The organism is Kangiella shandongensis (genome assembly GCF_020005365.1).
Lineage (GTDB): Bacteria > Pseudomonadota > Gammaproteobacteria > Enterobacterales > Kangiellaceae > Kangiella > Kangiella shandongensis.
This window is the reverse complement of record NZ_JACNML010000006.1, coordinates 1-57,369: the sequence shown is the minus strand read 5'-3', so window position 1 is coordinate 57,369 and position 57,369 is coordinate 1. Positions and strand designations below refer to the sequence as shown.

Genomic DNA, 57,369 nt, shown 5'->3' with positions numbered 1-57,369 from the left:
GCGATTGTGATGCGCCAGTCCATTACCTTTGGGCGGCGTTACGCCATTATTACCAGCCTGGGAATTGGTTTGGCGATTTTTGTGCATGTTGCTTATGCCGTGCTGGGTATTGGCTTGATCATCCAGAGCACCGAGTGGCTCTTTACTTTGATCCAGTTAGCTGGAGCCGCTTATTTAACCTACATTGGCTGGGGGGCATTACGCTCTCAGGCGCATTCTACGCTGGGAAAGGTCGAGAAAAAGGCACCACAGGTGCAGATGACCGATGCTAAGGCCTTTCGGCAAGGCTTTATTACCAATGTCCTTAATCCGAAGGCAACATTGTTCTTTCTGTCGCTGTTTACCACGCTGATTGGACCCGATACCCCTTTCGCGGTGCAGGGTTTTTACGGCGTATGGATGGCCATTGCGACAGCAGCCTGGTTTACGTTCCTCTCTTACATTTTGGCCAGCAATACAGTCAGAGGCTTCTTTAACCATTTTGGGCATTGGATTGATCGTATTCTGGGCGGCTTTCTGATTGCCCTGGCGCTGTTTCTTTTATGGAATATCGTCAGTCGTTTTATATGATGCTTTTAGGAAGTGTCATGGTCACTCTTAAGCCGCCATCTGGCGCATTTTCGGCACTGATACTGCCGCCATTCACTTCAACGCCACGCTTAGCGATGGTGAGCCCTAACCCTGTGCCACCAGAGCTTCGCTCTCGAGCTTCTGTTGGGCGGTAAAACGGCTCAAAGATTTTATTGAGGTGTTCCTGCTCTATGCCCTGGCCCTGATCGGTAATGATAATGAGGAAGTGGTGGCCAGCGTCTTTGATCTGTACCGTGATTTTGGTGCCGTCAGGAGTATGGCGAATAGCATTGCGAATGACATTTTCGATTGAGCGTGCCAATAAATTATAAAATCCTTTGAAGCTGATGGTGGGGCTAGCCAGTAATTCCACTTTTTTATTATTAGCTTTAGCCTCAAACTGTGCGTCGCTAATGATGACGTCGAGTAAATCATTGACGACAAAGGTATCGGGGTTGCCGTGCTGATGGCCACGTTCCAGCGCGGCTACTTGCAATAACTCTCCAATCAGCTCATCCAATCTTTCAACTTCTAGCTCAATCCGATCGATGTGGTTGGCACACTCTGAGTGACTGTGCTTTTGCGCTAAGCTGGCCGCAATCTGCATTCGTGTCAGGGGAGAGCGCAGCTCGTGAGAGACATCGCTCAATAAGCGCTTCTGCGACATAATAATGCGGTTAATGCGATCAGCCATCAGATCAAAATCTTCGGCAAGATCGTAGAACTCATCGCCACGCTTGCCAATATAGTCTTTCGCTCGTGCTTGTAGATCGCCCTGGGCAATCGCTTTTGTGGCTCTTTGCAACTGCCGGATCGGTCGCGTTAAATACCAGGTGAGGGCAAAGCAGACGAGGAAACTGATACCGAGAGCGGCCAGTAACTGCCAGATACTGATGCTGTGATAAAACTCGGTAATGAGGGTGCTGAAATGCTGTTGACTCTTTTTCTTGATGAATAATAAATAGTACTGGCCACGACTAAAAACAATTTCGGGGCCTGAATAAGAGTAGTTGTTGATGGTAACGGTGGCAGGACGATTACGCTGTTTATAGTAAGCTCTTAGTTGATAAATGACGTCCGGAACTTCTTTATCGGATATTTCATAGCCTTGATTATTGAGAATAAACGTATTATCGAGTTCTTTCGATGTCCCGCTCGGCTGAATGGGCAGGCCATTCTGGTACTCTTCGATGACATGGCGTAACTGCACCGTAATCGCCGTTTGCCTTAATAGCTCAGACTCTTCCGGCGAGGTCGGTACGAGGCGGGTATCCTGAGAGGTTACGCTGTAGAGAAAAATAATACTGGTTAAGGTTAGCAGGGTGGCTAACCAAAACCATAGAAAAATTTTCCAGAATAAACTTGGTTGCGTTAGCTTACGTATCGTGCGAAACATACTGATAGCCAACGCCCCTGACCGTTTTGATACGTTCTTCGCCTTTGATATCGGTACCGAGCTTACGTCTTAAATTACTGATATGCATATCAATACTTCGATCATAAGCCTCGAGTGAGCGACCTAAACATTTTTCAGATAAGTCGTCGCGTTTAACCAGTTCACCGGCTTGACTGGTAAGCAGATATAAAATATCAAACTCGGTTGCGGTTAACTTGATGGCCTGGTTATTAACCAATGCTTCGCGCGAGCCCGGATTGATATATAAATCGTCCAGATGAATCGAGCGCAATTTTTTCTTGTTACTGCTATAGTCCGTCTCAGTACGTCTTAAGATTGAACGAATACGGGCGGTGAGTTCTCTTGGGTTACACGGTTTACCAATATAGTCATCAGCCCCCAGCTCGAGGCCAACAATGCGATCCACTTCATCGCCTCTGGCCGTCAGCATCAGGATCGGAACTTGAGATGCTTTGCGTACTTCTTTCAGTACATCGAACCCATTCAAGTTTGGCAGCATGACGTCGAGTATCATGAGATCAAACGTATCGTTAAGGATCAGTTGTGCCGCAGTCGCGCCATCGTGGGCCACTGTTATGTCAAAACCTTCCTGTGACAGGTATTCCTGTAGCAGTTGGCAAAGTTCGATGTCATCGTCAGCTAATAATAATTTGGCCATAAGTTTTCCCTAGTGACAGCAGAGGTTATTATACTCTTTATTTACTCGGTATATGAGCGAATACTACCACGCACCGCTGACTCCCAGTGTAAAGAATAGTCAGTATCCTTTACATAACTTTTCTTAGTTTTTACTAAATACAGAAACATTTTAACAACTTTGTGCGGTATAGTGTTAGTCAAGGTAAGCGGTTATAGCTAACGATTAACCTCAAACCTTCGTATGAATTTTCTCTCCTTGTTAAGACTACCCCTGTAAGATTCATACCTCTAGTGAATTGGGACCGCTGCTTGATTAAGCGGTCCCTTTTTTTGCCTGACTGTAGTTATTATTTCCGATCAATATCTGCCCCTGCTCCTGAGAGAGCTTTTTTTGGTATGATAGCAAAAACCAAATGGAAGAGTTACAGCGGAAGGTGGATGTCTCGTTACCAAAATGATTTAGCCTGGCTTCTTCAGTCATCAGATTTATTGGCATTATCTCGTCGTCATAGTACTGCCGAGCTCGTTAGCCGTATGTCCTTGCGTGGCGCTTTTGACTATAAGGAAACGCACCGCTTAGGGGTCTATTTTGAACAGTTATGGCAACATTTGACGGCACACTGCGACAGCCTCGAAGTAACCGCGCATAATCTACAGGTTATTATTGATAACCATACCTTTGGCGAGTTTGACTCCATCCTATACGACAAAGTTTTTGACTGCAGTATTCATTGTGAACTGGCAGTGAAGTTTTATCTGCAGGTGGGGCAGGGGGATAACTTGAGTGACTGGGTCGGGCCAAATCTGCGCGATCGGTTTGATAGTAAATACCACCGTCTGTTTTCTCATCAGATGAAGCTGTCCGATGATCTGGCGATTAAAGACTGGTTACGCCAGCAAGATATTTACATTGATGAAAAAAAAGTACTGACTCGAGGCCGTTTATTTTATCCTCTTGAGTCATTTATAGAGGAAGATTTTGCCTACCCCAAAGAGGTTAACTCGAAGCATTTAAAGGGATTCTGGACGACCTGGCAGGACTTTGCTCACCTGCAGCTGAGCTCTGATATTGAGTGGTTTCTGTTACCCAAAACCTACTGGTTATCAGATGTCACAGATGAAGAAAAAGCAGAACTGAAAGTTATAGATAAAAAAACCTTTCTTATTCATGGGCATAACGAGCGTTACCCATTTCAGAAAATTCAACAGGTGGTAGGGATGAGAGGGGCTGTAGAAGTGATGCGAGGTTTTATTGTTACCGAGGATTGGTTAGAAAAGGCTGAAGCACGAGTGCTTCAGCCTTCCTGAGATTCGAGTATTATAGCTTTTCTTCAATCAATTTCTCGACGACCGCCGGTTCGGCCAGCGTTGATGTGTCACCGATATTTTCGACATCATCTTCGGCAATTTTTCTCAAGATACGACGCATGATTTTACCGGAGCGTGTCTTAGGTAAATCAGCAGCAAACTGCAGTTTATCAGGTTTGGCGATGGGGCCTATTTCTTTTGCAACGTGTGCGACCAGTTTGCTTCTCAATGCATCCGAGCTCTGCTCACCTTTCATCAAGGTGACGTAGACATAAATGCCCTGCCCCTTGATATCGTGTGGATAGCCGACAACCGCCGCTTCTGCAACTTTCGGATGAAGGACCAGGGCACTTTCTATCTCGGCCGTTCCCATGCGATGGCCGGAAACGTTCAGCACGTCATCCATTCGGCCAGTGATCCAGTAATAGCCGTCACCATCGCGGTGTGCGCCATCGCCGGAGAAATAGTAACCGGGGAACTGTGAAAAGTAGGTGTCGTAGAAGCGTTGATGATCGCCCCAGACCGAGCGCATCTGACCGGGCCAGGAGTGTTTCATGACTAAACTGCCGCTGGCAACGCCATCAAGCTCGTTGGCATCATTATCCAGCAGTGCGGGCTCGATCCCGAAGAAAGGGCGGGTTGCGGAGCCGGGTTTTAGTGGTGTCGCGCCGGGCAGGGGGGAAATTAAAATACCTCCGGTCTCGGTTTGCCACCAGGTATCGACGATGGGGCAGCGCTCGTCTCCTACAACATGGAAATACCATTCCCAGGCTTCCGGGTTAATCGGTTCGCCGACCGTTCCTAAAACGCGCAGTGAATGACGCGAGGTCTTGGTTACTGCCTCATTGCCGCCGGCCATCAAGGCGCGAATAGCCGTTGGCGCGGTATAGAATATGGTGACCTTATGTTTGTCGACCACTTCCCACAGGCGAGATGGTGTCGGATAATTGGGTACGCCTTCAAAGACGAGCGTGGTTGCCCCATTCGCCAGCGGGCCGTAGAAAATATAAGAATGACCAGTAATCCAACCGGCGTCGGCGGTACACCAGTAAATATCGCCTTCATGGTAGTCAAAGACGTATTTATGAGTCATGGCGGTATAGAGCAGATAGCCACCAGAAGTGTGCATGACGCCCTTCGGTTTACCGGTAGAGCCAGAAGTGTAGAGAATGAATAATGGATCTTCGGCATCCATGACTTCAGGCTTGCACTCCGTCGACATGTCTTTCTTAAATTCGTTATAATCAACGTCACGCTCACTGTCCCACTCGATATCATTGTCCTGGCTTTTAACCACCATAACCGTATGAACATCGGGGCAGCCTGCTAACGCCGTGTCGGCGTTGGCTTTTAGCGGAACCTGTTTACCGCCGCGTACACCGGCATCGGCCGTGATCAGAACGTGGCAGTCACTGTCCAGAATACGGCTCTTTAAGGCTTCCGGGGAGAAGCCGCCGAAGACTACCGAATGAATAGCTCCTATGCGGGCACAGGCCAGCATGGCAAACCCTACTTCCGGGATCATGGGCATATAGATACAGACCCGATCGCCTTTTTTCACACCGCGAGCCTTTAAGGCATTGGCGAACTGACAGACTTCGTCGTGCAGTTCCTGAAAGCTGATATAACGCTGCTGATCCGGCTCGTCACCTTCCCAGATAATGGCGGTATGGTCGGCCTTGTCTTTGAGGTGGCGATCGATACAGTTGTAACTGACGTTCAGCTTGCCGCCCTTAAACCAGCTAATTTCAGCCTTGTGGTAGTCAACGTTACTGACTTCATCCCAGGGTTCAAACCAGTCAATAAACTGATGTGCCATTCGTGACCAGAATTTATCGGGATCCTGGAGCGATTGTTGGTACATGCGGTGATACTTTTCTTCATCAATATGCGGCTTATGCTGCGGATTATTGATGATGGGATAGGTTTTAACTTCGGACATACGCTGACTCCTAACGCTAATAACTTTTATTATTACTTCAGCATAAACCAAATTTTAGACAGGGGAAAGTTGTTGGCCGAGACATTCAGCGCAGAATGTCTCAGCTTGAGGAAGCTAGGACAGTGATAGGGTCATGTTATCTATCAGTCGGACTTTACCGAGGAATACCGCGGCTAGAATGACAATGTCTGTATCATTTTTTTCAGCTACCTGCAGCGTCTCGGCATTGGCGATATTAAAGTAGTCGACACGCAGTCCCTGCTCTTCCAGGCGCTGAATTGCGCTTTGTTCAACCTGATCGAAATTGAGCAGATGATTTTCCAGCTGAGATTTGGCCCATTGCAAGGTTTGCTGCAAACCTGCCGCCTGCTCCAGTTCAGCTTCCGTTAGATAACCATTACGCGAGCTCATGGCAACGCCGTTGGGTTCACGCACAATCGGAGCGCCAACAATATCGATTGGAATATTGAGATCCTTAACCATGCGCTTAATGATGGCCAGTTGCTGAAAATCTTTTTGTCCAAAGACGGCGATATCGGGACGCACCATATTGAACAGCTTACAGACAACAGTGGTAACGCCATCGAAGTGAGTGGGGCGAGAGCCGCCACAGTGATCTTGACTTAATTCGGCGACGTGAACCGTAGTTAGGTTCGGGCGGGCGGGGGTATTTTGATAATCCGGGTAGACGTCGTCGACGGTTGGTGCAAAGACAATATCTGCTCCCTGAGCGTTTAACTTGTCGCAGTCTTGCTCAAAGGTTCGGGGGTAAGCATCGAAGTCTTCGTTAGGACCAAACTGCGTTGGGTTAACGAAAATACTAACAACGACGCATGCCGCGTGCTCTTTCGCTTTATCGATCAGGCTAAGGTGTCCCTGATGCAGGTTGCCCATGGTAGGCACAAAGCCAATAGTTTTGTTGTCACGTCGAGTGGCAGCTAGCTCTGCCTGTAACTCAGCGATGGTGCGAACGATCTTCACAGTATTGTCCTATCCGTTATTCGAATGAATGCTCTGCCGCGGGGAAGTTCTGTGCTTTGACTTCGTCATGGTATAGCTGAAGAGCCGCCTTGATATCACCTTGCGCGTCAGCCATAAAGTTACGCACGAACTTAGCCCGGAATGGAGAAATGCCCAGCATGTCATATAAAACCAGAACCTGCCCATCGACGTCAACACCGGCCCCAATACCCATTACCGGAATGGTTAAAGCCTCCGCGATTTCTTTTGCCAGCTTGCTTGGGACGCATTCCAGCACCAACATACGGGCTCCTGCTGCTTCAAGACGTTTGGCGTCTTTTAGCATGGTATTGGCGGTGTCATCATCCCGTCCCTGAACCTTGAAACCACCTAATGAATCCACGGACTGTGGCGTTAAACCAAGATGGGTACAGACCGCAATGCCGCGATCGGTCAGGCCGCGGATGGTGTCTTCCAACCAGGCGCCACCTTCCAGCTTCACCATCTGCGCGCCGGCCTGCATAATGCGGCGCGCCGTCTGGTAGGCTTCTTCCGAGGTGCTATAGCTCATATAAGGCATATCGCCGATGATTAGGCAATGACGATTAGCTCGGGCAACACACTCAATATGGTATTCCATATGTTCAAGGGTGACCGGAACCGTGGTTTTTTGACCCTGAATAACGTTCCCTAAAGAATCGCCGACCAAAATAACGTCGATGCCAATATCCGACATCAGGCTGGCAAAGGTGGCGTCATAAGCCGTCAAACAGGAAAATTTCTCACCTTTTGCTTTTAACTGTTCGATGTGACTAATGCTTGTGTACTTCATCTGAATTCTCTCGGCAGTACGGTTTAAACTGCGGGATGAGGGTTAAAGTAATTGCGTCCAGACGTGGTTGCGTGGATTTGCTCCAGCAGCATCTCAAAGTCTTTTTCATTTTCGACCAGATCGATTCCTGAGGCATTAACGATAAGCAAAGGCGATTCGTGGTAATAGTAAAAAAAGTCGGTGTAGGCATCGCATATGGTCTGTAGGTATTCCTGCCCGATAGGCGCTTCTTCACGTCGTCCGCGCTTTTTGATTCGATCAGCCAAAACAGAAACGTCGGCTTGCAGATAGATCACCAGATCCGGTTTCGGCGCATCAATGGTCAGGTTATCGTAAACCTGTTCATATAATCTTAACTCTTCTTCGTCCAGAGTGGAGCGTGCAAATAAGCGATCCTTGTCCATCAAGTAATCGGCTACCCTGAGGGGGGTGAACATGTCGGATTGACGAACGTCCTGTAGCTGCCGTGTTCGCTGAAATAAGAAGTAAAGCTGAGTCGGCAGGGCTCCACTTTTGGGGTCCTGATAGAAGCGCTCCAAAAAAGGGTTCTCTTCGGCTTCTTCTAATATTAATTCGCTACCCAGGACCTCGGAGAGTTTACGGGCCAGTGTTGTTTTACCGACGCCAATCGGACCTTCTACTGCGATAAAATTATGTGGAATTTTATAATTCATGCCGACTCACTGTCTCCTGGTCATTATCAGTTGTAATTTTTTCCAACTCGTAACTGTGGCACTGCTGTAACGCCTGTTGCACGGATTCCCCATCGGGAAATATCAGGAGAGGGGAAATCTCAGCCAGCGGTCGCAGCACAAAATCGCGCTCTTTTGCGCCATAGTGAGGCAACGTTAAGCGCTCCGTCTGCATGATTGTATGATCGTAGAGAACAATATCCAAATCAATTGTGCGAGCGCCCCAGCGTTTTTCACGGATGCGCCCCTGTTCATTTTCGATAGACTGTAGCGCATCCAGCAGTTCCAGCGGCGCCAGCTCTGTGGCCAGCTTGGCGACTGCGTTGACATAGGGCGGCTGATCCTGTGGTCCCATCGGAGCGCTTTGATAAAGACTGGAATAAGCTAACAGGTAGCTGTGAGGTAAACTGTCCAGTGCGAGCAAGGCATGTTTAACCTGTTGCTTGGGATTGTTTAAGTTGCTGCCCAGGGCTATATAGCTAACAGATGGCATGGTACTGGCACCGGCTTTAGTTCTTTGGTTTCTTGCGTCGCTTAGGTTGGCGCCGTTTGCGTTTTGGCAGCATGGAGCGCTGTGTGTCTTTATCCGCATCCTGGAACTTTGTCCACCAGTCCGCGACTTCTCGCAACGATGGATCCGCTTCCGCACGCAGCACTAAAAAGTCATAGGCGGCACGGAAGCGAGGGTGTTCCAGGATGGACCAGACTTTCTTCCCTCGACGCTGTGGCAGGCGTAACTGCAAAGCCCATATATCGCGGATGATGAGGCCATAGCGGCGTGGTATGGCAATGTGCTGGCTCTGTTTGCCTAACACTTTGCCCATGCTTTTAAAGAACGCATCGTTAAAGTTCACGCCTTTGGTTTCCATCCGGTGGGCCTGTTCGAGTAGCGGCTGCCATAACATGACCGCGATTAAAAATGCCGGGTTGACCGTTTTGTCTTCGGCCAGCCTTTTATCGGTATTGATAAGCGCCGACTCAATGAAAGCTTCAAAGTCCGGATGTTCGTGCAGCAAATGTTCGGTCACTGGGAAAAGCTTTTGCAGCAGTTCATGCTGTTGTAAAGCCTTAAAAGTTGCCAGCCCTTTGCCAGACAGGAACATCTTTCGATATTCTTCCCACAGGCGTGCAGCAGGCACCTGCTCCAGTAGTGGTGCCAGCTTGGCGATGGGGTCGAGTGTATTCGGTTCGATAGTGAGATCGAGTTTGGTCGCCAGTCGAATAGCGCGTAACATTCGAACCGGATCTTCGCGGTAGCGGGTTTCGGCATCACCAATCATTCGCAGTTGACGCTTACGCAGATCGGTTAAACCGCCGCAGTAGTCGTGAACGCTGAAGTCTTTAATATTGTAATAGAGCGCATTGACCGTGAAGTCGCGACGTTCGGCATCTTCTTCGATATCGCCATAGACGTTATCGCGGATGATCATACCTTCCGATGCCTGCTCAATGTTTTGATCACAGTGCGCGCGGAAAGTGGCGACTTCAATCATGTCACGGCCGAACAGGATGTGTACCAGCTTAAAACGGCGACCGATGATTCGGCTGTTTCGAAATAACTTTCTGATTTGCTCTGGCGTCGCGTTGGTTGCGATATCGAAGTCTTTCGGATGTAAGCCAAGCAGAATATCTCGCACACCACCACCGACCAGGAAGGCTTCGTAGCCAGCTTTGCTTAAGCGATACAACACCTTAAGGGCATTGTCGCTGATTTCTTTGCGAGATACCGTATGATTGTCGCGGGTAATGATATGGTTGGGTTGTGTCATAGCTGAATGCGTGTTGCTACTGTTGTGGATATCATGACTCGGTCTCGAAAACCATTTTTTTACAGTTGAAAAAAAAGCGCTCATAAATCATACGTTTGTTCGTGTTGTGCAATAATAGCACAAGCGTTAGTCAAAATAAGGGATTTGTTGTTTTTGGGGAATCTTTTGTATGGAAAAGTACTCCAGTGCCCAATCAATAATGGACTCAACGTTTTCATGTTGCAGCTCGGCTGGAGCTTTTTGCCCTAGAAACTGTAATGCCTGAACCAGCAACTGACTGGCTTGATGTTCGGTAATGGCCTCGGCATGATTTTGTTTGGACAACTTATTTCCATCCTGATTAATGGCAACCGGCAGGTGATACCACAGAGGTGGTTCTTTTCCCAAAACCTCATATAGCCGTAGCTGCCGAGGTGTTGAATCGAGTAAGTCACTGCCACGAACGACATGATCGATACCAGCGTCAATGTCATCGACCACAACCGCCAGTTGATACGCCATCAGCCCATCTTTTCGTTTGACGGTGAAGTCTTCCCGATACAAATCATTGGCAAAGTGGCAGGCTCCTTGAATTTGATCGACAAACGAATAGTCTGCCTGACCATGACGCAGTTTCCACGCCACTTCGCCATCGAAGCTTAAGTCTTTCGTGCTGCAGATATTCGGGTAACGCCCGTTATCGCTGATAGCGTTAACTTTTTTGCGAGTGCAATTGCAGGCATAAAGCAGGTCATTGGACTGTAGCTCCGCCAGAATATGCTGGAAGCGGGGAATACTTTCGCTTTGATAGATGACCGGGCCATCCCAATGCAGGCCAAAGGCTTCCAGTTGGCGCAAAATGGTGTCGGTGGCGCCCTCGATTTCTCGTGGTGGATCGATATCTTCGATTCGAACCTGCCATTCGGCATTACATGTTTTAGCGATGAGAAAGCTGCCGACGGCGGCAATTAGTGAGCCAAAATGAAGCGGCCCCGAAGGAGATGGCGCAAAACGGCCACGGATCAGGTTTATTTGTGAGGTTGATAGAGCGCCACCGAACTCATGGGGTTGATGAGTTCGGGAATCCTGCTGTTTATCTTCAGGCTGCTTGGGCAACGCGCTCTAACTACCGTATTGACGCTCTTTAATTTCGTCTAACGTTTTACAGTCAATGCAAAGCTCTGCGGTTGGACGAGCCTCCAGGCGACGGATACCGATCTCAATACCGCATGACTCACAATAGCCGTACTCATCGTCGTCGATCTTGCCTAAAGATTGAATGATTTTTTTCAGTAGCTTTCGCTCACGATCACGCGTGCGCAGCTCCAGCGAGAACTCTTCTTCCTGTGACGCTCGGTCCACAGGATCGGGGAAATTCGCTGCTTCATCCTGCATATGGTGCACGGTACGATCAACTTCTTCCATCAACTGTTTTTTCCATTCGTTGAGGATATGACGGAAGTGCTCGTATTGAGCATCGTTCATATACTCTTCGCCTTTTTTCTCTTTATAAGGCTGAATTCCAAGTTTTTCTAACGTTGTGTTTGTAGCTGTTTTTTTACGTGGCATCGAATTTAATGCTCCATGACTAATGGTAAATCAGTTCACTTTTTCAAATCTGCATTGACAAACTTTTAGAAAAGTGAAAGAGGGATATTAGCCCTATGAGTACCAATTGAAAAGCCGAATTTGCGAAAAAAGCGCAAATTTTGCGTTTATTTTGGCCAACCTGTTGAATTTTCTACAGAATTACTGGTAAGGCCTGTTGCAGATTAACCTCTGCGGCAGTGATATGGGTATTATATGCATAAATTTCAACCCCTTTTTGTGCTGCATTGGTCAATAATTCGGCATATTTGGGGTCGATATGGGCGGCGGGACTGACGGTTTTGATCCCTGAGTGTTGAACTAAAAAGAACAATACTGCTCGATGGCCCTGTTCAACCATGTGAATTAACTCGCGTAAATGCTTCTGTCCGCGCGTGCTAACCGCATCAGGAAAGAACCCCGCGCCTGCGGCAAATTCCTCGCCGGACTCTTTATTGATTCCAGACTCAAGCAAAGTCACGGTTTTAATTTCCACATAACAGTCTGGCTTGTTGTTGTCCGTTAATAATAGATCGATCCGACTGTTTTCCTCGCCATACTTTACTTCCTGCTGTAACGAATCATATCCCCGCAACTCCTCGACAACGCCATCCTCGATACCTTCGCGCACGATTTGATTTGCCAAATGGGTATTGATACAAATCCAGTCGCCATCTTGATTCTGATTTAATACCCAGGTGTAACGGTACTTTCGTTTTGGATTTTGCGAATCCAGCAACCACGCCGTATCACCCTCCTGCCAACAATTCTTCATCGAACCCGTATTCGGACAATGAGCCGTAAACTCGCCATATTCATTGCTTACCACATCCGCCAGAAAGCGTTTGTAGCGTTTGAGTAAAGTGGTTTTGATTAAAGGTGGAGAGAGTTTCAAAAGGTAACTATCGCTGTTGGTGAATAAGTGAACGCATTGTACAGAAGGATTATTGAACAATAAACGTTATCGCAGTGAACTTAATCGCGTCATTGCGAGTTCGTGAAACGAACGCGGCAATCTTTTTACAGACGAATCTGCTGTTGGTACTCAGAAAAAGAAGCTGCAATAGAAATCTAACCTTGAAGGAGTAAATAACTCTCCTTAAAATCATCCATTAAAATTTCTTATGGTAGTAGAGAGTAAGTTTTGTACAAGGACAAGGATATTATACCGGCATACTAGGAATTTAGATTTTCTGATTGCATAGATACTGATTAATGTATATTTGATTTATTTCTGCAGGTTATTAATTGATGCAAACTGACACATAAAATTTGTTGAAATAGAAAAATAATACTCGTAGGGTAAGCTTTGCTGCTGGGTGTATAGTACTCGCTAGCGCTTATATTTTTCAAGAATTAATAACTTTAAGGACGATTAGAATGAAACATATCATTTATATAGGGTTCGTATTAGCATTATCTCTCTTCTCAGGCATCGCATACTCTGGTCAATATGGTAATAATACCCAAGAGACGGCTATTCCTTTAGAGTGTAATCAGTGTTATTCCAATGCTGATTTTAAAAATGCAGTGAAAGAGTTTATGCCTGCAAATGAGAGAACTTACTGGTTAGTTTTTAATAAGAGGAATAATACGTTAAAAACTGTTGAAGCACTTTATATGAAGAGCCCGAACCCTGATAATAATTATGAGTATAAAGAGATTAAAATAATTTCGACGTTGATTGAACACGAATATTCATACAATAAGTACTTGAACTTTTTGGCCTCCGGAGCAGAAAAAGGAACTTTAGAATTAGAGTATAGTGATTTGTTGGATCATGGCGTGCAGCCTGTAACAGGTTTTAATGACTTTGAAGATAAATATGCTGGTTATGACCTCTTACAACAAGCAGTACTTTCATATATTCATATAAATGATGCTTTTGCCGGGGCTAGCTATGATGCATTGACGATAACATTTGCAAATGGAGATACGGCTATTTTAGGCTTGAATACAGTGAAAGCCATATTTAAAGATGTTTTGAGAGGGATTCAAGACTTACCAATTATTATAGTCGTTGATAAGAATGGAGATGAAGTTGCTATTTTAACCACTAATGGAACTAAACAAGTTGCTAGTGGAGGAGGAGGTTGGCAGCACGACGGTGGGTGGACAGCTTACCAAATTCCAGATGGCGATATAGTTTGCTATGGTGAGTGTCCAACGGATAGAGGCTATGTAACGGTTGAACCTCAAGAGGATAAAAAAGATGAAGGACAATACTAAACTATTCGTAATGGTGGGTATTATATTACCCACCAGAGCTTCATGATTATGAAAAGAAATATATCAATTATTTTGGTATTTACAGCCTTAACTTTACTGTTAGGTAGCTTTTTATATTTCTATAAAGGAGCTGATAGCAAGCGAAGTGAGGGTAATAAAAAATTATTAGCAAATACTATACAAAAAAAGTCCAGCTCTCTGGAAGCAGAACACCGTAACACGGATATAGAGTCAACAGTCGAGTCAGCTAATAAGTCGGACTGGTCTAAAACAGCTATATATCAGTTTTATGAAAGCCATGATCTTTATTCATTAGCTAATGAAATGCTGCCAAAAGCTAAAAGAGGGGAGCCTGAGGCACAATATCTTCTATATAAAGTAAGCCAAGTTTGTTACCCAGAATTAATTGAAGGCTTTAAGAAAGAGATTGACTCAGATATCTCAATAATAACAGGGGTCTATCAAGAATTAACAATACGATGTAATAACTTTAATGAGCAGACAAGAAAAGCTTTTGAGCACCCTAAGGGGAAACTAGGCTGGTTAAAGGAATCATTTGATAAAGGTTATCCTGTTGCTGTGGTAGATACTTTACTTTTGGCGAAAAACGCCAGTAACAGTGATGGAGATAATGAGCGGATGGTTGATGAGCTAATACAGTCTGTAGATAAACTTAACAGTGAGCAAAAAAGTCAATTGATTATTGAGGTAATTCAGTCGAATAATCCATATGCGCTTACAGGTGTAGCTGCTTTAGTTAAGCAACCCCGTACAGCTTGGCGTTTAGCGGCCTGTGACTTAGGTGCACAATGTTACCCTATCACTTTAAGTGAAAGAATTGGGTGGGCAGCAAGCTGCTCAATTAGAGTTAGAACGGGAAAGGAGTGTTTGCCGTCTAATAGTAGTTTAAAGGATTTATATAAAAGAAATTATAGAAAAGCCAAATGGAATAAGATTGATGAGAGTAGGAAGCAAATACTAAGTTTGTTGAATAAAAATAAACTTGATGAGTCTGAACTCAAGGTCTTACTAACTTATTGAATTGTAAGTGGTTAGTTATTCAGGCTCTGATCTAACATCATGAGCTCTTACGGGGTGGATATTAGAAAGAATTATCCCGAGTAATACACTTTACCGTTTTCAACTTCGAGCTTAACTTCACTTAAACCAGCACCAGCGCAGGGGCCGGCAACGCATTTGCCAGTGTCGGGCTCGAACAGCGCGCCGTGAGTAAAGCACATCAGATAATTTTCATCATCGGTCATGAATTCGTCTTCCTGCCAATTGAGGTTGGTGCCGGCGTGCGGGCAGCGGTTGACGTAGCCATAAACATTCAGTCCACGGCGGACAATGATGAGGTCGCGATCTTCTGTAGCAGAAGGGTGCGGGAATGCTTTTGCCTGTCCGTCTTTGATGTCAGTGACCAAACATAAATGTGACATATCAAAACCCAATTTCAGTAATACTTTTATTTTAACATACCGATCGGCAGCTTTGTGGCGAAAGACCGGTAACAAGATGTTAGAATGGTAGAATTCTAACAGTATAAAAAATAGACGCAATATTTAAGAATTATGCATATCGTGATTTGGGGGCTAATTGGACTTTCGGCAAGTTACTTGCTGTATGTTCTATTTTTTTACATTTTACAGCGTCGTATGTTGTTTCCAACTCATGAGTTACCTGAACCTAATGCCGAGCTGATTACTCAAGCTGGTGGTGAGTTGATTCGATTGCCTTTTTCGCAGGGTGAGTTTGAACTGGCTTATATGCCCCCCTTGCGTCAACGATTTGGCGCGTTAGCTCCGGTTATTATGTTGGCTCATGGCAATGGCAATATTATTGATGACTGGGCGCAGCGGGTAGATTATGTTCGTGAGCGGGGGTTTGCCGTAGTGCTGGTTGAGTATCCGGGTTATGGTCGTTCGGACGGGCGGCCAAGTTATGACACCATTAAGGAGTGCATGCTGAAATCTTATGAATGGGTTGAGCAGCATCCGCAATTGGATTCAAAGCATATATCACTGTTGGGCCGCTCGATGGGTGGCGGTGCAGTGTTAAGCGTGCTGTCAGAAAAAAATCCTTATGCCGTAGTGTTGATGTCGACTTATGCCAGTGTGACGGATTTAGCGCGCCAGCGTTGGGTGCCGCATTTTCTGGTTCGTGATCCTTTTGATAATGTTTCTGCTTTGAAAGATTACAATGGCCTGGCATATATGATTCATGGCAAAACCGATAAAACGGTTCCTATCAATGCCTTAACCAAGCTATTGGCGGCAAAACAGGATGCCGAACACCGGATTTATTCGACGGGGCATGCCGATACACCGGATGACTGGCATGAATTCTGGGTCACTGTCGCCAGGCTGCTCGAGAATAACCGTTCGGTCTAGTACCTCTTTCAATTAATTGGAGGAGGTACTGGGATACAGGCTGTTGCTAATTTGACAGTTAGTGTAAAATGATGGGGTTTCCGACAGATAGTGGTAAAACTGATCTAATGAACCAACAAGATAGCCTACAGGCCAAGCTTCCCACCCCTTGGGGAGATTTTGTCATTCACGCCCTCGAAACTGATGATGGTAAAGAGCATATTGCCATGACGTATGGTGATTGGGAAGGTGAGGAGCCTGTGCTGGCTCGTATTCATTCTGAGTGCCTCACAGGCGATGCCCTGTTTAGTTTACGCTGCGATTGTGGTTTCCAGCTTCGGGCAGCGCTTGAAAAAATTGCCGAGCAAGGCTCTGGTGTGCTGTTGTATTTACGCCAGGAGGGACGCGGTATTGGCCTGACCAATAAAATTCGTGCTTACTCTCTGCAGGATCAAGGTATGGATACGGTGCAGGCAAACGAACATCTTGGTTTTGGTGCCGATGAGCGTGACTTTAAGGTGGCTTCTGATGCCCTGGATATTTTGGGTATTAAAAAAATACGCCTGATGACTAATAATCCGCGCAAAGTGAGTTCAATGAAAGATGCTGGCATTGATGTGGTGGAGCGTGTGCCATTGAAGTTTGGGCAGAACCCACATAATGCGATGTATCTGTCGACCAAACAATCAAAGCTGGGGCATTTATTCTAATCGCACCCCGGCGATACAAAATCAATAAGGATTCTTATGACTTTAGATATTTATCTATCCAATGATAGTGCGCCAGAACAATGGGGCGAAGGCGCCCTGTTAAGTTTTAAAGATGATAGCGTAACCATTCATACTCAAGATCCTGAATTAGTGCAGGTCGCTGCGCGTCGTCTGATTACTCAGGGCCTATCGTTTTTTGCTTTGAAAGGTGACTGGTCTTTGGAACAGCAGTGGAGTTTCTTTCAAGGTGCTTATGAGCCGAAAGTCGATGTTCAGATCGATTTTGCCGAACTGGCTGAAGCGGAGAGTAGCGAATTAGACGCGCGTATTCAGGTCAGCCGCTGGATGCGTTCGATGGTGAATGAAACGCCTGAAGTGCTGGCACCAGAAGTGCTAGCTCAAGAAGCAGCACAATTTGTACAAAGTCTGGCACCTGATCATGTCAGCTATGAGATTGTGGCGGGTGAGGAGCTGGAGCAACAAGGTCATATCGGTACCTGGGAAGTGGGGCGCGGTTCCAAGCGTCCACCAGCACTATTAAAATTAAAATATGATCCGAAAGGCAATGGCGACAAACCTGCTGCGGCACTAGTGGGTAAAGGCATTACTTTTGACAGTGGTGGTTACAGTATTAAACCGAGCGCTGGTATGTTGCATATGAAAGCCGATATGGGCGGTGCGGCAACAGTGACCGGTGGTTTAGGTTTGGCCATTCTACGTGGCTTGGAGAACCCCGTTAACCTGTATTTATGTTGTGCCGAGAACCTGATTAGCGGTCATGCGTATAAGTTGGGCGATATTTTAACCTATCCGAATGGCTTAACCGTTGAAATTCATAATACCGACGCTGAAGGTCGTGTGGTGCTGGCCGATGGTCTGTTATTGGCAGGTGAGTCGGGTGCCGACGTAATTATTGACGCCGCGACTTTGACCGGCGCTGCGGTAACGGCCTTGGGTAGTGACTATAATGCAGTCTTTGCTCTGGATCAGGAAGCCAGCAGTGAGTATTTAGATATTGCTCAGGAAGAGCAGGAAAAGCACTGGCCTTTACCACTCGAGCCTTTCCACGCCCACCGCTGTCCTTCGCATTTTGCCGATACCGCGAACAGCAAAGCGGTGAAAGGTGGTGGTCCTGGCGGCGCCAGTAATGCTGCAGGCTTCCTGTCTCGCTTTGTGCCGAACGAGGGTAAGGGCTGGCTGCATATCGACTTGGCATCGGCCTATAACGACAGCCCTACGCCTAAGTGGTCGGCGGGCGGTACCGGGTTAGGCTTTAGGACCATTGCTGCTAAGCTGTTGAGAAGTTAACTTTTCCTGTCATTCCCGCTGGTGCGGGAATGACATAGGCTCGACCTTATTATTCTTTAATCCCAAAAAGCTGTTCTTTTATGCTGGGTTCGTAGGTAGGCCACTCTTCCAGAACTTCATAATAGATCCCTTTGTGATTTTGATGCGACTGCATCAGGCAAAAATGATCAATTTCAAAGTTAAGATCCACCAACCGCTCGATGTCGGCGACTGGCTGACAGTCTCTGAATAAGGTGACATGTGGCTTAAAGGAGTGTCTGTCTTTGGCAAAATGTTGCCCAGCATTCGCCAGACAACGATTGATATGTTCTTTTAAGTCGCTCAGCTGTTGTTTGCCTTCAACGATTTCCACACAACCGATTTCATTTTTCGGGTAATAGGCGTAATGGTCGATACTGGCCGAGAAGGGTTTTATGCTGGGGATTTGAATCGCTTCGATTAAATCATCGATATCATCTGGAGCGATGGCACCCAGAAATTGTAAGGTAATGTGGAAGTTATGCACTTTGACCGCACGACCTAAAAACACTGGATTCGTTTGCTGTAGTAGTTCCAGCTGGTTTTTCAGAGGCTGTGGTAACTCAATAGCGAAGAAGAGTCTTGCCATTTTTTTACCAGAATTTGCAATAGAAGACATATAATTATTTAGTTTGAATTTGTTAAGATGGCATCATTGAAACGAATAGTACTGATAATATGTCAAAAAAGCCTCGAAAGAAAACCAGTAAGAATAATAAAGCGAAACTGGCTCGTCGAAAAAAATGGCGCTCCCTGCTGTGGAAGCTCGCCCTGATCTTTGTCGTATTGTTTGCAGGTTTTACTCTTTACTTAGACTCGGTCATCCAAAGTAAGTTTAAAGAAAATCGCTGGCAACTACCGGCACGGGTCTATGCGCAATCGCTCGAGCTGGCGAACGGTAAGTCGATGACGCCGACGCGATTACGTCAGGAACTGGAATTGCTGGGTTATCGTAAAGTGGTTAAAGCAACGCGACAGGGTGATTACGAGAATTATCAGAATTCGTTTTTTATTTACATCCGTGAATTCCAGTTTTGGGATAGCTTACAGGAACCATTACCGGTTTCATTCAGTATTAAGTCAGGGCGAATTGCTAATCTAAAGAACCGAGATACCGGCGAATCTTTGCAAATGGCACGCCTGGATCCCTTATTGATCGGTCAGTTCCACCCGAATCGTCTGGAAGATCGTATTCTGGTGCATCTGGATAATATCCCTGAGCATTTAAAACAGGCATTGTTAGCAGTAGAAGATCGAGATTTCTATCAGCACAGCGGTGTTTCAGTTAAAGCCGTTGCTCGTGCGGTGTGGCATAACATCACCAGTGATGGACGCGCCCAGGGTGGCAGTACCATTACTCAGCAGTTGGTTAAAAACTACTTCTTAACCAATGAGCGGACTTTATGGCGTAAATTTAAAGAAGCCATTATGTCGGTGATCCTCGAGGTTCGTTATGAGAAAGACGATATTCTTCAGGCCTATTTTAATGAAGTTTACTTTGGTCAGGATGGTGGTCGTGCGATTCATGGGGTCGGTCTTGCCAGCCAGTATTTCTTTGATAAACGGGCGCGTGATCTGACTCCGGCTCAGTCGGCGTTATTGGTAGGTATGTTGAAAAGTCCAACCGGCTATAACCCGCGTCGCAATAAGGAAGCCGCGTTACAGCGTCGTAATCAGGTGCTGAAGATTATGTATGATCAGAAGCATTTGACGGAGCGGGAGTACAAGCAGCAGCGTGAAACCACTTTATCGGTGGTGAGTAAGCCGTCATTGAAATTATCACGCGTACCGGCTTTTATGGATCTGGTGCGTCGACAGTTACAGAAGTCCTATTCGGAAGCAGAGTTAAAATCAGAAGGCTTACGAATTTTCACCACGCTTGATCCGGTGATGCAACGCTACACCGAAGAAAAAGTGCAGAGTACGCTGGATGGTATAGAACGTTCAAAAGGTATCGAGGAAGATTCACTACAGACGGCGGTCATTATTACGTCCAGCGAGACGGGTAATATTTTAGCGTTAGTAGGCGATCGACACGCTGGCCGAGCGGGCTTTAACCGGGCCATTGACGCAAAGCGCCAAATTGGTTCAGTGATTAAACCGTATGTGGTGTTGGCCGCACTTGAAAATAATGAAGATTATAATCTGGCGACGATACTGAGTGATGAAGAGCTGTCTATTAAGCAACGTGATGGCACCCTGTGGCAGCCGCGTAACTATGATCGCCGCTATCATGGGCAGGTGCCGCTGTTTGTGGCTCTGATGAAGTCCTATAACATCGCCATGGCGCGGCTGGGACAAGAAGTCGGTATCGATACTGTGGCTGAGTTTATTGAACAGGCCGGAGTGGAAGAGGAAGTGCGAGCTTTGGATGCTTTACCGCTTGGAGTATTGGAGTTAACGCCTATTGAGTTGGCTGGCTTGTATCAGTCGCTGGCCAGTGGCGGGCTCAAGATTAAACCATCGGCGATTACTGCAGTCACGGATAACCAGGGCTCCTTACTGGAGCGCTTCCCAATTGATTCGGAGCGCATTGCCTCTGAACTCAATACCTATCTAGTCAAGGCGGGAATGCAGCTAGTCGTTGAAAAAGGTACTGCGCGCTATCTGCATAAGCAAAATCCGTTTACTAATTTTGCGGGCAAAACCGGTACCACCAATGATTTGAAAGATTCGTGGTTTGCCGGCTTCTCTGGCGAACATTTGGCCGTGGTCTGGGTGGGGCGTGATGACAATAAGGAAGCCAACATTACCGGTTCATCGGCAGCGTTACCGGTTTTTACCGATATTTTTAATGGCGTGCCCACGGAATCTTTAAAGCTGGGATATGATGATAATATTGAGTGGCAGTTGGTCGATCCTGAAACTGGCTTTATCGCCGGGGATGGTTGTAGTGATGCCATCGAGGTTCCATTTATTCGAGGTACGGCTCCGGAAGAAACGGCCAATTGTCAGGCTGAGGCTGAGGAGGGTATCCTTGGCTTTTAAACTGGATCCGGTATTGTCGCAGGACTGCGTTGTTATCGGTAATTTTGAGCTGTCACAAGTGTTACTGATGAATGACAAGCATTATCCTTGGCTAATTTTGGTACCAAGGGTGGCCGATATTAGCGAGATATTTGAGTTATCGGAGCCACAACAGCGGTTACTGGCTGAAGAGTCGAGTTTTGTGTTGAAGGCAATGAGTGAAGAGTTCGCGGCCGATAAAATGAATCAGGCCGCATTGGGGAATATGGTTCCTCAACTACACGTACATCATGTCGCCCGCTTTAAGAATGATGCGGCATGGCCGGGACCTGTGTGGGGGAAAGTGGCAGCAAAACCGTATTCGGAACATACCTTAAAGACGATGATGACTCGACTCAATAAAGTACTGAGCCATCATCCTTCTTACCAAGCGTTATAATAATTACTACGGGCGTGAAAAATTGAACTGGGAGTTGTCGTGCCATTCGATCTGGGTATCGGTGGGCAGGCTACTCAGAGCCGCTGCCAGTGCTTCTGCCAGTGAAACCAAGTTGGGAATATCGATCAGCTCAGCTTCATCGTGAACCTGGTGGTAATGGTTCTGTCCGCGCCAGACTGAAATGGCATGCATGGGGATGCCTGTTACTTTTGCTTTTTCTTTGCCTTCAAACGCTTTCTTGATGACCTCGCTATCGGCATCCATTAAGGCAAAAGGGGCGTTATCGGAGCGGAAGAATAAGCCCATTTTAGGATCCAAAACCGGATCCAGCTGCCACCCCTGCTGCGCTAACTGTTTTTGCAGTAATGGATACAAACTGGAGTACTTGTCGCCCGTCATCCAGGCGCTGTTGAGCTTATCTTTTAGTGGCACGCCAACTAACTCAAACATAAAGCCGCTTTCAATCTGCGTTAAATCTATCAGCGGATTCTGAGCAAAATATTTAGAGCCTTGCAGTCCCATTTCTTCCGCATCCCAGGCCGCGATGATGATATTGAATGGGAGCGTTTCATATTGTTGGAGCGCCTGAGCTAACACCAGCGAGGCAACTACGCCGCTGGCATCGTCGTCCGCGCCGTTAAAGATGGTGTCACCATCAAGTTTGGAGTTAGTCCCAATATGATCATAATGCGCGCCGATCATAAAAAAGCGCTCACTGTCACAGCGACAGGGGATATAACCAATCACGTTGGCCGCCTGGCGTGGCTCACCCTGACGGTTGGTTGCCGTGAATGGCTGTAGATAACCTTCCTGTCCTGGTAAGGGCTTGATACCGATCTCTTTAAAACGTTTAATTAGCCATTGCTGAACGGCTTTGCTTTCCTCGCTGCCGGTAAGACGTCCCTGGCGATCATCATGAGCAAGGTAGTGCATCCATTGCTCAGCTTGCTGGATATTTGACTTTGATTCACTGTCGTCAGCTTCGGCTTGAACCGAAAATCCTATTAGCAGCAGTATCGTTTTAATTAAATATTTCAATGTAGTAACTCCTTTGAGAAAGGCTCCAGGTTCTGTTGAACCAACTCATGAGCAAGTTTCCAGTCAATATGCTCAATCTCATCATGGCCTTCTGTTAGTTGGTTCAGGATATCGTTTTGAACTTTACCACGTCGGTAAGCCTCTGCATACGGCATATGGTGGAACATCACCATGGAGTAACGCGGGATAAAGGTTGTCGGGTAGAGTTCTTCCAGTTTAAAGGCAATCTGTTTTTTCAGTTGAAACTTCGGGTCACGCACCGAATCACGCATCTCGACATAATTCTCTAAGGCCATGTCGGCGATGGCATTGGCATTCTCCTTTCTCACCGCCTCAAACTCTGGCATAACAGCTGACCAGTCATCCGAGTGTTTGTTGAGCAGACGGTGTAATTCAGAACAGTCTTCAAAACCACAATTCATGCCCTGACCATGGAACGGCACGATGGCGTGAGAGGCATCGCCAAAGAGGAGGATATCCTTGTAGCTCCAGTGCTTGGAGCGAACCGTGCCCAATATCCCGGTCGGATTGTTAAAGTAATCGTCTGCCAGATTGGGGATGAGCTCCAGAACGTCGGAAAACTGTTCCTGAAAAAAGGCCTCAACTGCTTCTTTGCTGTCAAAAGCGTCGAAGCTTACCGGCCCCTCGTTCGGCATAAACAGAGTAACGGTAAAGGAGCCGTCCAGATTAGGTAATGCGATTAACATATAGCCGCCACGAGGCCAGATGTGCAACGCCTCTTTTTCGATTTGGAATGGTGTTTTGCTATCTCCAGCAGGAATGGTTAATTCTTTATAGGAGTGTTTCAGTAGCTCTGAAGAGAAACCATCGACACCGAGTCTTTCCAGCGTCTGTCGGGTTTGTGAGCCAGCCCCGTCAGCACCTAATAGGATATCGTATTCCAGCGTCTCTTCTTCGTTGGTTTTCTCATTTTGGATACTGACAGTTTTATTATCAGGGCTGATATCCGTCAGCTCTTGCTCAAAGTGGAAGGTAACGTTACCAGTTGCCTCCGCCTCATCACGCAGTAAGCTCACAAGCCCTGCCCGTGATACCGAGTAGATGACTTCTTCTGGTTTACGCCCATACGGTTGCAGCGTGAGTTTCCCTGCAACATCATGCAGCATGCGACCTTTCATTGGAATTAATAGCTCGTTAACCTTGTCAATAATACCGACCTGTTCCAGTGCACGAATACCTCGATTAGCCAGGGCTAAATTGATCGAGCGGCCTGCTGGAATAGAGGTGTTTCTAATGTCCGGTAACTTTTCATAGACATTAACCCGGTAGCCGCGTTGACCGAGATAAATGCTCATCAACGAGCCAACCAGGCCAGCACCGATTAAGGTGATATGATTTTTATCGCTCATGCTTTTGCTCCCTCAATCGCTTGTTTTAGGATGTCGACGAAACGGTAACAGTCTTCAAACGAGTTGTATTGCGGCACGGGCGCAACCCGTATCACGTTGGGGTAACGGAAGTCACAGGTAACGCCAGCCGCTTCGATGGCATCAAAGATCGTTTTACCGTCAGTACCGTGCAAGTTAATAGTCAGTGACAGCTGGGCGCCCGACGCTTTTTCTAACTTAGGTGTCAGAATATTGACTTCTTCAGACAGTTCTGTTTCCAATAACTGACGCAGATAGGCGGTTAGTTTCAGCGACTTCTCACGTAACTTTTCGATGCCGCCTGCTTTAGCTACCGTATCCAGTGAGCCGCGAATGGCTGCCAGCGATAAGATTGGCGGATTGGATAGTTGCCAGGCTTCGGCACTTTCCGTCGGCACAAAACTGTTTTCCATTTTAAAGCGTGACTCTTTGTCATGACCCCACCAGCCGGCAAAGCGAGGAAGAGCTTTATCTTTGTGATGACGTTCATGCACAAAACAGCCGGCAACAGAGCCTGGGCCTGAGTTAAGGTATTTATAAGTACACCAGGCGGCAAAGTCCGGTCCCCATTGATGGAGTTTCATTGGGATATTCCCGGCAGCGTGAGCCAGATCGAATCCGACATAACAGCCTTTGGCGTGTCCGGCTTTGGTGATCGCTTCCATATCCAGAACCTGTCCCGTGTAATATTGTACTCCGGGTAGCAGGATTAAGGCTGTTGAGTCACCGTGCTCTTGGATCGCCTGCAAAATATCGTTATCACGCAGGATTTCTTCACCGTCGCGAGGTTTGAGTAAAATCATGCTCTCTGTCGGGTCGAAGCCGTGGTACTTTATTTGCGACTCCACCGCATAGTGATCGGAAGGGAAGGCATGATCCTCAATGATAATTTTATGGCGAGTTGGTGTCGGGCGATAAAAGCTAACCATCATGAAGTGCAGGTTAGCGGTTAGTGTATTCATGCTCACTACTTCAGAGGTTTTAGCACCAACCAGATCGGCAAAACCCTGACTCAAAAATTCATGATACGGCATCCAGGGGTAGTCGCCGGAAAAGTGTCCTTTCACTCCAAGCTTACGCCACTGTGTTAATTCATCATTAACGTACTCAGCTGCTAATTTCGGTTGTAAACCAAGAGAGTTACCACACAGATAAATTTCGTCATCGCCATTGCTTTGTTTGGGGATAGCAAATTCATCACGAATGGCCTTTAAAGGATCCTGGCTGTCCAGGTTTTTGGCATAATCTAAACTGAAAATAGTACTCATTTTTGTATTCCAAACTCAGACATCGCTGGCTTCAGTGATGTCAGTTAACGGGTATAACACCGGGCGACTCGGCGCGGCGTCCAGCTGAAAGTGCGGCAGTTGCAAGTTGAGCCAATAGAGTCCATCGGTAATATCATCGTCAACGAAGACCATTTCGGTAATCGTGCGATGGATTAGTGTGGTGTCTGTCAGTTGGTGTGTGCCGTGAGGGACATTCCAAAAGGTGTGATGGTTATGCAGCTGGCCTTCGTCGAACATTTTATCGATCGACGGGAAGTCGACTAACAGGTGGTGAATATTTGACTGGCTTAACCACTCAATAGCTTCAGTCGAGAAAAAGGGCGGCTGCTCCGACTCCCCATAAACGCGGCTACGCTTGTCTCGAGTGTTGGGTAGCGTACGAATAGCGACAGCACCCATCAAATCCAGATCCTGGCTCGATAATTCCTGCTCTAACGCTTGTCGCGTAATTAGAAGATCATTATCTTCACGATTGGGGCGGTAGTGTTCATTGGTGTCGCTGGCGCGTTGCGGCGTCACTGACAGGACATAACAGCTTGTTAGTGAGCTGGTCAGAGCATTGCCCACCGGAACCAGCTCATCAATAATATGATGCACGGTCTCGGTGTGAGTACCATTACAGTGCGGCACCATTTCAATGCTACTGACATTGCAACTGCCGCCCTTGCTGGTATCGCCAATAAAACCATCGCCCTGTAGGATTTCTTTTTTCGCCTGGTTAGCACCAAAGTGATTTGGCTGAGCTTTGTCAAACGCTAGCGGTATGGCGATGGAGCTGGCTTGCGACAGCTCCAGCTGGTAGGTGTGGCCATCGAACTCGACAAAGGTGCTCATGGCATAAAGTCCTGCTTATTCAGTTTCAGCCACTCTAATGCCGTGCCATGCAGTAAGCGATCTTCTACCGAACGCTCATAATTCATCGACTGGATAAGCTTGCCTGGTTCCAGTTCTCCCAGAGGGAAAGGGTAGTCAGTACCTAGAGCTAATTTTTCTGGACCCATCAGGTTGACGATATAGTCCAACATGCCCTGGTCATGAACCAGAGTATCAAGGTAAATTTGGTCGAGATATTTGCGTGGATTATGCGGATTGTCGACCGCCATCAAGTCAGGGCGAACATTGTAAGCATGCTCGATTCGGCCAATGGTTGCTGGGAAGCTACCGCCACCGTGAGCAAAAGCCACGCGCAGATTCGGGTGACGCTCCAGAACGCCGCCAAAAATCATAGAGTTAATGGCCAGCGATGTTTCGGCTGGCATGCCCACTAACCAGGGCATCCAGTACTTTTGCATTTTTTCCTTACCGACCATGTCCCACGGGTGAACAAAGACCGCTGCATCCAGCTCTTCGGCCGCGGCAAAGAACTCTTCAAGCTCAGGTGCATTTAAGTTCCAGCCATTGACATGCGAGCCAATCTGCACACCGGCCAGACCTATTTCTTTGACACAGCGCTCCAGCTCTTTAACCGCTAGATCGGGAGCCTGCATCGGTAACGTGCCGAGACCAATAAAACGTTTCGGGTACTTTTCGACAATGCCTGCAATATGGTCATTGAGGAAACGTGACAGGTCGTGAGTATCTTCGGCTTTTGCCCAGTAGTTAAACATGATGGGCACCGTCGATAACACTTGCACATGAACACCGTGGTGGTCACAGTCTTTCATACGTACTTCCGGTGACCAGCAGTTCTCCTCAATCTCCCTAAAGAACTTACCGTCAACTATCATGCGTGCACAGCCACATTTATGGTGATCGAGTTGTACAAAGCCACCGTAGCCATATCTTTCTTTCAAGTCAGGCCAGTTTTCCGGCAGTATGTGAGTGTGAATATCAATTTTAAGTGGGTTCATAAACGTTATAGATCCAATTTATTTTCTTTTGGCATGACAGTGCCGCATTGATCACAGGTTCTGTGTGCTTCGCTCTCTAAAAAGCGCTCGAAAACGGGGAGGAAGTCTTTTTCCACATTGGTTAATGGAAAATATTCTTCATACAATTTGTTATCACAGTTTTCGCAAAACCACATCAGGCCATCTTTTTCATGGGGCAAGCGTTTACGCTCGACCACAAGGCCAATGGAGTTTGCAAAGCGAACCGGGGAGTGCGGCACTTGGGGAGGTAATAAGAAGATCTCGCCAGCTTTAATCGGATAGTCGACGCGCTTGCCATCCTGAATGGTTCGAAGTTCCATCTCACCTTCCAGTTGGTAGAAAAATTCTGGCCCTTCATCGTAATGAAAATCTCGACGTCCGTTAGGCCCACCAACGACCATCACAATAAAGTCATCCTGCTCAAATACCTGTTTGTTACACACCGGCGGTTGCAATAGATGACGGTGTTCATCAATCCATTGTTGGAAATTAAAAGGAGCTACTGGCTTTGCTGTTGATTCACTCATGACTATCCTCCGGTTATCCTATTCAATGGTCGCGATACACTTCAGCTCAATTGCTATCGGTGTCGGTAGCGAGCTGATCTCAATGGTGGTACGGCAGGGCTGGTTGTCGGCGAAATACTCAGCGTAAACTTTATTATAGGTCTTAAAGTCATCTTTCATGTTGGTCAAGAACACCTGGACATCGACCAGTTGCTCCCAGCTGGAGCCCGACTCTTCCAGAATCCATCGAATATTATCAAAGACGCTACGACACTGGGTTTCAATACAATAATCGATAATATTGCCATTATCATCCAGTGTTACGCCGGGAATGTCTTTGCTCCCTTTCTGGCGTGGACCGACGCCTGATAAAAATAGCAGGTTGCCGACGCGGCGTGCGTGGGGATAAAGACCGACAGGCTCAGGGGCTTTGCTGGATACAATTTTTTCTGACATAAATTCCTCAAGCATTTGACTTTTTAACCGTTTGCTAAAGCTCTTCGTTGTATATACGGATTTAGTTCTATGACAAAATCCTAATCAAACGGCTGTATGTTTTATAAACGAATCTAAAGAAAATATTACGGTCTGTTGATCATTCATAAAATATCTCTGCTGGGCGAAAATAGCCTCAGCCCTTTGGGTTGTGTTTAAAATGTTGTCACTCTTTGTTGTAAGTTGTTGATTTAGAATGACTAAATCTTAACATCTTCCGCCGCGATTGACGACATTTTATACACAACAGAGGCGTTTTATGAATGAGCAACAGGCCTGAGTATTACAGGCGCGTGCAAACGCCAAAGCGCAGAAATTAGCGCTATAAGGAAAGAGGTTTCAATCCAGGATCCATTTGCATCCGCCCTGATTGGCGAAGATAAACCCGGATGTTTTTTGGTGTGGGAAATAGTGCATGCGGTATTTATAGCTGAAACATGGGACTTATTCAAGGTTGCAGGCACGTTAGGAAGACAGCGGTGAATAATAGCCGAAGGTAAGAGTGTCGGGGCCATCGGGTGTAAGCTATCTCTTAATGTCGATGATGATTTTTCTGAAAATGGTGTGAATATAAACAATAACTCATTGATTTTATTTATAAGAAAACAAATGAGTGTCTTGTAATCGTAAGAGTCCTCTATAAGCTGGTAGTTGCTTACATGACGTAGGCTTCACTAAAGAAGGAGTTATATTTATGAAAAGGAATAAACAATTATGGTTGGCAGCTGCTTTTGCTGGACTGTCAGCGACTTCATTATCCACCATAGCATCTATCAATGATTCAACTGATCTTGCCAACATCAGCAAACAAGCTTCAGCTGCATTTCAAGGTGAGGTTGTCGGTATTGACTATAAGGACTCGGTAGAAGGTATCCCCCACACTTTTGTGACATACCGTATCGAAGATGATTTCGGTTCGGGCAATGCCGGACGCGAGGTAACCTTACGTTTTATTGGCGGAGTAAAGAAAATCAGCGAAAAGCACTATAAAACGCTCGAGGTCTCGAACGTTCCTGAGTTTGTAAAAGGTTCGCGAGATATTGTGTTTTTAAGCCAGAAAGATGATGGTCAATGCCCTCTGGTTCAGTGCTCGAATGGTTTGTTTCGAGTGAAGAACGATCAGGTGTTTGATCATACTGGGAAAGCTTTAGCCGTTGGCAAAGGCAAACAACCACAACCTATGGTTGAAGCTGTTGGTGAGAGCCAAAGTCAGGCGCGTAAGCCGGTACGTCAGCCAAAGCAAAGTATGTCTCTTAAAGCCTTTAAGAGAAAAGTCGTTACGCTGATGAAAGGAAAATCAGCGAAAACTTTGCGTAGTGCAGATATGTCGCAGGATTTTCATGCTGCGGCGATGATGGCTATGCCAGCACCAAAGCTTCCGCCACGAGCGAAAAAAGAAAAGACAATCATTGAACAGGACGTTCAGTAATTCAGATTTTAGGGAGAAAGTCTTATGAAAAAATTAATCTTATTATCGGCAATGTGTGTCGTTGCTGCTTTTACGAATGACGCGACAGCGGCGTCGCTTGATGACTCTTGTAATGGGGTTTATAAAAAGTGGCACAGTAACAACGTAACCTATCGTGCGAGTGCGGTTGGTTTTCCATCGGGTAACGATTACAGAAAGGCGCTGGGTCATGTGATTACTCAGTTTAATAAGAATGCGAGTAATATCCGTTTCTCAATGCAATACGATGAAGCTTCTGTCGGCATGGGTAATGGTGAGAATGAGGTGTGGTGGACCAGTGATTTAGGAGCACCAGCCGTGGCCTATACCTGGAAGTCGTGTTATTGGTCGTTTGGCTGGAAACATAAAATTACTGAGTCTGATATTGTGTTCAAAAACACGGTTAACTATACCCCTAACGTGGAATATGGTATTCGCGGTAACGCAACTAATCTGTTCCCTTACGGTGGTTCTTCAAGACCTTTCAAGACAACAGCACTGCATGAATTTGGTCATGGTGCCGGTTTAGGTCATGAGAATGGTCGTTACAGCATTATGGGACAGGACTGGGATCATATCCATCGTAATTACGTTTATGCTCTGGCTTACCTGGGCGAAGATGCTAACTATGCATTACGTCAGCTATACGGTAATAATTCGTCCAGCAATGTGCAGGACGTTGGTGTCGTTCACTGGAAGTACAATGGTGCCCGCGGTGCCTACAGTTCTCATATTCGAACCAAACTGTACAATACATCGGGCTATGAGCTGTCTTACAACACGGTGAATGGTGAGCGCCGCTACTATGTGTACCCAGGTCAAACGGTACGAGCAGAGTTCACTTACGAGAATAGTGGTGAGTCATCACAGTATCCAACGATCCATTATGTGGTATCGACCAATAGTTTGATTACAACCTATGATACTTTGATCGCGTCTACCGCATTTACCTTGAATCCTGAAGGTAGCGTGTATACGGCCACGCGTACGGTGACGATCCCGTCGAGCCTTAACGTTGGGCAAAATTATTGGTTGGGTGCGATTATGGATCCGAATAAGAGCCTTGCGGAAAAAGAAGAAAACAATAACGCAACCTATATTCCAATCCGTACTTACTAATAGCCAATAAAAGTTAAGCCCTGCTGTGCAGGGCTTTTTTTAATCTCGAAAGTTATTAAACTGAAATGGCTGGCCTAACTCTGCCTGACGTACAGTTCCCATAGCGGTTTGCAGATCATCGCGTTTCTTACCAGTGACACGAACCTGTTCACCCTGAATGGAAGCTTGTACTTTCAGCTTGGTTTCCTTAATCAACTTAACCAGCTTTTTGGCCGTTTCTTTATCAATCCCCTGTTTAAACGTTATCGTTTTATAAAAGGTTTTACCGGAATGTGTAGCTTCGTCGGTGATGTCTAAGGCATTAACGTCAATACTACGTTTAGTGCAGCAACGGTAGAAAATATCAATCATTTGATCGACTTGGAAGTCTGCTTCGGCCGTTACTTTGACGGTATCGCCTGACTGTTCAAAGCTGGCTTCGACACCACGAAAATCAAAGCGTGTACTTAATTCGCGGTTCGCATTATCTACCGTATTGGTAATTTCATGTTTGTCCACTTCGGACACAATATCAAAAGATGGCATAGTTCGAATTCTCAAAATTGAAGATCATAGCTGCATTATAGGCAAAAAAAGCCACTGCGCTAGTCACTTGGCTTTTCTGGATGTGACATTTGCGTTTGAATTGTTAATAATCGGTAGACTGAATATTTACTAACTAGGTGTCAATGTCTATGTCTAAACGCATTCAAGGGGTTCCTGCAACCCTTACAAGCTTGCTGGTTGCTACCGCATTATTAACCACAGGTTGCGAGCAGGAAGAGCAAACACAAGAACAACAGACTCAAGAAACATCGCAAGACGAGGCTGTTAGCCAGCCTGAGAAGCAGGCGGATAAAACGGCTGCGATAAAACCTGAAGCGGTATTCGAACAGGCTACAACTGCCTTGTTTAAAGCACGACCAATGAATGCGTCCATGTATGGTGTCAGCGAAGACATGGCAGGAGGATATTATCAGGATAGGCTTCCCGAATTTTCCCCTGAGAGCGAAGCTGCGCTGAGAGAAGAGCTTAGAACTTACTCAAAAACACTGCAGGGGCTTAAAGCGGATAGTGTGCAGGGTGAAGAAAACCGTAAGGTGGTTGCTAATCTGACGCGTTATTATTCAGGGGAGCCTAACTTTGACATTGGCTATATCGATCTTTGGATGGGCCATACTCCCTTTATCGTTAGTCAGATTAATGGGCCAGCGATTGATGTGCCAAATTTGTTGCAAAATAATCACCCGATAAAAACGGCACAAAATGCTCAAGACTATCTTGCCCGACTCGAACAGTTTGGTGACTTGATTAACAGCGTGGACGAGAAGGTTAAAGCGGATGCAAAGCAGGGTTGGATCCCTCCTAAAATTATTATCAAAGGTGCTCTGAATTTCTTATATGGCTTTGTTAAAGCTGAGCCAGAGCAGCATGCCTTAGTGAACAATCTAAGAGATAAACTTGAGACGTTGGAGTTACCAGCCAAGCAAAAACAAGCCATGGTCTCAGACGCCGTTAGCCTGACCAAAACGACGGTTTATCCTGCCTATAAAACGCTCGCCAAAACAATGGAAGGTTTGCTGGATAAAGCACCAGAAGAGTCAGGAATATGGGTTCAACCAAATGGTGCAGAGTTTTATCGTGATGCTGTACGTCAATTAGGTGATACCGATCTGACTCCGGAAGAAGTGCATCAGATAGGACTTGATGAGGTAGCAAGAATCACGGACGAAATGGATGCCATTTTAAAGTCTGAAGGTTATGAAAAGGGCTCCGTGGGCGAGCGAATGGCGGCGTTAAATGAAGAAGACCGTTTCATCTATGAAGATTCTGATGAAGGCCGCCAGAAGTTACTCAATGACTTAAATGGCATGCTTGATGACATCAATAAAGTGATGCCGACACAGTTTGCTACGATACCTCCTTATGAGGTGGAAATTCGGCGGATTCCGATTGAGCGTCAGGACGGTGCGCCTGGAGGACAATATACACCACCACCGTTGGATGGCTCTGAGCCTGGCATCTACTGGATCAATTTACGTGACATGAAAGCGAATGCTAAATTTGATCTAAAAACCTTAACCTATCACGAAGCCAACCCTGGACATCATTGGCAGATTGCCTTAAACATGGCGCAGGAAAGCTTGCCAATGTTGCGCCGTATCGCACCTTATAACGCTTATGTTGAAGGCTGGGCACTATATTCCGAGCTAGTAGCCTGGGAGATGGGCATGTATGAGGATGACCCGTATGGAGATCTGGGGCGTTTGAAAGCGGAACTATTTCGTGCGGTTCGTCTGGTGGTGGATACCGGTCTTCATCATAAAAAATGGACTCGTGAGGAAGCGATCGATTATATGGAAAGTACCACGGGAACGGCTCATTCTGATGTAGTCTCAGAAATTGAGCGATACATGGCTTGGCCGGGTCAGGCTCTGGGCTATAAACTCGGTATGCTGAATATTGTTAAACAGCGTGCGAAAGCAAAAGAAGCACTGGGAGAGAAATTCAATATTAAAGAGTTTCATGATCTGGTCCTTCTAGGTGGGGCTGTGCCAATGTCTGTCTTGAATGAGAAAATTGCAAACTGGATAGAGAATAAAAAATAAACTGTTAAAGACAAACAAGCCTCGCCTAAGCGAGGCTTGTTTATGGAGATGGCCCTGTCTTTTGTTAATTATATTTAATACAAACATTTTTTGCTTCGGTGAAGAAACGCAAAGCTTCCAGGCCTCCTTCACGACCAACTCCGGAGTTTTTGACGCCACCAAAAGGTGTTCTTAAATCACGCAACAACCAGCAGTTGATCCAGACAATCCCAGCCTCGATTTGTTTTGCCACTCGGTGTGCTCGTTTTAAGTCGTTAGTCCAGACACTGGAAGCTAAGCCATACTGAGTGCCGTTAGCAAGCTCGACGGCTTCTTTATCCGAGTCAAAAGGCATAATAGTACACACTGGACCAAAAATTTCTTCCTGATTGGTGCGGCAGTCGTTATCCAGACCTTCGATTACAGTAGGCTCAACAAAGTAGCCGTTTTCACAGCGACCTTCTAGCGAAATTTGTTTACCGCCAGTTAATACGGTGCCGCCTTCCTTCTTAGCCAGTGCGATATAGGATAAAACCTTTTCCATGTGTGGTTTGGAAACCAGAGCACCATGCTCTGTATCTTCGTCTAGCGGATCGCCAATGTTTAATGCCTGAACCTTCTGTACAAAGGCCTGCTTAAACTTTTCATAAATTGGGCGTTCGATGTAAATACGAGAGCCACAGAGGCAGATTTGTCCCTGATTTGCAAAGGCAGAGCGTACCACGCTATTAACTGTATTCTCGAAGTCGCAGTCGGCGAATACCAGAGTAGGGTTTTTGCCGCCAAGTTCCAGCGATAATTTTTTAAACATTCCGGCGGTGACTTTGCTGATATGAGCGCCTGTTGATGTGCCGCCGGTAAAGCTTATGGCTTTAATTTTGGGGTGGGTTGTGAGCGGATCGCCAATTGATGGCCCATCACCATGCAAAATATTCAATACCCCTGCTGGTAGTCCCGCTTCGATACAGATTTTTGAAAAGAGGAAAGCGGTCATGGGGGTGACTTCAGAGGGCTTCGCAATCACAGCATTACCCGATGCCAGTGCTGGGGCTATCTTCCAGGTAAATAAATACAGCGGAAGGTTCCAGGGTGAAATACAACCAACCACACCGATAGGATCGCGTAAGGTGTAGTTTATGGCTTCGTCACTCATGGCGTGACTTTCGCTGGAGAACTGGGTGATTGCCTGAGCAAAGAAGCGGATATTGGCTGAAGCACGATAGATATCGACTGTTTTGGCTAAACTGAAGGGCTTGCCATTATCGATAGCTTCAGCTTTTGCCAGCTGATTGGAATGGTCGTCAATCGCATCGGCTACCTTCATGAGTATTTCGGCACGCTTCTCTAAGGAAAGTGCTGCCCAGGCAGGCTGCACTTTCTGCGCGGCTTCAACAGCCATTTCCAGATCCTCACTCGTCGAGTTCGGGATCTGGCTATATACTTGCCCGGTAGCAGGTTCGATATTATCAAGATACTGCTTTTTCAGCGGCTCTTTCAGTTCACCGGCAATATAGTTTTTGATTAACTGCATGGATTATTCCTTGCCAGACTATAGACAGCCAGTACGTCCGCCGTCTACCGGTAGATTCACGCCGGTGATATAGCTGGCAGCGGGAGACGCTAAAAAACCAACGGCATCCGCGAACTCCTGTGGGGTACCAAAGCGTTTCATCGGAATAATCGACTTTTCTTCCTGTTCCATTTCTTCAATGGAAACACCTTTCTTTTTAGCCTTGTTCTGAATGATGGCTTCTAATCGCACCGTATTGGTTGCGCCGGGTAGTACATTATTGACCGTAATATTAAACTCACCCAGTTCGTTAGCCAGGGTTTTAGCCCAGTTAGCGACCGCGCCACGGACTGTGTTGGAAACGCCGAGGCCGTGTAGCGGCTGTTTAACTGAGGTTGAAATGACGTTGATAATACGACCAAAACCATCTTTCTTCATGCCGGGCAGCGCCAACTTCATTAACTCGTGATTACACACTAAGTGTTGCTGGAAAGCGGCTAAGAAATCTTCAGTTTCTGCACTGTTAGCCGGGCCAGGTGGTGGGCCACCGGTATTGTTAACCAGTATATGTATTGATGCATCAGGCGCTTGCAAGTAATCATCAACGGCCTTATGGACTTCTTCCGGTTTAGAGAAATCAGCAACCAAGAGATGGTGGTCTTGCCCCTGTGAATGATCCAGCTCTTTTTGTACCGCTTCCAGCTTTTCTTTATTGCGAGCGAGCAGCACAACATTGGCTCCCTGCTCCGATAATTGTTTTGCGATGGCTTTTCCCATGCCCTGGCTTGAGCCACAGACAAGTGCTGTTTTTCCAATAAGCGATAAATTCATAAGGTTGTCTATCTCGTTGCTTAAAACGAATATTTAAGCATATTTAAGCGGTAACGGGAATGGCCTAAGGGCTTAAACGTAGGTTACACGGTTGCGGCCATTATGTTTTGAGTCATACAGGGCTTTATCGGCACGAGCAAATAAATTTTTTAATGACTCATTTTGATGTGAACAGGAAACGCCGATACTGCAAGTGATGGAGTTTACTTTGCTGAACTGATGATTGGCGACAAGGTTACGCATTTTTTCTGAAAAAGTTTTGGCCTGACCGGGCTCTGTTGCCGGACAAAGTATGGCAAATTCTTCGCCCCCCCAACGCGCTAAAGTGTCGGTCTTTCGGATATTGTCTTTGAGTAAATGAGAAAGCTCGATCAGTACTTCATCGCCAGTCAGGTGGCCATAGTTGTCATTGATATTTTTAAAGTAATCGACGTCCAGTAATAAAAGTGCGATGTGCGAGTTATTGGTCTGATAACTGACATAGCGCTTCTCTAAAAACTCCCTGTTATGCAGGCCGGTCAGGCGATCCGTTTGTGCTTTGTGCACCAGGGCACTACGTCTTCTACGCTGAACTTCACCTCGAATGATAAATAAAGCAAGGAGGCTCAACACCATTAATCCAAGTGTCGTGTAAGTTAACACCTGATATATCAGTAACTGATTTGACATTCGCGTGGGTGACAGGTATTTCAAAGTCTTGACCACCGAGTAAACCGAGTAGATGTCACCGGAGAAGCCGCCATGGGAGTCACGATAGTCTTTGATGAAACGGATAATGTTCCAGGCTGGGGTCTGCTCCAACTGGTCAAGCTCGCTTAACATCCAGACGATAAGGTATGACGCTTTTAATGAGTTACGTTGTGATTCCCCTTCTTCACTGTAAATCTGCTCGGTGGTTAAAAAGGTGGTATTGAGCGTTGTCAGCAGTTCTGGCAAGTGAAGAATATTGTTGATTTTTTGTGGGTCTCCCTGGTTTATAGGCAAATAATAAACGCTGATCCATGCACGAAAGCTGTCATAACTGCTAACTGCTGGATGCTCAGGAAACGGTGCGAAAGCTCTAATGTCACTCGACCAGGAGCGTTGAATAAATTGATTGATACTCTGTTGTTGCATCGTACTGAGCAGGTCTACTTTATTGAGGTGGAGTAATGTCCGTATAGCAAAAGAAGTCGCCTGTACGGTGGATTGTTGCTCAAACTCGGGATAGCCGGGATCCCAGAAGCCACCGTCGTCATTTTGATAGGCTAATATGAGTTGTGCAATGGCATTGCTGTCGACCTGTTCAAGCGCGTTCAAATGCTTGAGGATAATCACTGAGTCCATGGTGGCGCGAATATTAACAGAACTGTTTGGAAGCGCAGAAAATCCTTTCAGGTTACCTATGGCATTACTGGGTGCCTTATAGTTTCTTAATACGAACTGAGTTAGTGCTTTTTTATTTATATGGTTTAAAGTCCCTAGCTGATCCAGCGTCTCAACGGCGTAACGGGACAGGCGCAGACTTTCCAGATTCAACACCGAGGGTTCGGTAAAGAGATCGGGGTTATTAACAAAAAATCCGTTTGGGTGTTGTCGCTTTACCAGTAACTGGCTGGTATCTTTCGCATAGCTTGGTGCTTTCCCTGCCTGCGGCAGAATACTGTAGTGAGTGTCAAAGTAATGGTATTGCTGATAAAAAACAATTGAGAGGACAGCACTAATAAGAGCTATCCACAACAAGATGGAACGCTTCGATTTGAAAAATGGGCCTAGGCTCATTGCGTTAGGCTATTCCTTATTGGTTATAAAGCTAAGGATTTTATATTGCCTTAGACCCAATATATCAAAAAAATTGTAAAATTATCTAGTTATAGCTCGTTCAAAAGCTTCCAACGTCAACTGTAGCTCTTGATCACCGTGGGCTGCGGAGACAAATCCGGCTTCGAATGCCGATGGTGATAGGTAGATACTTTCATCAAGCATTGCGTGATAGAATTTTTTAAAACGTTCCATATCACCGTTGGTCACCTGCTGGTAGTTGGTCACCGTGTCAGCCTCGTTAAAGAAGAAGCCAAACATTGAACCAACATGGTTGGTGGTGAAAGGAATGCCCTTTTGACTGGCGATCTTGCGCATCCCCTTAACCAGTGCTTCGGTATAAGCGAAGAGCGGTTCATAAAAGCCGGGTTTGGACAGTTCATTCAGCGTTGCTAACCCCGCGGCCATGGCGACCGGGTTACCCGACAGGGTGCCGGCTTGATAAACAGGACCGACTGGAGCCAGGTGATCCATAATGGCTTTTTTGCCGCCGAAGGCACCTACCGGCATACCGCCACCGATAACTTTACCCAGGGTGGTGAGATCTGGCTGGACTTTGTAATAGCCCTGCGCGCCATCAACACCCATGCGAAAGCCGGTCATGACTTCATCAAAAATCAGTACTGCACCGTATTGATCGCACAGTGAACGTAGTCCTTGCAGGAAGCCTTCAACCGGAGGAATGCAGTTCATATTACCGGCAATTGGCTCGACGATGATACAGGCCACGTCATCCTTGTTGGCTTTGAGTAGCGCTTCTACGCTGTCTAAATTATTAAACTCAGCGGTCAGAGTGTGTTTAGCGAAGTCTGCAGGCACCCCCGGCGACGTCGGTTCACCTAGCGTTAAAGCACCGGAACCCGCTTTAACCAGCAGGCAGTCGGCGTGACCGTGGTAACAGCCTTCGAATTTGATTAATTTGTCTTTGCCAGTAAAGCCACGAGCCAGACGGATAGCGCTCATGGTGGCTTCGGTGCCGGAGTTAACCATACGCACCATATCCAGCGACGGGATAAGCTCACAGATTTTTTCTGCCATTTCGGCTTCGATTTCGGTTGGTGCACCGTAACTTAAACCGCGCTTTGCCGCATCAATGACGGCATCCAGCACGGCCGGATGGTTGTGGCCGAGTAGCATCGGTCCCCAGGAGCCTACGTAGTCCAGATATTGTTTATCATCGGCCGAGGTAAAATAGGCGCCATCGGCTGACTTGACGAATACAGGCGTACCACCGACACCGGTGAAGGCTCGGACAGGAGAGTTAACGCCGCCGGGAATATGTTCCTGGGCTCGAGTATAGAGTTGTTCGGAAATGGTCATATTGGTCACACTTCTTAAATTTGAGAGAGTTTACCGATGAGTGCCATCATGAATGGCGCGGGGAGTACCAGTTCATCGGTTTTTCGTAGTGGGATAGTTTATCTTCGACACCAAGAACCAGCGCAAATAACGCCATACGGACTTTGACGCCGTAATGGGTCTGGCGGAAGATAGCCAGGTTCGGGTTATCATTCATGTCGTCGCTGAGTTCGTTTGCTTCAGGACGTGAGTCACGCGGTAAGGGGTGCATGATGATGGTGTTTTTATCGCAGTGTTGCTGGTACAGGCTCTGGTTTAAGCAGTACTTGCCGCGATATAGATTCGCTTCTTCCTGCGTCGTGAAGCGCTCTTCCTGAACACGAGTCAGGTAAATCACGTCCTGGTTCTTGAGGCCGTAATGGAAGTCTTCGGAAATACTGTAGTTTAGTCCCGCATCATGGCAGGTATCCAATATTTTATCTGGCATGGCCAGGGCCTGTGGTGAGATAAAGGTAAACTGGATGTTAGGGAAAAGGCATAGCAGGCGCGTCAGTGAGTGCACCGTGCGGCCATTCTTTAAATCACCAATCATGGCAATTTTAATGGTGTCCTTCTTTTTACCCAGGGCTTCCAGTTCGTTGTGAATGGTATACAGGTCGAGTAATGCCTGAGTGGGGTGCTCGTTAGCCCCGTCGCCGCCATTAATCACAGGCACATTACTACCGCGAGCGAAGTCGGCTACCGAACCAACTTCCGGGTGGCGCATGGCGATGACATCGGCATAATTGGCCGTAACCCGGGCGGTGTCGTACAGCGACTCCCCTTTGGATAATGATGATGTGGTCATGCCGACAGTTTCGCGCACGTGGCCGCCAAGCAGGTTAAAGGCGGTGCCAAAACTGATCCGCGTGCGAGTACTGGGTTCGAAAAATAAGTTCGCAAGGATGGCGCCGTCGAGGACGTTACAGCATTTTTCGCGAGTGGCGTAGGGCGTCATATTATCAGCGATTTGAATGATGTGCTCAACCGCGTCACGGTCCAGTTGATCAATGGAAAGTATGTGCTGCCCTTGAAATGCCATTCGTTTACCCAAACTCTTATTGCTAAGCTACTTGGGACGCAATTCTAACACGAACAATCCAGTATGTAGTCAAATTTGATACGCAGAAAGTGGAAATTCGCCCAGAAATGCTTAAAATGGGCGCGAAATTGATGAAAGCACCAAGATTAGAGGTTATTGTGGAATATAGAAAGTATCGTTGTTTAGTCTGTGACTTTATTTATGACGAAGAGCAAGGCTGGGAAGAAGACGGTATTGCTCCTGGCACGCGCTGGGAAGATATTCCGGATGACTGGTATTGCCCGGATTGTGGTGTCGGTAAAGAAGACTTTGAATTGATGACCGACGAATTCAAGAAGTGTCTATAAGGCAGTATGAATTGAAAAGCCTCTCCTGTGGAGGCTTTTTTGTGGTCTGTTGGCTTTAAGCAAGCCGGGTGAAACTTGTTATACTGAATCTAGATTTTGGTGAAAATAGGGCTGAATAATGGAATACAGGAAATATCGATGTTTAGTCTGTGACTTTATTTATGATGAGGAGCAAGGCTGGGAAGAAGACGGCATTGCTCCTGGCACGCGCTGGGAAGATATTCCGGATGACTGGTATTGCCCGGACTGTGGGGCCAGTAAAGAAGACTTCGAGTTAGTTACGGAGGAATAAACAGGCCTGCTCCAGGTGCTTATTTCAATATCTTATCAATATCGGCAGCGTCATGGCGTTCGCGTAGCTGCACTTCATTATCATCGCCCCAGGTCTTATTGACGATACGCCCACGTCTTACGGCTTCTCTGGTGTCGATTTGTTTCGCCCAGCGCAAGAGGTGTTTATACGATTCAGCATCTAAAAACTCTTTTGCATCGTAGGCATAGCCCAATACCAGACTGCCGTACCAAGGCCAGATGGCGATGTCAGCGATGGAGTATTCGTCTCCTGCCATGTACTCATTATCCGCTAAATGTTTATCGAGTACATCGAGTTGACGCTTCGTTTCCATGGTAAAGCGGTCTATGGCGTATTCGATGGGTTCCGGCGCGTATTTATAGAAGTGACCAAAGCCGCCGCCGACATAGGGCGCGCTACCCATCTGCCAGAACAGCCAGGATAATGCTTCGGTGCGCTTGCCGGGGTTTTCAGGCAGTAAGTCGTTAAACTTCTCCGCCAGATACAACAAAATGGCGCCAGACTCGAAAACTCGCTGAGGTGAGTTGCCGCTTGCTGGTGCATGATCCATTAATGCCGGAATTTTTGAATTAGGATTTACTGCTACAAAACCGCTGCCGAACTGATCACCTTCGCTGATATCTATCAGGTAGGCATCGTATTCGGCTTTTGTATGGCCAAGCGCCAATAACTCTTCAAGCATAATGGTCACTTTTTGCCCATTGGGTGTGGCTAGAGAGTACAGTTGCAGCGGGTGCTTACCGGTGGGGAGAGCTTTGTCGTGGGTAGCGCCCGAAACAGGGCGGCTAATGTTGGCCCATTCGCCACCACTTTCAGAATCCCATGTCCAAACCTTGGGAGGGGTGTAGTTCTTATTTTGACTCACGTGTATGCCTGACTCTGAATAAGGGTAGCTTTATTGAAACGCCACTAACAGGCCTGTGTCAATGTAGCCATATGAATGACTGCTATGAGTCATTCACATATTGTGTTAGTTAAGCGATACCAGCTTTGAGATCTCTGGAGTAGACACTGACGATAGCCAGGCGCATGGCGAGGCCGATAAGCAGGACCATAAGACCGACCAGCAATGAGTCCAGCGTGAGTAGACCAAACAATTCCCAGCCGTCCGTGCCTCTGGCCCAGCCGTCAATTTGATAGTGTAAATACATTGGGCCGGCAACCAGAACCGTTAAATAGATAATATTGAGCAGTTCGTAACCGTAGGATTTAACACTGAGCTTTCCTTCCAATTTAACTCCGGCGATGGTTAGCATGGAACGAGTGATCGGAGCTCTAAAAATTGCGACAAGTGCCAGGAGCACTAAAAGTGGTGTAAACGGAACCATATCCTCTGGGATTTTAATCAGGCCTGTTAGCCAGCGGGTAAAGGGTTCGCTGAAGAAGCCCAGAAAAATAAGTAAGCCCAGAATGGTTATGGCGGTGATGACGATAGTTTTCTTCTCCAAGTTAACCAGCGGAAACAGTTTACTTTTATCCCAGTCGTTGCCCGACAGTTTTAAGATGAGAAGAACGGGAACTAAAATACTCATGACTTTAAAGAAGCCGAAAGTTAGACGAATAGCGGTCTCGGTATTGCCTTTAACGCCATCACCAACGGTGAAAAAGCCAAGCTGAACTTCAACCAGGTGCTGTAGGCCTTCGACCATGGTTGGAACAATCCAGAAGAGCGGTGCGACAAAGAGTAGCGTGTAAAATCCCTTCCCCAAGTCTTTAAAAATAGTCATGTCTTTTTTCCCTGTTTATTGTTAATGATTGCTCAGGGAGTATAGTAACTAATTGTTTTTACATCAATTAATGAACTATAAGCATCTGTTACATGATATTAATGGGCCTGGCTTTGTGCCTTCTGAAACCAACGTGCTATAACAGTAGTGGTGAAAAAGTAACCGACGACTGGAATAAAGCGCTGAGTTCCTCGTTAAATTAATACACAGGGTTATCGTTTAGTTCATTGTAAGGAGTTTCATTTGTCTCAAACCACCCCCCAGCTTGAGGATTATTGCCGCAAAAGTCTGGTTTTTGCTGTGCAATTACTGGGTAACCAGTCGGATGCTGAGGATGTGGTTCAGTCGAGTATCGAGAAAGTTCTAGCTCACCCCAAAGCTCCGAAAAGTGGTATTGACCTGCAGAAATGGTTGTATCGGGTGGTGAGGAATGCCGCTATCGATCGACTTCGCCAGCGGTCGCGGGAAACGACTATTGATGATGTGAATATATCCGTCGAGCAGCCGGAACAAGAATCCCCGGAACGCCAGCTCGAACGTGAGCAGATTCGATTGCGGTTAAGTGCAGCTCTCAAAACATTGGCTGTCCATCATCGAGAGTTAGTGGTGTTGCGCGATTACCATGGTCATAGTTATGACGATATCGCAGAAATTTTATCGATACCCAAAGGTACCGTCATGTCACGGCTTCATCGTGCAAGATTAGCGTTACGTGAAGCCTTGAACAATGAATCAAAAGATACATCATTTGAAGCGAGGTAAGTGATGAATCAATGTGAACATATTCAGGAGTTAATGAGCGGTTATATCGATCATGAACTCAGTCAGCAAAAAGCACAGCGAGTCCGGCTGCATCTGAAAGAGTGTGACAGTTGTCGGAAAATTTATGACGATATTGTCGCTATTCGGCAAGAAATGGGGCAGTTGAAATACCCGGAATGTGAAGAGTCCAAGATTGAGCAATTAATGAATGAACCTACGTCAAAGATTTTGAGTGTGATTGGCTGGTTATGTCTAACTGTCGGTTTGTTAGGTTTTATGGTCTGGCAACTTTTTATGTTTTACACCGAACCAGGTATTGTGACATGGGTAAAAGTTGGTGTGTTTCTAATAGAACTCGGTGTTCTATCACTCTTCATCAGTGTGCTGAGGCAACGGCTAATCGCTAGAAAAACAGATAAATACAGGAATGTGAAATTATGAGTCATGATATAGAGCTATACACCTTAGAGGAAGTCCCTGGATATAAAGTCGACAAAGTACTGGGGCTGGTACGAGGCAATACGGTTCGAGCACGTCATGTCGGCCGGGACATATTGGCCGGGCTGCGTAATATCGTCGGTGGGGAAGTTAACGAATACACCAAACTGATGGCGGAAAGTCGCGAGCAGGCGATAGATCGGATGTTGGATGAGGCGCGACTGCTTGGTGCTAACGCGATTATCGGCGCACGTTTTACCACTTCGATGGTTGCGAGTTCGGCGGCGGAGTTACTGGTTTTTGGCACGGCAGTGGTGTTATCCAAAGAGTCATAATTCGCTGTAACATTTGACGTTTCGCACCATCTAACTATTAAGCCGATCACGATAAAGTTGTGCGGTTGTCGTGATCTATTGGAGTTAGCGAGGAAGGTGGTTGGTGTGAAATTGATTTATAAGTCCCTGTTATTTCTTGGTATTGTTGCCGGAGTGGGCTGGCTGCTGACAGGTGTGGGTATGAGTCCTGTGGCATCAGAGGCTCCGCAAACAACCAGCATGGAACAGAATGCCGAGATGCCTGCAACCAAACATCTGGACTCGATTGTGCTCGGTGCGGGGTGTTTCTGGGGTGCGGAAAAGCGCTATGCGGCGATTGATGGTGTGATTGATGCCGTTTCCGGCTATGCCGATGGCTCGGGGATTAAGCCGGAATATAGGGAAATCATTAAGTCCAAATACCGTATGGATCCCAATAATTATGCGGAAGTGGTCAAAGTTACTTTCAATAAGAATCAAGTTAGTTTAGACGCTATTCTACAAAACTATTTTGAAGGGCATGATCCGACGCAGGTCAATCGTCAGGGTAATGATATCGGCACCCAATATCGCTCAACGATTTTAATCAACTCACCCGAGCAGCAGGATATCGCGCAGCGAGTTAAGGCTGAGTATCAGGTGTTATTATCGGAAGCTGGCTACGGTGATATTGCGACAATCATTAAACCGTTAGATCAGTTTCACCCTGCTGAAGAATATCACCAGGATTATTTAGTTAAGAACCCAAATGGATACTGTCCCGATCACTCGACAGGCGTAGTTTTTAACGAAAAGGACAAAGCCCCACAAGTGGATAATAGCGCATTACAGCAGGGTAAGCAGATCGTGGTTATCGAGCCGCAATCTTTCTGTCCTTACTGTGAAAAGTTTAAGGAAAACGTGACCAATGATTACAAGGGAACGATTCCATTAACCTGGCGCCTGGGAAGTCAGCTTGATGGTTTGACAATTAAAACAGAAACCTGGGCTACGCCGACCATTCTATTTTTAGAGAATGGAGAAGAGGTGTTCGGTCACCGAGGGTATTTAACTCCGGAAGAATTTTATGCGGTGTTAGGTAAATTTAAGCTAGGGGATAGCGAAGCTTATGATGTGGCGTTTCAGCAGGGAACCGACAGCCGCTTCTGTAAAGAATACGATATCTTTAAGGATACGCCACCAGGGGTATTTATCGATAAGCTTAGTGGGCAGCCGCTGTTCGATACCAAAGACCGATTCAATTCCGGTACCGGCTGGTTATCTTTCACTAAACCTGTTGACGGTTCTGTTACTTATCATGAAGACAATGCCTTTGGTTTGAAGCGGACAGAAATACGCTCTAAATCTTCAGGTATTCACTTAGGACACGTTTTTGATGATGGTCCTAATGGCAAACCACGCTACTGTATTAATGCCACCGTGTTGGAGTTTGTGCCGAGAAAGTCTTCGTAAATACTGTATTATTCAACACAAACTATTTTGTCATTTACCACATATTTTTCGTCATTCCCGCGAAGGCGGGAATGACGGGTAAGGTTTTAAGACTAGAAACTAGGGTAAATTCGAGTGTTATAGGTTTCAAAAACAATGGCTTGTGGGATATTGGTTTCCTTTGCATAGTTTTTTATCCCCATTAGACCTTCATTTTTGTACTTATCTTTCAGTGAGTCTAGGTTAATTTTTTTAGCAAAAGATTTTTGAAATTTTTCACTAACAGCCGTCGCATTTGCTGCAGCTAATTGCACATCACACATTGGTTCTATAAATTTATACTCGCCTTGGAACTGGCTAATATAAAGTGTCATACGTTTAGTAGTGTTGTTTGTGCAGATATCCTTATCATTATTTTGAGTAATTTGCATGGTGATTTTTGCTTGATGACTCGGAATGAGCCTAAATTCCGGCGGTATTCTTGGGCTGGATTCTTTAGTTAGGTATTTAAAGGTTTCTTTTCCAACTTCTCGGTAGCTTAACCCCTTCTGTAAATATTCTGCAAACTTAATTTCTTTGGTCACTTCTGAGCTGTTAATCCTTTTATATTTTTCTATATCTTCATTTGTCATGCTACTTAGCTCGAATTGGAATTGCTCTACAGTATCAGGAAAATTAATTGTGTTAAGGTTGCATTGGTAGTGGCCTTTTGCATAGAGGCTTTGAAGTTTTGATAAATCTTTTGATGCTATCGACTTTTGATATTCTTTATGAGTGTTTTTGGTGATGACGAGTCACAGCCTAAAATTGATAATGTAAGGACAATAGGGACAAAGGTATTTCATGGTTTTATATCCTTAAAACGGCTTTACTACAGCCAGAATCACGGCACCGAGTAAAAATAAAACCGGGATTTCATTAAACACACGGAAGTAGGTATGGCTTTTATCGCAACGGCCATCGGCAAACTGTTTTTGATACATGCCGCAGATAAAGTGGTAGATAATCAGTAATACGATGATAGCCATTTTGGCGTGGAACCATCCCGACTGGAGGTAGTATTCCCAATTATAGGAAGCCAGCCACAGACCAAAAATCACTGTCAGGATCATAAAGGGCGTGGTAAAGCGGTAGAGTTTACGCGCCATGATATTCAACTGGTTGAATGCACCATCATTTTCAGTTTGCGCCAAGTTGACAAAAATTCTGGGTAAATAAAAAACTCCTGCGAACCAGGCAACCATAAAAAATAAGTGAAATGTTTTAACCCATTGCATGCGCTAATCAACCTGTGTTTTTGAGAAAATATACTGATCCGTAATCATATCGCGGGTCACAATACCGTAAATACGCTCTTCTTTATTATGTGTGATGCGATAGACATAAGCTGCTGAAATTTTACGTTGTTCCATTTTGTCGTAGGCTTCTTCCAGCGTGGCTTGTAAATCAATGGCGACAAGCTCCTGGCGGTTGGCCGGAATATCCATCAGATTTATCGCCTCGGGTATTATTTCTTCTTCAATAATGTCTTCAACCTTTTCCGGTGCTTCGGCTTTTTCATCTTCTGCTGCTGCAGGTTTTTGTTTAGCTTTTTTGCGCTCCTGCTCTTCCTCTTTCTCAATTAAGAAACGGCCCAGATCGCTCGCTACCATTAGCGATATGACTTCGTCCTGTTCGTTTTTGATTAGGATCCAGCGAGGCTTATCTTTTAGAGCAACAGAAATTTCCTGTGGGGTCGACATGTTTCTGAGGTAGGTAATGCTTCGGGTCATGACGCCGGCCACTCCGATACTGCGCAATACCTGTTTCATTGGACTGACTTTTAAGCGCATGCCCCGATCTTTCATCTGAGTTTCCCAAAAGGATTCTCGCTTGAATAACTGACTGACCACCATGTTGCCAATAACGATGGAGAACATGCCGGGAAGAAGGATATTGGGGTTATTAGTTAGTTCTAACAATGCCATGAGTGCGGCGAGCGGTGCCTGTAATACAGCACTCATCAGTGTCGCCATGCCAATAATGGCATAAAAGCCTTCGTAACTGGCATGATCGGGAAACACCTGTCCTCCCAGGTTACCCATAACACCGCCGAGCATGGCTCCCATAAACAGGGTGGGGCCCAATACTCCACCGGGCAGCGACAATCCGGAACAGATAATGGTAGCAAGGAATTTTCCTGCCAGACTGAGAGCCAGTATGGTCAGTAACAGCTCTCCGTGTAATGAAGCGTTGACGGTGTCATAACCAATTCCCATGACCTGCGGTATACCCAGTGCGATAATACCGACGCTGGTACCGGCAATGGTTGTTTTGAGCCAAACGGGCCATTCACGAGAGACCCGGCGCACCTTGCTGGTAAACATAATAAACAAACTGGCGACAATACCGCTGATAAAACCGAGCAGCAGGAAGTAGGGCATTTCCCATAAGGACTGTACATCCATGGCTGACGGTACGTCGAAAGAAGGATCGGAGCCAAAAAATATGCGGCTCATGACTGCGCCTGAGACGGAGGCTAAAATGATCGGAATAAAGCTGGCGACGGCGTATTCCATCATGACCACTTCCATGGCGAAGATTACGCCAGCCAGTGGTGTGTTGAAGTTAGCTGATATGGCCGCGGCACAGCCACAGCCAACCAGAATACGGATACTGTTATTGGGAAGCTTAATCTTTTGTCCGATATAACTGCCGGTGGCTGAGCCGAGGTGAATCCCCGGGCCTTCACGACCCACCGATTGTCCCGAGGCAATGGTCAACCCACCGATGAAGAACTGTACAATCGCATTCTTCGGTGGCAAATGTCCCTGGTGGTAGGCCATACGCTCCAGGACGTGTGAGACACCGACTCGGCGGGTGTCTGGATTGAATTGTTGCAGGATCAGACCGACTACCAGCCCACCTATCGTTGGCAATAATAAGCGGAATAGCCAGTCGGCGTTTTCAAAGTCAAAACCGCTGGTTTTATCGGTCGCCCATAGTACATAGGAGCTTTCGGTGAAGTAACGAAACAGAATATTGGAGCCACCAGCAAGAATGCCGCAAATAAGGCCAATAACGGCCATCAAAGCGAGAGCATCAAAGCCTCCGAGGCGTAATCTAAGGCGATCAATCAGTGTCATTCGTCACTCAGCATTGTGAATACTTCTATTCCCTTCGGCTACAAATTCTGTTTTAATGCGACAGGAGTGTCGACTTTGGTTGCAATAATAGCCAATGTCATCAACGACTTACATAATAAGAAAGTGTGACGCAAACAACAAACAATTTCAACGATTTATGGCTAAAGATCCGAATCAACCAGATTATATCATTCGCAAGAGGCGCAGCGGCACCTGGTATTGGACCTGGACGCTGATCATTCTCTTTACCTTGCTTGCTGCAATGGCCGTGGGTTATTGGCTGAATAAACGTCAGCACGGTATGACGGAGACGGTTCAAGAACGCTTCGATGAGTTACAGCAGCGTTTGACCGAAGCTGAAGCTGGGCAAACGCACTGGCAACAGCAATACCAGATCGAGCATGAGATTACTCAGCAACTGAAAACTGAGCTGGATAAATTGCATCGTCAAAATAAAGGTTTAGAAAAAGAGCGCGAAGCGTTGCAAAGAATTTTCGATCCTGATGCGGTAGACTCTGGGTTACAAGTTGCCAGTATGTACTGGGAAGAGGTGACTCCCGACGTCTACCAATACCGTTTGATGCTGATCCAGGCCAAGCGGCAAAATGGCAACTTAAGAGGAAGTATAAAAATCTCTGTTGTCGGCGAGGAGGCTGGCGATAGGAAGAGTTATAACTTTGAACAACTGAAGGGAACGGATAACCACAACAGCAAGTTTGATTTTACCTATGTCTCAACCCACACCGGGACTTTTGAAGTACCGGATGGCTTTGAACCTAGTTTTGTTAGAGTTGTTGTTGCAACATCGGGACGAAATGCAAAATCGGTTCTCCAGGACTTTACTTGGAAGCCTGTAAATTCAAGCGATGAGGTTGAAAAATCGAATGCGAAAGAATAAACGTAAATCTAATAATGTGGATACTTTAATTGCTGATGGAACCTGCATTAATGGGGATTTAACCTTTTCCGGCGCCTTATTTGTTGATGGTGAGATTACCGGAGAAGTGAAAGGGGATAGTGATAAGCAGTCAGTCTTATCAATTGGGGTTCACGGTAAGGTTAAAGGTAACATCTCAACGCCATACGCAGTGATCTTTGGCCACGTAGATGGGGATGTTTACGTTACTGAGAAAATCGACCTGAAGCCGGGCGCTAAAATCAACGGTGACCTTTACTATAAGGTCATTGAGATGAATGCCGGGGCTGAAGTTAATGGTAAAATGGTGGTGGTCGGTGATCCAAAAGCTTTGGAGCATAAAGCCGAGCAGGTTGGTCAGCAGGATGCATCCGAAGAAGAATCATTTGAGGCTGAGCAGCAGTCGGTAGAAGCTGAACCTGCAAAAGCATAAGTCTGGGCTTGATATATTGCGGATGGGCCCCCATTTTCGGGTATAATGATAGGGTGTTCGATTAAATAGGTGACTGTATGTCAATTACCGTAACAGAAGCAGCAAGTAAAAAAGTTCAAGAGCTAATTCAGGAAGAAGAAAACCAGGATTTGAAACTACGTGTGTTCGTCACAGGTGGTGGCTGCTCAGGCTTCCAGTACGGCTTCACATTTGATGAAGAGCAAAAGGATAACGATATGGCTATCGAGCAGGATGGCGTGAAAATCCTGATCGATTCCTTGAGTTTTCAATACCTGATGGGCTCTGAAGTGGACTATACCGAAGGTCTACAGGGATCTCGTTTTACTATTAATAACCCACAGGCAAAGACGACCTGTGGTTGCGGTTCTTCATTTTCTATCTAGTGGTAACCGTGCTTGGCTGGCTTGCTGAGCATGGAACCCCCTCTTGTCGTTAAACATATTTCTATCGGTTTCTTCTAATATCATCCTTGTCCGTTAATTCGGGAGTATGGGTTGTGTTGGTTATGCCCGAATTGAGCGCTGCATGGCTTGCTTGATGAGTTGTTGGCCCCGCTGTTGCCGAGTCTGGCCAGACTGCCCTGCTGGTCAGTATGGTAATTCCTATGCGTTGCTTTTCAAGTTTCTATAACATACCGCGTGCTATATCGTGGAGGGTGCCGATGACTAATATGGTTAAAGCCTGCGATAGTTGGACGAGACTGGTTATGGGTAGTAAATACCACCGAGAGTGGTGTTACGTTGGGCACCGGTGATGGTGCTAAGGTCAACGCTTTCACGGCGCATCGTTTTATGAGCAAACCAGGCGAAGGCCAGAGCCTCAACCCAGTCAGGGTGAACGCCCAGGCTATCGGTAGTCTCGACAGATATGGGGGCGAGGAGCTGCTGTAACCTGGTTAGCACGGCCTGATTGTGGGCCCCGCCACCACAAAGGTAGATACTGCCTGATGTCATATAGCGCTGAATGTCATTCGCTACGGTTGTGGCCGTTAATTCTAACAAGGTACGTTGCACGTCCTGCGCTCGATAGCGGAAGTTCAGGAAGCCGTTCAACCAGTCCAGATTAAAGTATTCGCAGCCTGTACTTTTAGGGGCAACTGTCTGGAAATAGGGGGCTTTCAATAGTTCCTCCAGCAGTTGCGGAATAACATCGCCGCTCATAGCCCACTGACCATTGTGATCGTAGCTTAGTCCCTGATGTTGCTGTATCCATTGATCCATCAGTGTATTGGCTGGGCCTGTGTCAAACCCCATGGTGTTCTGGTTTGGTTTTAATAAAGTGATGTTGGCTATACCACCGAGGTTGACCACTGCTCGAGGCTCGTCTGTAGACGTAAAAAACTCTCGGTGAAACGCTGGGGCAAAAGGGGCACCCTGGCCACCATAGGCCATATCTTTACGACGGAAATCTGCGACGGTGGTAATGCCAGTCTCGGCTGCAATGATGTTAGGATCACCGATTTGCAGTGTGAAGGGGTGGGATAGCTGTGGGCGATGACGAACGGTCTGGCCATGGCTGCCAATGGCAACGATATTGTCGGCCTGGTGAGAACTGCTGGTTAGCAACTGTTCTACGGCCTGGGCAAAACATTGCCCGACCTGCCGGTCTAGCTGGCCTAACTGGTCAATGCCGTCGCCCTGGTATTGCAGCTTGCCAAAGAGAAGCAGCTCTTCCCTTAGTACTTTAGGAAAAGGAAAGTTGAGCATATTCAGAAGCTGAATAGTGTTCGGAGAAGAGCTGCTAATATCGCAGAGAACAGCGTCGATGGCATCGACGCTGGTCCCTGATATCAATCCAATATAGAGTGCCACTTAAGGGTTCACCCGGAACGTTATTTCTGTAACTTACTGGAAGAACCGTTGTTGGCGCTTGACTCTTCTTCGTTTAGACGAGCGAAGTAGGTTGTACGCTCTGTTTCCAGACGCTCCATCAATGGCTTTGAATGTTTCTGGAAACGAGCCATTTCAGTTTTGGGTACTGGAGCTGCTTGTGGCAACTTCACAGTACGAGGATTACGGTGAACGCCATTGACCACAAACTCGTAGTGCAGGTGTGGTGCTTGTGACATACCGGTAGAGCCGACATAGCCAATGATCTGACCCTGTTTGACTCGTTCACCCGCTCTGACTGCGCGCTTGGAAAAGTGTAAGTACTTGGTGGTGATATTACCGCCGTGTTGGATGAACACGTAATTACCGTTGAAACGGTTGTAGCTTGATTTCACCACTCGGCCATCACCTGACGCTCTGACCGGCGTACCTATCGGTGCCCTATAGTCAGTGCCTCGATGTGGTTTAACTCGCTTCTGAATCGGGTGGAAGCGTTTTGGGTTAAAGTTCGAGCTGACGTAATTGAACTGTAACGGTGCCCGTAAGAATGACTTACGGACAGCATTGCCTTCTGGTGTATAGTAAGCTGTACGACCATTGGTATCGGTATAGAGTACTGCAGCAAAATGGTCGCCCATATTATTAAACTCAGCCGAAAGAATACTACCGTAGCCTACTTTCTTACCATCAATATACTTCTCTTCATAAAGCACGGAGAAGCTATCGTTTTTTCGAATTTCTAGCGCGAAGTCGATGTCATACTCAAAAACGCCAGCCAATTCCATAATGACGCCATCTGGTAACCCAGCTTTTTTACCGGCAACGTAAAAGCTACTGTCGATGGTCGCAGTGGCAAAACGTTTTTTGTACTCAATCGGCTTTTTGTCGAGAGTAACATCGAATTGTTTATCGCCGGCTTTGGTGATAACCAGAGTATCGCTGGAATTAAATGGATAACGTAGGCCATGAAATTCCTGATCATCAGTTTTAGCGAATTCCAGGGTATGCCCTGGGCGAATCTTTTTCAGGATCTCGACCTGATCGTCCGCACGCATCATATAGTGCAGATCTTTAGAGCTGAAGCCCATTTTATTAAAGATTCGGGCGAGGCTTTCCCCCTTAGCCACGGTCACCTTTTCCCACTCATAAGTAGGTCGGGTTGCTGTTTTTACAAAATCTTTTAGGGCATCTGTTGCTTTATTTGATTCTTGTGATGCTTGAGTTGTTGTGTTTTTGGCAGAAGCCTGCTCGGTTGTCTCAAGTTCGCCACTCTCTACTATGGCTAGATTGCCTGATGTTTGGTCATTATTATCGAGTGTAGTGGCGCCTTCTGTGTCGTCCGATGATAGTTGAAGTGACAATGTTTCTTGTTCTGTTTCTTGAGTGGATGACTCATCTCCTGGAGCCAAAGCGAGGTAGGATACTGCCGCGAATACAACCGACAGCGCTGAGATCGTTATGATCGCGCCCTTTCGTCGGCTCTTTTTTTTGGCAAACAAAGGTTTCCCTCTGCTTAAACCCTTATAATCACGGTTTATCATAGTTAACTTAAGAAATTGGTTGAATAGTTTTTGCGCAATAACCATAACCTTATGAGGAATATTGGTCAATGTAAAAAAGGGTAAAAGAGTATTTTTTTTATATTTATATGCAAAAATGTGAATAAGTCAGGTTATTTTACACCTTTGAGTCTATAAGCGACAAAAAACGTCAGTACGTTCTTTTTGCTCTGAAAGCGTTGCATACTATGACAATTCGTGTATCTTTGAGCCATCGAAATTTGAGAGAAATACCCTTTATGAGCGAATTAGAGACCATGTTTGAAGAGCTCAAACGTGGAGCTGATGAGATATTGCCAGAAGAAGAATTGCTGGAAAAGTTAAAGTCAGGTCGTCCGCTGAAGATTAAGGCGGGGTTTGATCCGACTGCACCAGATCTGCATTTGGGGCACACGGTTCTTATTAACAAGCTGCGGCAGTTTCAGCAATATGGGCATGAAGTGATATTCCTGATCGGAGACTTCACTGGGATGATCGGTGATCCGACGGGTAAGAATGCAACGCGTAAGCCGCTGACCCGTGAAGACGTATTAAAGAATGCGGAAACCTATAAAGAGCAGGTCTTTAAAATACTGGATCCAGAAAAGACGACTATCGCTTTTAATTCGGAGTGGTGTGAAGAGCTAGGCGCTGCCGGCATGATCAAGCTCGCCTCTCATTCCACCGTCGCCCGTATGCTGGAGCGTGATGACTTTAAGAAGCGTTACTCTAACGAACAGCCTATCGCTATTCATGAATTTCTTTACCCATTAGTACAGGGCTACGACTCGGTTGCGCTGGAGTCCGATTTTGAGTTGGGCGGTACCGATCAGCGCTTTAACTTGTTAATGGGACGTGAATTACAGAAGCATTATGGTCAGAAACCGCAGACTGTCTTAATGATGCCATTACTGGAGGGACTGGATGGCGTTAATAAGATGTCCAAGTCGCTGAATAATTATGTCGGGATTACGGAAACGCCGGGCGTGATGTATCAGAAGTTACTGTCATTACCGGATAGTATGATGTGGCGTTACCATGAGCTGTTATCTTTTAAGTCGTTAGAGGAAGTGGAGCAGTTAAAGCAAGATGTTGAGAACGGTAAGAACCCGCAGGAAGTAAAAAAAGCCTTTGCATTAGAGATCATTGAGCGCTTCCATGGCAAAGAAGCGGCAGCCAATGCGCATAAAGGTGCGGGTAACATTATTAAAGAAGGCGAAGTGCCGGAAGGAACGCCCGAAGTCGAGGTCAGTCTTGAAGGAGCTGAGCAGTTCCCGATAGGAGCGATCATCAACCGTGCCGGTTTGGCGGCAAATTCGGCGCAGGCAAAGGACATGCTCAAGAATGGGCGTGTTAAAGTCGATTGGGAAGTGGTCGAGCCATCGTTAATGATGAAGCCGGGTAAATACCTGATTCAGGCAGGCAAAAAGAAGATTGCTTATGTAACACTTAGGTAGATACGACTTTTCTTTTGTCGGTACTATTAACACTACCCAAAAGGTGTTTGATATAAAAAAGCTCGCTATTTGCGGGCTTTTTTATTGCCCAGTGAATGTCGAGGCGTTGCTGTGACTCGTCTTTTATAGTAGTACTAGTGAAGGACAACCCAACGTAAGACGAATTATGGAATGCTTGTCGGAAACAGTTTTGGTTGCTCTCGGTGGTAATGCGCTTGTTCAAAGAGGAGAGAGCATTACGATGGAGACGCAACGGCGACATATACGTGCAGCCGTGAAGGAGCTTGCTACGCTTGCCAAAGAACATAAACTGCTCATCACTCACGGCAATGGGCCGCAGGTCGGGTTGTTAGCCGAGCAGGCCAGCAACTATCCTAATATGTCCGCTTATCTGCTGGATGAGATCAGCGCTGAAACCGAAGGGTTACTCGCTTACCTGATTGAGCAGGAGTTGTTAAACCAGCTGCCTGATGATAGAGCGACTGCATCCATATTGACCATGGTTGAAGTCAATAGCGATGATCCTGCCCTATACCGGCCCACCAAACCTATCGGACCTTATTATAGCGAGGCAGCAAAGAAACAGCTGGAGCATAACAAAGGCTGGAGCTTTAAGCAGTTTGCTCAACAATGGCGCAGAATCGTTGCATCACCGCACCCGCAAAAGATTCTGCAGTTAGAAGCGATCAAAAACCTGTTGGAAAGTGATACGGTGGTAATTTGTGCAGGGGGAGGAGGAATTCCTGTACTAAGAAACGGTGATGGCTACCGAGGCGTTGAGGCTGTTATTGATAAAGACTTGACCAGTGCCTTACTCGCCAGCCAGATAAATATCAGTCAATTGATACTGGCGACGGAAGCTGATGGTGTGTATCAGCATTGGGGGACCGCTGAGCAACGACTCATTAAAGAGGCGACAGTGGAACAAATGGCTGCTTATAGATTTGAAGAGGGCTCGATGCAGCCTAAAGTGGATGCCGCCTGTCAGTTTGTGAGGAGTACAGGCCGTTCGGCAACGATTGGCGCCTTGAAAGATCTAGCGCAGTTAATAAAGGGACATGCCGGAACCAGGATAACTCGATAAGAGACTAATTGTTATGAGCAAGAAAAATTCAGAGCAAAAAAACAGACAGGATGAAGGGGGGCGCAAACCTGTTCGGGAGTATGAGCCACCGCCTGAAATGCAGGGGAAATTTAAGCGTAGTGATGAACGTTCACTGGGTAAGCCGGCACTGTTATGTATCGACCTGCAATTTCTTGGCGCTATTGAAGGTTATGGCATTTTTGAAAAACAGCGGCAGTCGGGAATTTCAAAAGGTGCAATCGAGTATTATCTCGATCGCGTATGGAGTACCGTGATCCCGAATGTCGTGACCTTACAACGGACATTTAGGGAAATGGGCCAGGAAATTATTCACTCTCGCATTCAGAGCTTGACTCAGGATGGGCGCGACCGCAGCTGGGAGCATAAAAGGCTGGGGCTGCATGCTGCTCCGGGTTCAAAGTTAGCAGAGTTCTTACCGGATGTAGCACCACAAGGTGACGAGTTGATTATCAATAAGACGGCCAGCGGGTTATTCAACTCGACTAATATTCATTATGTTATGAGGAATTTAGATATTACCGACTTGCTGGTTGCTGGGGTCTACACTAATGAATGTGTCAGCAGTGCGGTTAGAAGTGCTGCCGATCTGGGGTATAACGTAACTTTGTTATCAGATGCGACAGCGGCAATAACGCCGGAGCTGCACCGAGCAGCTATTTTGACGGTGAAAGAGCGATACGCCCGGGTATCGACAACTAAAGAAGCCATAGAAAAATATAAGGGAGCCCTGGCAACGGGTCGTGATTGAAAGGAGTTCCTTTGCCCTATAACTCTATTAAGCAGCTACCAGATTCGGTGCGGAACCATTTACCAAAGCATGCCCAGGAGATTTATAAGGAGGCATTTAATAGCGCATGGCAAAAGTATCGAGATGGAGCTCGACGCAGAAACGACACTTCAAGAGAAGAGGTCGCTCATAAGGTAGCATGGGCGGCAGTAAAGAAAGTTTATGAAAAAAGTGGTGACGGTGAATGGGTAAAGATAGGCTGAAATAGGTAATAAGTAGGCGAGGAACTTGAATTAAACTATAAATCTGCAAAAACTGACCTCGAACGGTGGCTATTGAGAGGTTAATTTTTTTGCATGTAGGAACAAAAAACGACGTTTTTTGTCTGAATAATAAGCACAATGGATGAGAATTAAGCGGATCTGAAGATTATTTAATAAAACTGCAAAAAACCGCTTGCCAAGTGACTTATAGCACTTATAATGCGCACCACTTTCGAGGCAAACGAAACATTCGAAACGCCACGAAGGAAGCTCAGGGAGAGCGTTTTTAAATGGTTGAAAAACAATTTAAAAAGTTAGTTGACAGGAGGTTGAGGCGCTATATAATGCGCACCTCTTTTGAGGCAATCGGCGAGGCCGGGAGCACCGAAAGAAAGCCCGGGAAGGGCGGTTTTTAAAACGGTTTAAAAAGTTTTAAAAAATGTGTTGACAGGGAGTGTGAGCGCTTTATAATGCGCGCCGCTCTGAAGCGAAAAGCTGGGGCGATTTAAGGCAGGAAGCCGGCAGATAATTGTTAAGTTTAACAAGAGCTTAAAAAAATTATCAAAATGTATTGACAGGAGGTTGGGGCGATATATAATGTGCGCCCACTTGAGTGAAGCGAGTTCTTCACCAAGACGTTCTTT

Annotated in this window: 59 protein-coding genes (1 of these 59 only partly in view); 25 read left to right on the top strand and 34 right to left on the bottom strand. The window is 46.3% G+C overall.

Annotated elements, in window-relative coordinates; all coding sequences use genetic code 11:
* Positions 1–570, top strand: the 3' portion of a protein-coding gene (locus H7708_RS08260; protein WP_223670075.1) for a LysE family translocator. 99 nt of this gene lie to the left of the window's left edge; 570 of the gene's 669 nt are visible here — the last part of the coding sequence; its start codon lies beyond the left edge, outside the window; the stop codon is at positions 568–570.
* Here H7708_RS08260 and H7708_RS08255 read toward each other — a convergent pair.
* A complete protein-coding gene (locus H7708_RS08255; protein ID WP_223670074.1) occupies positions 563–1,966 on the bottom strand; it encodes an ATP-binding protein in 1,404 nt (467 codons plus the stop codon). The genes H7708_RS08260 and H7708_RS08255 overlap by 8 nt on opposite strands.
* Entirely contained in the window at positions 1,947–2,645 is a 699-nt protein-coding gene (locus H7708_RS08250) for a response regulator (protein ID WP_223670072.1), read from the bottom strand. Before H7708_RS08250 ends, H7708_RS08255 begins: the two co-directional genes overlap by 20 nt.
* A 419-nt stretch (positions 2,646–3,064) precedes the next feature.
* Here H7708_RS08250 and H7708_RS08245 point away from each other — a divergent pair, with 419 nt between their 5' ends.
* Positions 3,065–3,934 carry a DUF1853 family protein gene (locus H7708_RS08245; protein WP_223670070.1) on the top strand — a complete coding sequence of 290 codons (870 nt, stop codon included), beginning with the start codon at positions 3,065–3,067 and terminating at the stop codon, positions 3,932–3,934.
* A gap of 10 nt (positions 3,935–3,944) precedes the next feature.
* Here the strand turns inward: H7708_RS08245 and acs are convergent, their stop codons facing one another.
* From acs to sfsA, 9 genes are all read right to left on the bottom strand, one after another.
* Entirely contained in the window at positions 3,945–5,876 is a 1,932-nt protein-coding gene (acs, locus tag H7708_RS08240) for an acetate--CoA ligase (RefSeq protein ID WP_223670068.1), read from the bottom strand.
* Between the two features lie 114 nt (positions 5,877–5,990).
* Entirely contained in the window at positions 5,991–6,857 is an 867-nt protein-coding gene (panC, locus tag H7708_RS08235) for a pantoate--beta-alanine ligase (protein ID WP_223670066.1), read from the bottom strand.
* A gap of 16 nt (positions 6,858–6,873) precedes the next feature.
* Positions 6,874–7,668, bottom strand: coding sequence for a 3-methyl-2-oxobutanoate hydroxymethyltransferase (gene panB / locus H7708_RS08230; RefSeq protein WP_223670064.1), 795 nt, complete (start codon positions 7,666–7,668; stop codon positions 6,874–6,876).
* A gap of 23 nt (positions 7,669–7,691) precedes the next feature.
* The gene (locus H7708_RS08225) at positions 7,692–8,342 is read right to left on the bottom strand and encodes a deoxynucleoside kinase (RefSeq protein WP_223670063.1); all 651 of its coding nucleotides are present in this window, start codon (positions 8,340–8,342) and stop codon (positions 7,692–7,694) included.
* Positions 8,332–8,853, bottom strand: coding sequence for a 2-amino-4-hydroxy-6-hydroxymethyldihydropteridine diphosphokinase (gene folK / locus H7708_RS08220; protein ID WP_223670061.1), 522 nt, complete (start codon positions 8,851–8,853; stop codon positions 8,332–8,334). The genes H7708_RS08225 and folK overlap by 11 nt, the downstream gene beginning before the upstream one ends.
* 16 nt (positions 8,854–8,869) lie before the next feature.
* The gene (pcnB, locus tag H7708_RS08215; RefSeq protein ID WP_223670059.1) at positions 8,870–10,129 is read right to left on the bottom strand and encodes a polynucleotide adenylyltransferase PcnB; all 1,260 of its coding nucleotides are present in this window, start codon (positions 10,127–10,129) and stop codon (positions 8,870–8,872) included.
* A gap of 126 nt (positions 10,130–10,255) precedes the next feature.
* Complete coding sequence (gene gluQRS, locus H7708_RS08210) at positions 10,256–11,224, bottom strand: tRNA glutamyl-Q(34) synthetase GluQRS (RefSeq protein ID WP_223670057.1); 969 nt, start codon at positions 11,222–11,224, stop codon at positions 10,256–10,258.
* A 6-nt stretch (positions 11,225–11,230) separates the two neighbouring features.
* Complete coding sequence (dksA, locus tag H7708_RS08205) at positions 11,231–11,677, bottom strand: RNA polymerase-binding protein DksA (protein WP_223670055.1); 447 nt, start codon at positions 11,675–11,677, stop codon at positions 11,231–11,233.
* A 172-nt stretch (positions 11,678–11,849) separates the two neighbouring features.
* Positions 11,850–12,590, bottom strand: a complete 741-nt coding sequence (sfsA, locus tag H7708_RS08200; protein WP_223670053.1) for a DNA/RNA nuclease SfsA — start codon at positions 12,588–12,590, stop codon at positions 11,850–11,852.
* A gap of 485 nt (positions 12,591–13,075) precedes the next feature.
* Between sfsA and H7708_RS08195 the strand changes: the two genes are divergently transcribed.
* Together H7708_RS08195 and H7708_RS08190 are read left to right on the top strand one after the other, a co-directional pair.
* Positions 13,076–13,924, top strand: a complete 849-nt coding sequence (locus tag H7708_RS08195) for a hypothetical protein (RefSeq protein ID WP_223670052.1) — start codon at positions 13,076–13,078, stop codon at positions 13,922–13,924.
* Between the two features lie 48 nt (positions 13,925–13,972).
* Positions 13,973–14,965 (top strand): hypothetical protein, encoded by a 993-nt coding sequence (locus tag H7708_RS08190; protein WP_223670050.1) that lies wholly within the window; start codon positions 13,973–13,975, stop codon positions 14,963–14,965.
* Between the two features lie 71 nt (positions 14,966–15,036).
* On the opposite strand, the gene H7708_RS08185 is transcribed toward H7708_RS08190, so the two are convergent.
* Positions 15,037–15,366: a Rieske (2Fe-2S) protein gene (locus H7708_RS08185; RefSeq protein WP_223670049.1), complete on the bottom strand. Its 330-nt coding sequence runs from the start codon at positions 15,364–15,366 to the stop codon at positions 15,037–15,039.
* Between the two features lie 216 nt (positions 15,367–15,582).
* Here H7708_RS08185 and H7708_RS08180 point away from each other — a divergent pair, with 216 nt between their 5' ends.
* The 3 genes from H7708_RS08180 to pepB all read left to right on the top strand — a co-directional run bounded on the left by H7708_RS08180 (position 15,583) and on the right by pepB (position 18,314).
* On the top strand, positions 15,583–16,317 hold the full coding sequence (locus H7708_RS08180) for an alpha/beta hydrolase (RefSeq protein ID WP_223670047.1): 735 nt from the start codon (positions 15,583–15,585) through the stop codon (positions 16,315–16,317).
* A 107-nt stretch (positions 16,318–16,424) separates the two neighbouring features.
* Positions 16,425–17,006 (top strand): GTP cyclohydrolase II, encoded by a 582-nt coding sequence (gene ribA, locus H7708_RS08175; RefSeq protein WP_223670046.1) that lies wholly within the window; start codon positions 16,425–16,427, stop codon positions 17,004–17,006.
* A gap of 36 nt (positions 17,007–17,042) precedes the next feature.
* Entirely contained in the window at positions 17,043–18,314 is a 1,272-nt protein-coding gene (gene pepB / locus H7708_RS08170; protein WP_223670044.1) for an aminopeptidase PepB, read from the top strand.
* 49 nt (positions 18,315–18,363) lie between these two features.
* Here the strand turns inward: pepB and thpR are convergent, their stop codons facing one another.
* Positions 18,364–18,921, bottom strand: a complete 558-nt coding sequence (gene thpR, locus H7708_RS08165) for an RNA 2',3'-cyclic phosphodiesterase (protein ID WP_223670042.1) — start codon at positions 18,919–18,921, stop codon at positions 18,364–18,366.
* 89 nt (positions 18,922–19,010) lie between these two features.
* Between thpR and mrcB the strand changes: the two genes are divergently transcribed.
* Positions 19,011–21,320, top strand: coding sequence for a penicillin-binding protein 1B (gene mrcB, locus H7708_RS08160; RefSeq protein ID WP_223670040.1), 2,310 nt, complete (start codon positions 19,011–19,013; stop codon positions 21,318–21,320).
* Positions 21,310–21,738 (top strand): HIT domain-containing protein, encoded by a 429-nt coding sequence (locus H7708_RS08155; RefSeq protein WP_223670038.1) that lies wholly within the window; start codon positions 21,310–21,312, stop codon positions 21,736–21,738. Before mrcB ends, H7708_RS08155 begins: the two co-directional genes overlap by 11 nt.
* A gap of 6 nt (positions 21,739–21,744) precedes the next feature.
* Here the strand turns inward: H7708_RS08155 and H7708_RS08150 are convergent, their stop codons facing one another.
* From H7708_RS08150 to H7708_RS08120, 7 genes are read right to left on the bottom strand one after another with little or no spacing between them, the layout of a single operon-like run.
* The gene (locus H7708_RS08150) at positions 21,745–22,776 is read right to left on the bottom strand and encodes a M20/M25/M40 family metallo-hydrolase (RefSeq protein ID WP_223670036.1); all 1,032 of its coding nucleotides are present in this window, start codon (positions 22,774–22,776) and stop codon (positions 21,745–21,747) included.
* A complete protein-coding gene (locus tag H7708_RS08145; RefSeq protein WP_223670035.1) occupies positions 22,773–24,146 on the bottom strand; it encodes an FAD-dependent oxidoreductase in 1,374 nt (457 codons plus the stop codon). The genes H7708_RS08150 and H7708_RS08145 overlap by 4 nt, the downstream gene beginning before the upstream one ends.
* Positions 24,143–25,432, bottom strand: coding sequence for a kynureninase (gene kynU / locus H7708_RS08140; RefSeq protein WP_223670033.1), 1,290 nt, complete (start codon positions 25,430–25,432; stop codon positions 24,143–24,145). Before kynU ends, H7708_RS08145 begins: the two co-directional genes overlap by 4 nt.
* A gap of 15 nt (positions 25,433–25,447) precedes the next feature.
* Positions 25,448–26,287, bottom strand: a complete 840-nt coding sequence (locus H7708_RS08135) for a cyclase family protein (RefSeq protein ID WP_223670032.1) — start codon at positions 26,285–26,287, stop codon at positions 25,448–25,450.
* Positions 26,284–27,303: an amidohydrolase family protein gene (locus H7708_RS08130; protein WP_223670030.1), complete on the bottom strand. Its 1,020-nt coding sequence runs from the start codon at positions 27,301–27,303 to the stop codon at positions 26,284–26,286. Before H7708_RS08130 ends, H7708_RS08135 begins: the two co-directional genes overlap by 4 nt.
* A gap of 5 nt (positions 27,304–27,308) precedes the next feature.
* The gene (locus tag H7708_RS08125; RefSeq protein ID WP_223670028.1) at positions 27,309–27,851 is read right to left on the bottom strand and encodes a 3-hydroxyanthranilate 3,4-dioxygenase; all 543 of its coding nucleotides are present in this window, start codon (positions 27,849–27,851) and stop codon (positions 27,309–27,311) included.
* Positions 27,852–27,869: 18 nt separating this feature from the next.
* Entirely contained in the window at positions 27,870–28,286 is a 417-nt protein-coding gene (locus H7708_RS08120; RefSeq protein ID WP_223670026.1) for a RidA family protein, read from the bottom strand.
* Between the two features lie 733 nt (positions 28,287–29,019).
* Here H7708_RS08120 and H7708_RS08115 point away from each other — a divergent pair.
* Both H7708_RS08115 and H7708_RS08110 read left to right on the top strand, forming a co-directional pair.
* Entirely contained in the window at positions 29,020–29,754 is a 735-nt protein-coding gene (locus tag H7708_RS08115) for a hypothetical protein (protein ID WP_223670024.1), read from the top strand.
* Positions 29,755–29,778: 24 nt separating this feature from the next.
* Positions 29,779–30,891, top strand: coding sequence for a M10 family metallopeptidase domain-containing protein (locus H7708_RS08110; RefSeq protein ID WP_223670022.1), 1,113 nt, complete (start codon positions 29,779–29,781; stop codon positions 30,889–30,891).
* Positions 30,892–30,930: 39 nt separating this feature from the next.
* On the opposite strand, the gene H7708_RS08105 is transcribed toward H7708_RS08110, so the two are convergent.
* A complete protein-coding gene (locus H7708_RS08105; protein ID WP_223670021.1) occupies positions 30,931–31,416 on the bottom strand; it encodes a YajQ family cyclic di-GMP-binding protein in 486 nt (161 codons plus the stop codon).
* A gap of 143 nt (positions 31,417–31,559) precedes the next feature.
* Between H7708_RS08105 and H7708_RS08100 the strand changes: the two genes are divergently transcribed.
* Entirely contained in the window at positions 31,560–33,479 is a 1,920-nt protein-coding gene (locus H7708_RS08100; RefSeq protein WP_407929732.1) for a DUF885 domain-containing protein, read from the top strand.
* 64 nt (positions 33,480–33,543) lie between these two features.
* On the opposite strand, the gene H7708_RS08095 is transcribed toward H7708_RS08100, so the two are convergent.
* The 5 genes from H7708_RS08095 to H7708_RS08075 all read right to left on the bottom strand — a co-directional run bounded on the left by H7708_RS08095 (position 33,544) and on the right by H7708_RS08075 (position 39,979).
* Positions 33,544–34,989, bottom strand: coding sequence for an aldehyde dehydrogenase (locus tag H7708_RS08095; RefSeq protein ID WP_223670017.1), 1,446 nt, complete (start codon positions 34,987–34,989; stop codon positions 33,544–33,546).
* A gap of 18 nt (positions 34,990–35,007) precedes the next feature.
* Complete coding sequence (locus H7708_RS08090; protein WP_223670015.1) at positions 35,008–35,799, bottom strand: SDR family oxidoreductase; 792 nt, start codon at positions 35,797–35,799, stop codon at positions 35,008–35,010.
* Positions 35,800–35,871: 72 nt separating this feature from the next.
* Positions 35,872–37,560: a diguanylate cyclase domain-containing protein gene (locus tag H7708_RS08085; RefSeq protein ID WP_223670013.1), complete on the bottom strand. Its 1,689-nt coding sequence runs from the start codon at positions 37,558–37,560 to the stop codon at positions 35,872–35,874.
* 81 nt (positions 37,561–37,641) lie between these two features.
* Positions 37,642–38,919 carry a glutamate-1-semialdehyde 2,1-aminomutase gene (gene hemL / locus H7708_RS08080; RefSeq protein ID WP_223670011.1) on the bottom strand — a complete coding sequence of 426 codons (1,278 nt, stop codon included), beginning with the start codon at positions 38,917–38,919 and terminating at the stop codon, positions 37,642–37,644.
* A 46-nt stretch (positions 38,920–38,965) separates the two neighbouring features.
* Entirely contained in the window at positions 38,966–39,979 is a 1,014-nt protein-coding gene (locus tag H7708_RS08075) for an aspartate carbamoyltransferase (protein WP_223670009.1), read from the bottom strand.
* A 158-nt stretch (positions 39,980–40,137) separates the two neighbouring features.
* On the opposite strand from H7708_RS08075, the gene H7708_RS08070 reads away from it, so the two are divergent.
* A complete protein-coding gene (locus tag H7708_RS08070) occupies positions 40,138–40,326 on the top strand; it encodes a rubredoxin (protein ID WP_407929735.1) in 189 nt (62 codons plus the stop codon).
* Positions 40,327–40,444: 118 nt separating this feature from the next.
* Positions 40,445–40,618 (top strand): rubredoxin, encoded by a 174-nt coding sequence (locus H7708_RS08065; RefSeq protein WP_223670005.1) that lies wholly within the window; start codon positions 40,445–40,447, stop codon positions 40,616–40,618.
* A 19-nt stretch (positions 40,619–40,637) separates the two neighbouring features.
* On the opposite strand, the gene yghU is transcribed toward H7708_RS08065, so the two are convergent.
* On the bottom strand, positions 40,638–41,504 hold the full coding sequence (yghU, locus tag H7708_RS08060) for a glutathione-dependent disulfide-bond oxidoreductase (RefSeq protein ID WP_223670004.1): 867 nt from the start codon (positions 41,502–41,504) through the stop codon (positions 40,638–40,640).
* Between the two features lie 109 nt (positions 41,505–41,613).
* Positions 41,614–42,366 carry a hypothetical protein gene (locus H7708_RS08055; RefSeq protein ID WP_223670002.1) on the bottom strand — a complete coding sequence of 251 codons (753 nt, stop codon included), beginning with the start codon at positions 42,364–42,366 and terminating at the stop codon, positions 41,614–41,616.
* Between the two features lie 243 nt (positions 42,367–42,609).
* Here H7708_RS08055 and H7708_RS08050 point away from each other — a divergent pair, with 243 nt between their 5' ends.
* The 4 genes from H7708_RS08050 (at position 42,610) to msrA (ending at position 45,332) form a co-directional block, all read left to right on the top strand.
* Positions 42,610–43,128: an RNA polymerase sigma factor gene (locus tag H7708_RS08050; protein ID WP_223670000.1), complete on the top strand. Its 519-nt coding sequence runs from the start codon at positions 42,610–42,612 to the stop codon at positions 43,126–43,128.
* A gap of 3 nt (positions 43,129–43,131) precedes the next feature.
* Positions 43,132–43,569 carry an anti-sigma factor family protein gene (locus tag H7708_RS08045; protein ID WP_223670261.1) on the top strand — a complete coding sequence of 146 codons (438 nt, stop codon included), beginning with the start codon at positions 43,132–43,134 and terminating at the stop codon, positions 43,567–43,569.
* A complete protein-coding gene (locus H7708_RS08040; RefSeq protein WP_223669998.1) occupies positions 43,566–43,901 on the top strand; it encodes a YbjQ family protein in 336 nt (111 codons plus the stop codon). The genes H7708_RS08045 and H7708_RS08040 overlap by 4 nt, the downstream gene beginning before the upstream one ends.
* 180 nt (positions 43,902–44,081) lie before the next feature.
* Positions 44,082–45,332 carry a peptide-methionine (S)-S-oxide reductase MsrA gene (gene msrA, locus H7708_RS08035; RefSeq protein ID WP_407929734.1) on the top strand — a complete coding sequence of 417 codons (1,251 nt, stop codon included), beginning with the start codon at positions 44,082–44,084 and terminating at the stop codon, positions 45,330–45,332.
* Positions 45,333–45,424: 92 nt separating this feature from the next.
* Here msrA and H7708_RS08030 read toward each other — a convergent pair whose 3' ends face one another.
* The 3 genes from H7708_RS08030 to H7708_RS08020 form a co-directional block, all read right to left on the bottom strand.
* Entirely contained in the window at positions 45,425–45,943 is a 519-nt protein-coding gene (locus H7708_RS08030; RefSeq protein WP_223669996.1) for a hypothetical protein, read from the bottom strand.
* Positions 45,944–46,168: 225 nt separating this feature from the next.
* A complete protein-coding gene (locus tag H7708_RS08025) occupies positions 46,169–46,588 on the bottom strand; it encodes a CopD family protein (RefSeq protein ID WP_223669995.1) in 420 nt (139 codons plus the stop codon).
* A gap of 3 nt (positions 46,589–46,591) precedes the next feature.
* Positions 46,592–48,436, bottom strand: coding sequence for a chloride channel protein (locus H7708_RS08020; protein ID WP_223669994.1), 1,845 nt, complete (start codon positions 48,434–48,436; stop codon positions 46,592–46,594).
* Between the two features lie 157 nt (positions 48,437–48,593).
* Here H7708_RS08020 and H7708_RS08015 point away from each other — a divergent pair, with 157 nt between their 5' ends.
* The 3 genes from H7708_RS08015 (at position 48,594) to erpA (ending at position 50,189) form a co-directional block, all read left to right on the top strand.
* Complete coding sequence (locus tag H7708_RS08015) at positions 48,594–49,334, top strand: DUF6776 family protein (protein WP_223669992.1); 741 nt, start codon at positions 48,594–48,596, stop codon at positions 49,332–49,334.
* Entirely contained in the window at positions 49,321–49,785 is a 465-nt protein-coding gene (locus H7708_RS08010) for a bactofilin family protein (RefSeq protein ID WP_223669990.1), read from the top strand. Before H7708_RS08015 ends, H7708_RS08010 begins: the two co-directional genes overlap by 14 nt.
* A 77-nt stretch (positions 49,786–49,862) precedes the next feature.
* Positions 49,863–50,189: an iron-sulfur cluster insertion protein ErpA gene (gene erpA / locus H7708_RS08005; protein WP_223669989.1), complete on the top strand. Its 327-nt coding sequence runs from the start codon at positions 49,863–49,865 to the stop codon at positions 50,187–50,189.
* Positions 50,190–50,510: 321 nt separating this feature from the next.
* Here the strand turns inward: erpA and H7708_RS08000 are convergent, their stop codons facing one another.
* Positions 50,511–51,617: an anhydro-N-acetylmuramic acid kinase gene (locus tag H7708_RS08000; RefSeq protein WP_223669988.1), complete on the bottom strand. Its 1,107-nt coding sequence runs from the start codon at positions 51,615–51,617 to the stop codon at positions 50,511–50,513.
* A gap of 20 nt (positions 51,618–51,637) precedes the next feature.
* On the bottom strand, positions 51,638–53,134 hold the full coding sequence (locus H7708_RS07995) for a peptidoglycan DD-metalloendopeptidase family protein (RefSeq protein WP_223669987.1): 1,497 nt from the start codon (positions 53,132–53,134) through the stop codon (positions 51,638–51,640).
* Between the two features lie 299 nt (positions 53,135–53,433).
* On the opposite strand from H7708_RS07995, the gene tyrS reads away from it, so the two are divergent.
* The 4 genes from tyrS to H7708_RS07975 all read left to right on the top strand — a co-directional run bounded on the left by tyrS (position 53,434) and on the right by H7708_RS07975 (position 56,725).
* A complete protein-coding gene (tyrS, locus tag H7708_RS07990) occupies positions 53,434–54,630 on the top strand; it encodes a tyrosine--tRNA ligase (protein WP_223669986.1) in 1,197 nt (398 codons plus the stop codon).
* 175 nt (positions 54,631–54,805) lie between these two features.
* Positions 54,806–55,714: a carbamate kinase gene (locus tag H7708_RS07985; protein ID WP_223669985.1), complete on the top strand. Its 909-nt coding sequence runs from the start codon at positions 54,806–54,808 to the stop codon at positions 55,712–55,714.
* Between the two features lie 97 nt (positions 55,715–55,811).
* Positions 55,812–56,483: a cysteine hydrolase family protein gene (locus H7708_RS07980; protein ID WP_407929733.1), complete on the top strand. Its 672-nt coding sequence runs from the start codon at positions 55,812–55,814 to the stop codon at positions 56,481–56,483.
* Positions 56,484–56,494: 11 nt separating this feature from the next.
* On the top strand, positions 56,495–56,725 hold the full coding sequence (locus H7708_RS07975) for a ChaB family protein (RefSeq protein ID WP_223669983.1): 231 nt from the start codon (positions 56,495–56,497) through the stop codon (positions 56,723–56,725).
* A gap of 422 nt (positions 56,726–57,147) precedes the next feature.
* On the opposite strand, the gene H7708_RS07970 is transcribed toward H7708_RS07975, so the two are convergent.
* Positions 57,148–57,369, bottom strand: a 222-nt coding sequence (locus tag H7708_RS07970) for a hypothetical protein (RefSeq protein ID WP_223669982.1), incomplete at its 5' end; no start/stop codon positions are given.

What these genes read in the sequence shown, in the direction of transcription:
- H7708_RS08255 (WP_223670074.1), bottom strand. Translation starts at nt 1,966, where the DNA reads ATGTTTCGCACGATACGTAAGCTAACGCAACCAAGTTTATTCTGGAAA.
- H7708_RS08250 (WP_223670072.1), bottom strand. Translation starts at nt 2,645, where the DNA reads ATGGCCAAATTATTATTAGCTGACGATGACATCGAACTTTGCCAACTG.
- H7708_RS08245 (WP_223670070.1), top strand. Translation starts at nt 3,065, where the DNA reads ATGTCTCGTTACCAAAATGATTTAGCCTGGCTTCTTCAGTCATCAGAT.
- acs (WP_223670068.1), bottom strand. Translation starts at nt 5,876, where the DNA reads ATGTCCGAAGTTAAAACCTATCCCATCATCAATAATCCGCAGCATAAG.
- panB (WP_223670064.1), bottom strand. Translation starts at nt 7,668, where the DNA reads ATGAAGTACACAAGCATTAGTCACATCGAACAGTTAAAAGCAAAAGGT.
- H7708_RS08225 (WP_223670063.1), bottom strand. Translation starts at nt 8,342, where the DNA reads ATGAATTATAAAATTCCACATAATTTTATCGCAGTAGAAGGTCCGATT.
- folK (WP_223670061.1), bottom strand. Translation starts at nt 8,853, where the DNA reads ATGCCATCTGTTAGCTATATAGCCCTGGGCAGCAACTTAAACAATCCC.
- pcnB (WP_223670059.1), bottom strand. Translation starts at nt 10,129, where the DNA reads ATGACACAACCCAACCATATCATTACCCGCGACAATCATACGGTATCT.
- dksA (WP_223670055.1), bottom strand. Translation starts at nt 11,677, where the DNA reads ATGCCACGTAAAAAAACAGCTACAAACACAACGTTAGAAAAACTTGGA.
- H7708_RS08195 (WP_223670052.1), top strand. Translation starts at nt 13,076, where the DNA reads ATGAAACATATCATTTATATAGGGTTCGTATTAGCATTATCTCTCTTC.
- H7708_RS08190 (WP_223670050.1), top strand. Translation starts at nt 13,973, where the DNA reads ATGAAAAGAAATATATCAATTATTTTGGTATTTACAGCCTTAACTTTA.
- H7708_RS08185 (WP_223670049.1), bottom strand. Translation starts at nt 15,366, where the DNA reads ATGTCACATTTATGTTTGGTCACTGACATCAAAGACGGACAGGCAAAA.
- H7708_RS08180 (WP_223670047.1), top strand. Translation starts at nt 15,583, where the DNA reads ATGTTGTTTCCAACTCATGAGTTACCTGAACCTAATGCCGAGCTGATT.
- ribA (WP_223670046.1), top strand. Translation starts at nt 16,425, where the DNA reads ATGAACCAACAAGATAGCCTACAGGCCAAGCTTCCCACCCCTTGGGGA.
- pepB (WP_223670044.1), top strand. Translation starts at nt 17,043, where the DNA reads ATGACTTTAGATATTTATCTATCCAATGATAGTGCGCCAGAACAATGG.
- thpR (WP_223670042.1), bottom strand. Translation starts at nt 18,921, where the DNA reads ATGGCAAGACTCTTCTTCGCTATTGAGTTACCACAGCCTCTGAAAAAC.
- mrcB (WP_223670040.1), top strand. Translation starts at nt 19,011, where the DNA reads ATGTCAAAAAAGCCTCGAAAGAAAACCAGTAAGAATAATAAAGCGAAA.
- H7708_RS08145 (WP_223670035.1), bottom strand. Translation starts at nt 24,146, where the DNA reads ATGAGCGATAAAAATCATATCACCTTAATCGGTGCTGGCCTGGTTGGC.
- kynU (WP_223670033.1), bottom strand. Translation starts at nt 25,432, where the DNA reads ATGAGTACTATTTTCAGTTTAGATTATGCCAAAAACCTGGACAGCCAG.
- H7708_RS08135 (WP_223670032.1), bottom strand. Translation starts at nt 26,287, where the DNA reads ATGAGCACCTTTGTCGAGTTCGATGGCCACACCTACCAGCTGGAGCTG.
- H7708_RS08130 (WP_223670030.1), bottom strand. Translation starts at nt 27,303, where the DNA reads ATGAACCCACTTAAAATTGATATTCACACTCACATACTGCCGGAAAAC.
- H7708_RS08125 (WP_223670028.1), bottom strand. Translation starts at nt 27,851, where the DNA reads ATGAGTGAATCAACAGCAAAGCCAGTAGCTCCTTTTAATTTCCAACAA.
- H7708_RS08120 (WP_223670026.1), bottom strand. Translation starts at nt 28,286, where the DNA reads ATGTCAGAAAAAATTGTATCCAGCAAAGCCCCTGAGCCTGTCGGTCTT.
- H7708_RS08115 (WP_223670024.1), top strand. Translation starts at nt 29,020, where the DNA reads ATGAAAAGGAATAAACAATTATGGTTGGCAGCTGCTTTTGCTGGACTG.
- H7708_RS08110 (WP_223670022.1), top strand. Translation starts at nt 29,779, where the DNA reads ATGAAAAAATTAATCTTATTATCGGCAATGTGTGTCGTTGCTGCTTTT.
- H7708_RS08105 (WP_223670021.1), bottom strand. Translation starts at nt 31,416, where the DNA reads ATGCCATCTTTTGATATTGTGTCCGAAGTGGACAAACATGAAATTACC.
- H7708_RS08100 (WP_407929732.1), top strand. Translation starts at nt 31,560, where the DNA reads ATGTCTATGTCTAAACGCATTCAAGGGGTTCCTGCAACCCTTACAAGC.
- H7708_RS08095 (WP_223670017.1), bottom strand. Translation starts at nt 34,989, where the DNA reads ATGCAGTTAATCAAAAACTATATTGCCGGTGAACTGAAAGAGCCGCTG.
- H7708_RS08090 (WP_223670015.1), bottom strand. Translation starts at nt 35,799, where the DNA reads ATGAATTTATCGCTTATTGGAAAAACAGCACTTGTCTGTGGCTCAAGC.
- H7708_RS08085 (WP_223670013.1), bottom strand. Translation starts at nt 37,560, where the DNA reads ATGAGCCTAGGCCCATTTTTCAAATCGAAGCGTTCCATCTTGTTGTGG.
- hemL (WP_223670011.1), bottom strand. Translation starts at nt 38,919, where the DNA reads ATGACCATTTCCGAACAACTCTATACTCGAGCCCAGGAACATATTCCC.
- H7708_RS08075 (WP_223670009.1), bottom strand. Translation starts at nt 39,979, where the DNA reads ATGGCATTTCAAGGGCAGCACATACTTTCCATTGATCAACTGGACCGT.
- H7708_RS08065 (WP_223670005.1), top strand. Translation starts at nt 40,445, where the DNA reads ATGGAATACAGGAAATATCGATGTTTAGTCTGTGACTTTATTTATGAT.
- H7708_RS08055 (WP_223670002.1), bottom strand. Translation starts at nt 42,366, where the DNA reads ATGACTATTTTTAAAGACTTGGGGAAGGGATTTTACACGCTACTCTTT.
- H7708_RS08045 (WP_223670261.1), top strand. Translation starts at nt 43,132, where the DNA reads ATGAATCAATGTGAACATATTCAGGAGTTAATGAGCGGTTATATCGAT.
- H7708_RS08040 (WP_223669998.1), top strand. Translation starts at nt 43,566, where the DNA reads ATGAGTCATGATATAGAGCTATACACCTTAGAGGAAGTCCCTGGATAT.
- msrA (WP_407929734.1), top strand. Translation starts at nt 44,082, where the DNA reads ATGAGTCCTGTGGCATCAGAGGCTCCGCAAACAACCAGCATGGAACAG.
- H7708_RS08030 (WP_223669996.1), bottom strand. Translation starts at nt 45,943, where the DNA reads ATGACAAATGAAGATATAGAAAAATATAAAAGGATTAACAGCTCAGAA.
- H7708_RS08025 (WP_223669995.1), bottom strand. Translation starts at nt 46,588, where the DNA reads ATGCAATGGGTTAAAACATTTCACTTATTTTTTATGGTTGCCTGGTTC.
- H7708_RS08020 (WP_223669994.1), bottom strand. Translation starts at nt 48,436, where the DNA reads ATGACACTGATTGATCGCCTTAGATTACGCCTCGGAGGCTTTGATGCT.
- H7708_RS08015 (WP_223669992.1), top strand. Translation starts at nt 48,594, where the DNA reads ATGGCTAAAGATCCGAATCAACCAGATTATATCATTCGCAAGAGGCGC.
- H7708_RS08010 (WP_223669990.1), top strand. Translation starts at nt 49,321, where the DNA reads ATGCGAAAGAATAAACGTAAATCTAATAATGTGGATACTTTAATTGCT.
- erpA (WP_223669989.1), top strand. Translation starts at nt 49,863, where the DNA reads ATGTCAATTACCGTAACAGAAGCAGCAAGTAAAAAAGTTCAAGAGCTA.
- tyrS (WP_223669986.1), top strand. Translation starts at nt 53,434, where the DNA reads ATGAGCGAATTAGAGACCATGTTTGAAGAGCTCAAACGTGGAGCTGAT.
- H7708_RS07980 (WP_407929733.1), top strand. Translation starts at nt 55,812, where the DNA reads ATGCAGGGGAAATTTAAGCGTAGTGATGAACGTTCACTGGGTAAGCCG.